This is a genomic window from Pseudarthrobacter sp. NKDBFgelt, from assembly GCF_046097905.1.
GTDB lineage: Bacteria > Actinomycetota > Actinomycetes > Actinomycetales > Micrococcaceae > Arthrobacter > Arthrobacter polychromogenes.
This window is the reverse complement of sequence record NZ_JBJURL010000036.1, coordinates 1-42,822: the sequence shown is the minus strand read 5'-3', so window position 1 is coordinate 42,822 and position 42,822 is coordinate 1. Positions and strand designations below refer to the sequence as shown.

Annotated in this window: 39 protein-coding genes; 17 read left to right on the top strand and 22 right to left on the bottom strand. The window is 66.0% G+C overall.

Annotated elements, in window-relative coordinates; translation table 11 throughout:
- Window positions 1–1,625: PTS mannitol transporter subunit IICB (locus tag ACKAE7_RS11395; RefSeq protein ID WP_408979233.1), on the bottom strand; the 1,625-nt coding region annotated here is incomplete at its 3' end.
- A 79-nt stretch (window positions 1,626–1,704) separates the two neighbouring features.
- A complete protein-coding gene (locus ACKAE7_RS11390; RefSeq protein WP_104186986.1) occupies window positions 1,705–2,433 on the bottom strand; it encodes a TetR/AcrR family transcriptional regulator in 729 nt (242 codons plus the stop codon).
- Between the two features lie 162 nt (window positions 2,434–2,595).
- Between ACKAE7_RS11390 and ptsP the strand changes: the two genes are divergently transcribed.
- Window positions 2,596–4,281, top strand: a complete 1,686-nt coding sequence (gene ptsP, locus ACKAE7_RS11385; protein WP_188810869.1) for a phosphoenolpyruvate--protein phosphotransferase — start codon at window positions 2,596–2,598, stop codon at window positions 4,279–4,281.
- Between the two features lie 33 nt (window positions 4,282–4,314).
- Here the strand turns inward: ptsP and ACKAE7_RS11380 are convergent, their stop codons facing one another.
- Window positions 4,315–5,097 (bottom strand): alpha/beta fold hydrolase, encoded by a 783-nt coding sequence (locus ACKAE7_RS11380; RefSeq protein ID WP_188810868.1) that lies wholly within the window; start codon window positions 5,095–5,097, stop codon window positions 4,315–4,317.
- A gap of 50 nt (window positions 5,098–5,147) precedes the next feature.
- On the opposite strand from ACKAE7_RS11380, the gene ACKAE7_RS11375 reads away from it, so the two are divergent.
- Window positions 5,148–5,555 (top strand): helix-turn-helix domain-containing protein, encoded by a 408-nt coding sequence (locus ACKAE7_RS11375; protein ID WP_188810866.1) that lies wholly within the window; start codon window positions 5,148–5,150, stop codon window positions 5,553–5,555.
- Here ACKAE7_RS11375 and ACKAE7_RS11370 read toward each other — a convergent pair.
- On the bottom strand, window positions 5,552–6,772 hold the full coding sequence (locus ACKAE7_RS11370) for a CdaR family transcriptional regulator (protein ID WP_188810864.1): 1,221 nt from the start codon (window positions 6,770–6,772) through the stop codon (window positions 5,552–5,554). The genes ACKAE7_RS11375 and ACKAE7_RS11370 overlap by 4 nt on opposite strands.
- Before the next feature lie 233 nt (window positions 6,773–7,005).
- Here ACKAE7_RS11370 and ald point away from each other — a divergent pair, with 233 nt between their 5' ends.
- A complete protein-coding gene (gene ald / locus ACKAE7_RS11365; RefSeq protein ID WP_066272403.1) occupies window positions 7,006–8,124 on the top strand; it encodes an alanine dehydrogenase in 1,119 nt (372 codons plus the stop codon).
- Window positions 8,125–8,228: 104 nt separating this feature from the next.
- Here the strand turns inward: ald and ACKAE7_RS11360 are convergent, their stop codons facing one another.
- The 6 genes from ACKAE7_RS11360 to ACKAE7_RS11335 all read right to left on the bottom strand — a co-directional run bounded on the left by ACKAE7_RS11360 (window position 8,229) and on the right by ACKAE7_RS11335 (window position 16,394).
- Window positions 8,229–9,302 carry a Gfo/Idh/MocA family oxidoreductase gene (locus tag ACKAE7_RS11360; RefSeq protein WP_408979232.1) on the bottom strand — a complete coding sequence of 358 codons (1,074 nt, stop codon included), beginning with the start codon at window positions 9,300–9,302 and terminating at the stop codon, window positions 8,229–8,231.
- Between the two features lie 142 nt (window positions 9,303–9,444).
- A complete protein-coding gene (locus tag ACKAE7_RS11355; protein WP_188810860.1) occupies window positions 9,445–11,163 on the bottom strand; it encodes an ABC transporter family substrate-binding protein in 1,719 nt (572 codons plus the stop codon).
- 52 nt (window positions 11,164–11,215) lie between these two features.
- Window positions 11,216–13,453 (bottom strand): dipeptide ABC transporter ATP-binding protein, encoded by a 2,238-nt coding sequence (locus ACKAE7_RS11350; protein ID WP_408979231.1) that lies wholly within the window; start codon window positions 13,451–13,453, stop codon window positions 11,216–11,218.
- Window positions 13,450–14,439 (bottom strand): ABC transporter permease, encoded by a 990-nt coding sequence (locus ACKAE7_RS11345; protein ID WP_188728257.1) that lies wholly within the window; start codon window positions 14,437–14,439, stop codon window positions 13,450–13,452. The genes ACKAE7_RS11350 and ACKAE7_RS11345 overlap by 4 nt, the downstream gene beginning before the upstream one ends.
- Window positions 14,440–14,441: 2 nt before the next feature.
- Window positions 14,442–15,425, bottom strand: coding sequence for an ABC transporter permease (locus ACKAE7_RS11340; RefSeq protein ID WP_188810855.1), 984 nt, complete (start codon window positions 15,423–15,425; stop codon window positions 14,442–14,444).
- Window positions 15,426–15,785: 360 nt separating this feature from the next.
- Window positions 15,786–16,394 (bottom strand): TetR/AcrR family transcriptional regulator, encoded by a 609-nt coding sequence (locus ACKAE7_RS11335; RefSeq protein ID WP_188810852.1) that lies wholly within the window; start codon window positions 16,392–16,394, stop codon window positions 15,786–15,788.
- Window positions 16,395–16,520: 126 nt separating this feature from the next.
- Between ACKAE7_RS11335 and ACKAE7_RS11330 the strand changes: the two genes are divergently transcribed.
- The 6 genes from ACKAE7_RS11330 (at window position 16,521) to ACKAE7_RS11305 (ending at window position 21,788) form a co-directional block, all read left to right on the top strand.
- Window positions 16,521–17,078 (top strand): NAD(P)H-dependent oxidoreductase, encoded by a 558-nt coding sequence (locus tag ACKAE7_RS11330; RefSeq protein WP_188810850.1) that lies wholly within the window; start codon window positions 16,521–16,523, stop codon window positions 17,076–17,078.
- A gap of 134 nt (window positions 17,079–17,212) precedes the next feature.
- Entirely contained in the window at window positions 17,213–18,457 is a 1,245-nt protein-coding gene (gene ligD, locus ACKAE7_RS11325; protein WP_344672554.1) for a non-homologous end-joining DNA ligase, read from the top strand.
- 152 nt (window positions 18,458–18,609) lie between these two features.
- Complete coding sequence (locus ACKAE7_RS11320) at window positions 18,610–19,452, top strand: hypothetical protein (protein ID WP_408979230.1); 843 nt, start codon at window positions 18,610–18,612, stop codon at window positions 19,450–19,452.
- A gap of 84 nt (window positions 19,453–19,536) precedes the next feature.
- Window positions 19,537–20,829 (top strand): PLP-dependent aminotransferase family protein, encoded by a 1,293-nt coding sequence (locus tag ACKAE7_RS11315; RefSeq protein ID WP_188810848.1) that lies wholly within the window; start codon window positions 19,537–19,539, stop codon window positions 20,827–20,829.
- A 44-nt stretch (window positions 20,830–20,873) separates the two neighbouring features.
- Window positions 20,874–21,302, top strand: a complete 429-nt coding sequence (locus ACKAE7_RS11310) for a universal stress protein (RefSeq protein WP_104186955.1) — start codon at window positions 20,874–20,876, stop codon at window positions 21,300–21,302.
- Between the two features lie 150 nt (window positions 21,303–21,452).
- Window positions 21,453–21,788 carry a hypothetical protein gene (locus ACKAE7_RS11305; protein ID WP_188810846.1) on the top strand — a complete coding sequence of 112 codons (336 nt, stop codon included), beginning with the start codon at window positions 21,453–21,455 and terminating at the stop codon, window positions 21,786–21,788.
- Window positions 21,789–21,794: 6 nt separating this feature from the next.
- Here the strand turns inward: ACKAE7_RS11305 and ACKAE7_RS11300 are convergent, their stop codons facing one another.
- The 7 genes from ACKAE7_RS11300 to ACKAE7_RS11270 all read right to left on the bottom strand — a co-directional run bounded on the left by ACKAE7_RS11300 (window position 21,795) and on the right by ACKAE7_RS11270 (window position 30,733).
- Window positions 21,795–22,385, bottom strand: a complete 591-nt coding sequence (locus tag ACKAE7_RS11300; protein WP_377102889.1) for a phosphatase PAP2 family protein — start codon at window positions 22,383–22,385, stop codon at window positions 21,795–21,797.
- A gap of 36 nt (window positions 22,386–22,421) precedes the next feature.
- Entirely contained in the window at window positions 22,422–23,909 is a 1,488-nt protein-coding gene (locus ACKAE7_RS11295; protein ID WP_188810844.1) for a dihydrolipoamide acetyltransferase family protein, read from the bottom strand.
- A 21-nt stretch (window positions 23,910–23,930) separates the two neighbouring features.
- The gene (locus tag ACKAE7_RS11290) at window positions 23,931–24,911 is read right to left on the bottom strand and encodes an alpha-ketoacid dehydrogenase subunit beta (protein ID WP_188810842.1); all 981 of its coding nucleotides are present in this window, start codon (window positions 24,909–24,911) and stop codon (window positions 23,931–23,933) included.
- Complete coding sequence (gene pdhA, locus ACKAE7_RS11285; RefSeq protein WP_408979229.1) at window positions 24,911–26,146, bottom strand: pyruvate dehydrogenase (acetyl-transferring) E1 component subunit alpha; 1,236 nt, start codon at window positions 26,144–26,146, stop codon at window positions 24,911–24,913. The genes ACKAE7_RS11290 and pdhA overlap by 1 nt, the downstream gene beginning before the upstream one ends.
- Before the next feature lie 149 nt (window positions 26,147–26,295).
- Window positions 26,296–27,414, bottom strand: a complete 1,119-nt coding sequence (locus ACKAE7_RS11280; protein WP_408979228.1) for a histidinol-phosphate transaminase — start codon at window positions 27,412–27,414, stop codon at window positions 26,296–26,298.
- A 59-nt stretch (window positions 27,415–27,473) separates the two neighbouring features.
- Window positions 27,474–29,360: a pectinesterase family protein gene (locus ACKAE7_RS11275; RefSeq protein WP_408979227.1), complete on the bottom strand. Its 1,887-nt coding sequence runs from the start codon at window positions 29,358–29,360 to the stop codon at window positions 27,474–27,476.
- Window positions 29,360–30,733, bottom strand: a complete 1,374-nt coding sequence (locus ACKAE7_RS11270; protein WP_408979226.1) for a polysaccharide lyase family 1 protein — start codon at window positions 30,731–30,733, stop codon at window positions 29,360–29,362. The genes ACKAE7_RS11275 and ACKAE7_RS11270 overlap by 1 nt, the downstream gene beginning before the upstream one ends.
- Window positions 30,734–31,003: 270 nt before the next feature.
- Here ACKAE7_RS11270 and ACKAE7_RS11265 point away from each other — a divergent pair, with 270 nt between their 5' ends.
- A complete protein-coding gene (locus ACKAE7_RS11265; RefSeq protein ID WP_190612986.1) occupies window positions 31,004–31,429 on the top strand; it encodes a phage holin family protein in 426 nt (141 codons plus the stop codon).
- A 9-nt stretch (window positions 31,430–31,438) separates the two neighbouring features.
- On the opposite strand, the gene ACKAE7_RS11260 is transcribed toward ACKAE7_RS11265, so the two are convergent.
- Window positions 31,439–32,809 (bottom strand): hypothetical protein, encoded by a 1,371-nt coding sequence (locus tag ACKAE7_RS11260; protein WP_408979225.1) that lies wholly within the window; start codon window positions 32,807–32,809, stop codon window positions 31,439–31,441.
- Window positions 32,810–33,112: a hypothetical protein gene (locus ACKAE7_RS11255; RefSeq protein WP_408979224.1), complete on the bottom strand. Its 303-nt coding sequence runs from the start codon at window positions 33,110–33,112 to the stop codon at window positions 32,810–32,812. It abuts the gene before it with no gap.
- Window positions 33,113–33,351: 239 nt separating this feature from the next.
- On the opposite strand from ACKAE7_RS11255, the gene purB reads away from it, so the two are divergent.
- Window positions 33,352–34,794, top strand: a complete 1,443-nt coding sequence (purB, locus tag ACKAE7_RS11250) for an adenylosuccinate lyase (protein ID WP_408979223.1) — start codon at window positions 33,352–33,354, stop codon at window positions 34,792–34,794.
- Window positions 34,795–34,916: 122 nt separating this feature from the next.
- Window positions 34,917–35,594, top strand: coding sequence for a histidine phosphatase family protein (locus ACKAE7_RS11245; RefSeq protein WP_408979222.1), 678 nt, complete (start codon window positions 34,917–34,919; stop codon window positions 35,592–35,594).
- On the opposite strand, the gene ACKAE7_RS11240 is transcribed toward ACKAE7_RS11245, so the two are convergent.
- From ACKAE7_RS11240 to ACKAE7_RS11230, 3 genes are all read right to left on the bottom strand, one after another.
- Window positions 35,591–36,517 (bottom strand): serine/threonine-protein kinase, encoded by a 927-nt coding sequence (locus ACKAE7_RS11240; RefSeq protein ID WP_408979221.1) that lies wholly within the window; start codon window positions 36,515–36,517, stop codon window positions 35,591–35,593. The genes ACKAE7_RS11245 and ACKAE7_RS11240 overlap by 4 nt on opposite strands.
- On the bottom strand, window positions 36,514–36,720 hold the full coding sequence (locus ACKAE7_RS11235) for a hypothetical protein (protein WP_188810822.1): 207 nt from the start codon (window positions 36,718–36,720) through the stop codon (window positions 36,514–36,516). Before ACKAE7_RS11235 ends, ACKAE7_RS11240 begins: the two co-directional genes overlap by 4 nt.
- A 194-nt stretch (window positions 36,721–36,914) precedes the next feature.
- Entirely contained in the window at window positions 36,915–37,427 is a 513-nt protein-coding gene (locus tag ACKAE7_RS11230) for a MarR family winged helix-turn-helix transcriptional regulator (RefSeq protein ID WP_408979220.1), read from the bottom strand.
- Window positions 37,428–37,581: 154 nt separating this feature from the next.
- Here ACKAE7_RS11230 and ACKAE7_RS11225 point away from each other — a divergent pair, with 154 nt between their 5' ends.
- The 5 genes from ACKAE7_RS11225 (at window position 37,582) to ACKAE7_RS11205 (ending at window position 42,791) form a co-directional block, all read left to right on the top strand.
- A complete protein-coding gene (locus tag ACKAE7_RS11225) occupies window positions 37,582–38,085 on the top strand; it encodes a GNAT family N-acetyltransferase (RefSeq protein WP_190612992.1) in 504 nt (167 codons plus the stop codon).
- A 73-nt stretch (window positions 38,086–38,158) separates the two neighbouring features.
- Window positions 38,159–38,599, top strand: a complete 441-nt coding sequence (locus tag ACKAE7_RS11220) for an acyl-CoA thioesterase (protein WP_408979219.1) — start codon at window positions 38,159–38,161, stop codon at window positions 38,597–38,599.
- Window positions 38,600–38,775: 176 nt separating this feature from the next.
- Entirely contained in the window at window positions 38,776–39,849 is a 1,074-nt protein-coding gene (locus tag ACKAE7_RS11215; protein WP_408979218.1) for an extracellular solute-binding protein, read from the top strand.
- Window positions 39,850–39,906: 57 nt separating this feature from the next.
- A complete protein-coding gene (locus ACKAE7_RS11210) occupies window positions 39,907–40,974 on the top strand; it encodes an ABC transporter ATP-binding protein (protein ID WP_190612994.1) in 1,068 nt (355 codons plus the stop codon).
- On the top strand, window positions 40,971–42,791 hold the full coding sequence (locus ACKAE7_RS11205; protein WP_408979217.1) for an ABC transporter permease: 1,821 nt from the start codon (window positions 40,971–40,973) through the stop codon (window positions 42,789–42,791). Before ACKAE7_RS11210 ends, ACKAE7_RS11205 begins: the two co-directional genes overlap by 4 nt.
- The last annotated feature ends 31 nt before the right edge of the window (window positions 42,792–42,822 follow it).

Here is a 42,822-nt window from a genome sequence, read left to right as displayed (position 1 = left end):
GCCGCGTGGGCGCCGTGGCTGGCGGCGGCAGCCCCTGCCCCTGCTGCAGCGGCAGTTGCGGGCCCGGAGGCGGATGCTCCGCCGGGTGTTCCGGCACCGGTGTCCGGACCTTCCGCTGTCACAGCACCCTCGGTATTGCTCTCCCTGACCAGCTCCACGATTTCGTCGTAGCGCGGGCTGCTCATGAAGTTGTCAACGGAGTAGTGGACGGCACTGGACGTGGCGGGCTTGGCCCGTTCCGTCAGGTCCTGGTGGGTGATCACGACGTCGTAGGTGTCGCTGAGGTTGGCGATGGCCGCGTTGGTGACCTTGACGTCCGGGAAGCCGGCCGCCTTGATCTTGTTGCGCAGCACCGAGGCGCCCATGGCACTGGAGCCCATGCCGGCGTCGCACGCGAACACGATGTTGCGCACCGGCCCGGCCAGGACGCCAACACCGCCGCCCGCTGCAGCACCTGCCCCGGTGCCCGTCAGGGTGGAGGCCACAGAGCTCTTCTTGCCCTTCATCTGCTCCATCCGCGAGGTGGCATCGTTGAGGTCCACCTCATCGCTGTGCTTGGTGGTCTTCATGATGACCGAGGCCACCAGGAAGGAGGCGGCCGTCGCCAGCAGGACCGCAAGGATCACGCCGATGTAGCTGTCCCGGGAGGTCTGGGCGAGCACGGCGAAAATGGAGCCGGGGGCGGCCGGCGCCACCAGGCCCGCACCAGTGATGGCCAGGGTGGCGATGCCGGTCATTCCGCCGGCGATGGCAGCGAGGATCAGCAGCGGGCGCATCAAAACGTAGGGGAAGTAGATCTCGTGGATACCGCCGAGGAAGTGGATGATGGCGGCACCCGGGGCGGACGCCTTGGCGGCACCGCGGCCAAACACCATATAAGCCAGCAGGATGCCAAAACCGGGTCCGGGGTTGGCCTCAAGCAGGAACAGGATGGACTTTCCCTGCTCCAGCGACTGCTGGACACCCAGCGGAGTGAGCACGCCGTGGTTAATGGCGTTATTCAGGAAGAGCACCTTGGCCGGTTCGATGAAGATGCTGGTGAGCGGCAGCAGTCCGTTGTCCACCAGGAACTGGACCACGTTGCCGGCGCCTGTGCTGAACGCCGAAACCAGTGGGGCGATGCCATAGAAGCCCAGCATGGCCAACAGGGCACCCCAGATGCCGGCAGAAAAGTTGTTGACCAGCATCTCAAAGCCGGGACGGATCTTGCCGTCCCAGATGGAGTCGATCTTCTTCATGGTCCAGCCGCCCAGCGGGCCCATGATCATGGCGCCGATGAACATCGGGATGCCGGCACCCACAATCACGCCCATGGTGCCGATGGCACCGACAACGCCGCCGCGGACGTCATAAACCATCCGGCCGCCGGTGTAGGCGATCAGGAGCGGCAGCAGGTAGGTGATCATCGGCCCCACTAGGCCGGTGTTCGCCACCCCGTCCGTCTCCCCAAAGCCGCCCAGCTGGGGAACGGGGAACCATCCCTTTTCAATAAAGAGTGCGGTAATGAGGCCCCAGGCAATAAAGGCGCCGATGTTGGGCATGATCATGCCGGACAGGAACGTCCCGAACTTTTGGACGTGCACGCGTGCGCTGGTGCGGGGTTTTGCAACTGTCTCTGTTGCCATGTGATTTCCTAACCGTCATTCCTGCGGCTTCGCAGGATGGTCCGATACTTACGACGACGTACTGCCGGAATGTGCGGGTTCAGCCCGCCGGGCTGGTGGAGATGCGGTGAAGCCATTCGAGGAAAAGCTTGAGTTCCGAGCTTGAAAGCTGGTCAGAGTGCGAGGCCTGAAGTGCGGCGTTCAGGGCGATCGCGGCCACCACTACCGAGGACTTCCCGGCGTCGCCCGGAGCCGCGCCGCCAGCGGGCTCGGCGGACACCGCAAAGATCATGGCGTCCCGGGTCATGGTGGACAGTTCGAGGTTCCGTTCGGAGGCGGGCTCCGCAATCAGCATCAGCGTCACGCCCACGTTGGCCGCCAGGATGGACCTGGCCGCTTCCCGGGGCTGGACGTTCAGCTGGCCCGCCACCGCTGCCTTGTTCAGCATCTCCTCCATGAGTGCCTCGGCATCTGCGACGATTGCCGGGCGGCTTTCCGGGCGGATGTTGCCGAACATCACCAGGTACAGCTCCGGCTGGTTCAGCCCGAACTGGACATGGTTGTCCCACATTCTCCGGATATCCTCGAGCGGCTGTCCGGAGGGGGCAAAATCCCTTTCGCCCGCAACATACTCTTCAAACCCTGCGGCGACGACGGCGTCGAACAGACCTTCCTTGTCACCGAAGTGGTGGTACAGCGTGGGGGCTGTGACCCCCGCCAGCTGGGTAATCTGGCGGGTGGAGACAGGGGCTCCCCCGGAGTTTGCCAGCAGCTCCGCGGCAGCACGGAGCAGCCGCATTTTGGGGGGAAGCTGGCCATCCAAACTCATAACCGCTACCCTAGCACCTATAGCATTGCTATATGAACTGAATCACATACAATTTTTTTCAGGCACGTTTCACGCCTCCGGACGCAGCAGTCTTCCGGCGGACCGGCATGGCGCCGGACATATCGGGCGGGCCTGGCAACCGGCAGAGAATGAGGACCTTCAGTGCAGAACTTCCCAGGAGTAGGCGTCAGCCCAGGCCGCGTCATCGGCACCGTCCGGCAGATGCCCAAACCCATCAGCGAACCTCCCGCCGGCGAGCAGTTGGCGCCAGGGACCACCGCCGAGGAAGCAACTGCAGCGCTGAAGGCAGCCTCCCAGGCGGTGCACGATGAACTGAAGGCCCGCGCCGCCCACGCCACCGGAGACGGCAAGGCTGTCCTGGAAGCCACCGCACTGATGGCCAAGGACACCATGCTCATCAAGGGCGCGGCCAAGCTTGTGGCACGCGGCATGTCCGCAGAGCGCGCCATCTGGGAGTCCGGCTCCTCAGTATCAGAGATGCTCCACAACCTGGGCGGCTACATGGCCGAACGCGCCACCGACGTCCTGGACGTCCGCGCCCGGATCGTTGCAGAACTGCGGGGCGTGCCCGCCCCCGGCATCCCCGCCTCCAGCACCCCGTTCGTCCTGGTGGCCGAGGACCTGGCCCCCGCTGACACCGCCACCCTGGACCCCAACAAGGTCCTGGCACTGGTCACGGCCGGCGGAGGTCCGCAGTCCCACACCGCCATCATCGCCCGGTCCCTGGGCCTTCCCGCCGTTGTGGCCGCAGTCGGCGTGGACGAGCTCCCCGACGGCACCGAAGTCTATGTGGACGGCGCCGCCGGCAGCATCACCTCCGAACCCGACGAATCCCTGCGCGCAGCTGCGGAAGCGTGGGCTGCCACCGCGTCCCTGCTGGCCGACTTCAGCGGAACGGGAGCGACGGCGGACGGCCACCTGGTGCCTTTGCTTGCCAACGTGGGCGGCGGCAAGGATGCCGAGGCGGCCGCCAAGCTGGGCGCCCAGGGCGTCGGCCTGTTCCGCACCGAATTCTGCTTCCTCGAGCGGGACACCGAGCCCAGCGTCGAAGAACAGGCCGCAGCCTACAAGAGTGTTTTTGATGCCTTCCCGGGCAAGAAAGTGGTCCTGCGAACGCTCGATGCCGGCGCGGACAAGCCGCTTCCGTTCCTGACCGACTCCACCGAGCCCAATCCGGCCCTGGGCGTCCGCGGCTACCGCACCGACTTCACCACCCCCGGGGTCCTGGACCGCCAGCTCGAGGCAATCGCCCTGGCCGAGAAGCAGTCGGAGGCGGACGTCTGGGTCATGGCGCCCATGATCTCCACCGCAGAAGAAGCCGCACGCTTTGCCTCGATGTGCGCCGATGCGGGCATCAAGACCCCCGGCGTCATGGTTGAGGTTCCCTCCGCCGCCCTGACCGCGGAAGCCATCCTTCGGGAGGTGGCCTTCGCCAGCCTCGGCACCAACGACCTCACCCAGTACGCCATGGCCGCGGACCGCCAGCTCGGCCCGCTCGCCAACCTCAACACCCCGTGGCAGCCTGCCGTCCTGCGCCTCGTGGGCCTGACAGTGGAAGGCTCCCGGGCGGAAGGCAACACCAAACCCGTGGGCGTCTGTGGGGAGGCAGCCGCCGACCCCGCCCTCGCCGTCGTCCTTACCGGCCTGGGCGTCAGCACCCTGTCCATGACAGCCCGCTCCCTCGCTGCCGTGGCCGCCGTCCTGAAGACCGTCACGCTCGAGGAAGCGCAGCAGCTGGCCAAGCTGGCATTGTCCGCTCCCAGCGCCACGGAAGCGCGGGCGTGGGTTCGGGAGAAGCTGCCCGTCCTGGACGAACTCGGACTCTAGGGGCGACGCCCGCCTGGGCTGGAGTCGCCCGGCCTAGGCGGTGACGCCGAAGCCGTCCAGGGCGCGGACCCAGCCGCTGATGGCTTCGGCCGATGCGCCCGGGGCGGTGTGCTGCAGGACGTGGCCCTGCCCCGGGACTTCGGCCATGGTGCCCTGACGGGCGACTGCGGCAAGGTGTTCGCACCAGGGGCGGCGCGCGATGGGGTCCCTGGCGCCCCGAAGGACCAGGACGGACTGGCTGACGGCGGCCACCTTTTCCTCCATGGGGTAGTCCATCATCACGGGAAGCTCGGTCAGGTACCAGCGCGGGCCGGCCCTGAAGTAGTCGCTGAACACGAGGGCGTTCGAGGTCAGGCTCTCCCTGAACAGGGCATCACGCGTGAGTGCCAGCGCCTGCCTGGTGACTGTCTTCCGGGGGGAGTCCACCACGGGTCCCATCAGCACGGCGCCCGCCACCCGGCCGGGTTCCAGGAGTGCGAGCTCCACCGCTGACTGCGTCCCCATGGAGTGGCCCACCACCACATAGCTGGAAACTCCTGACTCCGCCAGTACAGCGCCCACGAACGCCGCAAAGTCCCCGATCTGCAGCTGGCGCGGGGGCCTCGAAGCCTTTCCGAAGCCCGGGAGGTCGAAGGTGTAGACGTCCGCTTCCCTGGCCAGTTTCAGATGCAGCCGGGCGAGGTACCGGTGGGACACTCCGATGCCGTGCAGCAGGACGTAGGCGGGCCTGGGCTGGGCTCCTGCGGGCTTTACCGAGGCGTACAACTTGCCCCGGAGTCCGCCCGCCTCGACGTCCCGGCCGCCACTAAGTTCCATCAGCCGAGCATACCCGCCCGGGGCGGGGTGGCCGCCGGTAGGCTGGGTGCATGGCACTGATAGCTCCCCGGATCACTGGCGCGCTCCCGTCGGAGGATGCCGAGAAGCTGGGCCGTGCACTGGCCGGCAGCGACGACATCACCGTCTTCGTGGACGGCACGGTCCACCGGCTGCCGCCCCAGGCGAGGGACGCCGTCGTCGATCTCCTGCACCGCTTCAGCCGCGGCGACGCGGTGACGGTCAGCAGCGTGGAGGACATGCTCACCACATCCAAGGCAGCGGAGCTGGCCGGCATCTCGCACACCTACCTGCGGAACATGACGGACCGCGGCGAGATCCCCGTGGAGTACCGCGGCACCCACCGGCGGATTCCGCGGGCCGCCATCATGGCGTGGCTGGAGGGGCAGAAAAAATCCGAGCTGCGCGACGTGGGCAAGGACCCCGGGGCGGGCGGCTAGATCCTGGGCCTGCCTGCCCAGCGGCGCATCTTCAGCGCGGCGTGCAGCTCCAGGCGGGGCATCCCCTTGAGCGGATCCACGCCGAGCAGCTGCCGGATCCGGCCCAGCCTGTTGTAGATGCTGCTGCGGTGAAGGTGGAGTTTGGTGGCCACGTCCTGGACGGAGCCGTCATTGTCGTAGAGGAGTTCCAGTACCGGCAAAAGCTCCCCGTTGCGGTCGTGGTCCTCAAGCATGCGGACGTAGACCGAACCCGAGTCAGCCCAGGCACTGGCGCCGCCCCCTGCGGATGCGAGGAGCTGGTAGACGCCGGCGGCCCGGCAGTCGACGAGTTCGCCGAGCTGCGGGTCCACGGCTGCGGCCTGGGCCGCCACCTTCGATTGGCGGTACGCCGAGGCGAGCTCCCGCGGCCGGCCAAAGCCCTCGCTGAGGCCCAGGATGATGCGGTGGACCGGACGTCCGGAGCGCTTGGCGAGTTCCAGCTGGTAGTGCACCAGGACCTGGGCGTGGTTGGCCCTGCCGGACAACTCACGGAAAAGGACCACCGAATGCGTCTCCGTGCCGGCGCTGAACAGGGCAGAGTCCACACCAATGGTCGCCTGCAGGGCGGCGGCCCGGTGGATCAGGGTGGACGCGATGGGGTCCGGCCCGCCGGACCAGCCGTCGGCGTCGAGCACCGTAACCACCTGCCAGGGGCCACGGCCCTGGACCTCCTTCCAGCCCGCGACAGCGGCCACCGCATTGGGTTCGCCGGCGCAGGCGGCCAGGAACTCCCGCTCCCGTCCGCGCCGAAACTCCGATTCCGCAGTGTTCGAGTCCAGCAGGAGCCCTGAGAGCATCTCGAGCTCGTGGTTGACGGCCGGCAGCTGGGTGAGGATCGCCGTCGGGCTTTCATCCGCCGAGTCCTGCTGCACCCACAGGTATCCCACCCGGAAGCCGCGCACCATCAGGGGAACGCAGACCCGGCCCAGCATGCCAAGGTCCTGGTTGGCGGGAACCACCACCGGCCGCACCGCCGTGGCAATGCCGTGCGAGAGCTGCCACGCGCTGACGTCCGCCGGGACTTTCTTGCTCAGCAGGAAGTTCACCCGGACGCGGTCTGCGTGGGACTGGTTGGAGCTGTAGGCAAGCAGCACACCGTCCAGGTCCTCGAGCGACAGGCCACGGCCCAGCTTCTGCGCCACCTGCTCAACCAGTTGTTCCACACCCTGCAGCTGCATGCGCCAACACTACTGCCCGGAAGGTCCCGTGGACGAACGGACATGAGGCGACACCTGCCGCCCTCCGGCTCGACAAACGTCCAGCTGAGGACGGCGGGATCCGCGCAACGACGGGGATCTGCCTCCGCCCCCACCTTGCTTTCATGTCAGCTGGCTCACAACCGGATTTATCGTTGATACACGAAATCCTTCCGCACTTTCCGGCTGACCAGGCCGAAGATATGGAGCCCACGATGATCATCGGCGTCCCCAAAGAAATCAAAAACAACGAGTTCCGGGTGGCCATCACCGCCGCCGGCGTCCACGAATTCCGCAGCAACGGCCACACCGTGCTGGTGGAGCGCGGCGCGGGGCTGGGCTCCGGCATCACCGATGAGGAATACTCCATCGCCGGTGCCGAGATCGTCAACGAGGCGGACGACGTCTGGGCACGCGCGGACATGGTCATGAAGGTCAAGGAACCGGTCAAAGCCGAGTACCACCGCTTCCGCAAGGGCCTGATCCTCTTCACCTACCTCCACCTGGCCGCCGAGCCCGAACTCACCCGCGAGCTCATCAACTCCGGCGTCACCGCCATCGCCTACGAAACCGTCCAGGAGGGCCGCACCCTTCCGCTGCTCGCCCCCATGTCAGAGGTTGCGGGCCGGCTTTCCGTGCAGGTGGGCGCATCCTCGCTCATGGCCCCCGCAGGCGGGAAGGGCGTGCTGCTCGGCGGCGTTCCCGGCGTCCGGCCCGCCAAGGTCGTTGTCCTCGGCGCCGGCGTGGCCGGCACCAACGCCGCCGCCATGGCCCTGGGCCTGGGCGCCGACGTCACCATCCTGGACATCAACATCAACCGCCTGCGCGAACTGGACGCCCAGTACCAGGGCCGGCTCAAGACCGTGGCCTCCAACAAGTACGAGATCGAAAAATCCGTGGTGGACGCGGACCTGGTGATCGGATCCGTCCTCATCCCCGGCGCCAAGGCCCCCAAGCTGGTCACCAACGACCTCGTGGCCCGCATGAAGCCCGGCTCAGTCCTGGTGGACATCGCCGTGGACCAGGGCGGCTGCTTCGAGGACACCCACCCCACCACGCACCAGGAACCCACGTACAAGGTGCACAACACCATCTTCTACTGCGTGGCCAACATGCCCGGCGCCGTACCCAACACCTCCACCTACGCGCTGACCAACGTCACCCTGCGGCACGCGGTGGCCCTCGCCAACCTGGGCGTCAGGGCAGCATTCGACCGCGACCCCGCCCTCGCAGCCGGCCTCAACATCGCCGCCGGCCACGTGGCGCACCACTCCGTGTCCGAGGCCCACAACCTGCCCCTCGTAGCGGACTGGCACGAACTGGTCTCGGCGTAGGTTTCACTCGTCCCGCTGCGCTGGGCGACACGCATCCTCTGCGGGCTGGCTCCTTCGTCGCCTCTGACGCCCGCTGCCGGATGCCTGTCGTCCAGCGCTGCCGTTTAAGACCTGCCGCTCGCCAGTTCCCGTGCTTGTTCCATTAGTTTGAGGGACTCGACGGCGTCTGTTGGGTCTACGGGGAGGGGCAGGTCTGACGCTGCGCCGCCGTCGAGGATCTTCTCTGCCAGGAGCCGGTAGAACTCCGGGTACGCGCCGCGCTCGGTGGGCAGGGCGTCCAGGTGTCCATCGCGGCCCAGGAGGCCTGCCCACTCGGGCGCCTCCTGGCCGTATTCCGCGTCCACGGGGCTGCCGCCGGCGGCGATGTACGGCTCCTGCGGGTCCACCCCGTTCTTGGTGAAACCGCCCACGGAACCCAGCACGCGGAACCGCGGAGCCTGCTGCGCGCAGAGCATGTTCATGGTGAGGTGGCTGATCACGCCGGACTCATGGCGCAGGACCAGGAAAACGTCGTCGTCCGCCCGCTCATCGGAGCGGCGTGCCTTCAGCTCCGCGTGGACCACGGCGGCCGGCCCGAAAAGCTGAAGGGCCTGGTCGATCAGGTGGCTGCCAAGGTCGAACAGCGTTCCGCCGCCGTCGGCCGCAGTGGAGCGGGCCTTCCAGGCCTTGGCGATAGCGGGCGACCACCGCTCAAAGCGCGATTCAAACCGTGTCACGTTACCCAGGGCATCAGCTGCCAGGAGCTTGCGCAGGGTCAGGAAGTCGCCGTCCCAGCGCCGGTTCTGGAACACCGTCAGGACCCGGCCCAGTTGCCGGGCCAGCGTGATGAGTTCCTGCCCCTGCACGCTGGTCACGGCGAAAGGCTTGTCCACCACCACATCCAGGCCTGCTTCCAGGGCGGCCTTGGCAAGCGGGTAATGGGTGGCGGGCGGAGTCCCCAGCACCACCAGGTCCACATCGTTGGCGTGTTCCAGGACTGCCTCGCCGTCCGGCACGGTCTTCACATCCTGGTACTGCGCGGCCGCGGCGGCTTCCCTCCCGGCGTTGGACGTGGCAATCATGCTGAGTGAGTACCGCGGGTCCGCTGCTATCAGGGGCGCGTGGAACACGCTCCCGGACAACCCGAAACCCACGACGGCGGTGCGAATAGTGCGTGCTGATGCTTCAGTCCCGGTCATAGGGCTACCGTACTCCGGACGCTCTCTCAGTTGCTGCCCCAAAAACACGAACGCTCTCTCACTTTCCGGTAAGGATCACCGGGAAAGTGAGAGAGCGTCGCAGGAAAACCTGCAGTAAGTGAGAGAGCGTTACTGGGTGGGGTTACTTCTTTTCCCAGCCGAGGGTGGTCCAGTCCGGAACCTGGGAGAGGCTCTGGAACAGGGACGGGCCGTAGTTGGCCAGGCCCGTGCGGACGAAGGAGATCTGCGGGCCGTTCATGACCACACCCATGGAGAAGTACTTCGCCATGTGCTCCTTCTCCACTTCCATGGCCGCCTTGTTACGCTCGGCGTTGTCCTCGATGGAGGCCAGATCAGCGATCTTCTTGTCCAGCTCGGCGTCGCCCAGCTGGTTCTCGTTGGTCTTGGAGTCGTAGTACTGCTTGACGGCGGACGTGGCGTCCGCGCCCACGGTGTAGCCGGAGACGCTCATGTCGAACTCGCGTGAACCCAGGACCTTACCGAAGTCGGCCGAGGCGCGCTGGTCAATTCCAACATCCATGCCGCCGGCCTGGAGCTGCTGCTGCAGGGTCTGGGTGAAGGCGAGGGTGGTGGGATCGTCACCGAAGTTGCTGATCTTGAAGGCCGCGGGCTTGCCGTCCTTCTCCATGATGCCGTTCGCGTTCTCGGTGTAGCCGGCGTCCGTCAGCACCTTCTTGGCGGCTTCCGGTCCGGTTTCCTTCACGGGGTAGTTGTCCTGGTAGTACTCGGAGAAGGGCAGGAGCATCATGGAACCGGAGCTGGGCTCTTCCCAGTTCAGGCCGTTGAAGCGCACCTTGCGGAGGGCTTCACGGTCAACCGCGGCGAAGATGGCCTCGCGGACGGCGACGTCGGTGATGCGCTGGGCGTTGAGGTTCATACCGCCGGCAAACAGGCGCTGGCCGCGGCGGACCTCGGAGTTGCTGGTGCCCTCAAGCTGCTTGTACAGGGAGATGGTGTTGGCGGACATGGCGTCGATCTCACCGTTCTTGAAGGCAGCGATCTGGGCGCTGGTCTCCAGCTGGCGGAACACCACATTTTCCAGGACCGGCTTGTTGCCCCACCACTTCTCGTTGGGCACCAGCGTGACGGTCTTGGCCGCGGTGTCGTACTGGTCCAGCTTGAACGGACCGGCCATCCATTCCGGGTGCAGCTCGCCGTTGAAGCCCTCGTTGAAGATCTCGGGGCTGTTCACGGCGGGGTGGATCAGTCCAAAGAACAGGTCCTCCAGCGGATAAACCGGCTGGCTGGTCTTTACGATAATTTCCTTGTCGCTGCTGCCTGCCTCAACGGATTCCACGAATTCATAGGCCCCCGAGCTGACGATGTCGTAGCCCGCATCCGGGCTCTTCAGGATGTTCCAGGTGTTCTGGAAGGCCTTGACGTCGATCGGGGTGCCGTCGTTGTAGGTGGCCTTCTCGTTGACCTTGATGGTGATGGTCTGCTTGCCATCCTCGACTTCGTTTTCCACGGTCTCGCAAAAGTCCTTGTTAGGGGACGCCTTGCCCTCGAAGTCGAGCTTCCAGCAGCCCCCGATGCCGCCACTGTTCACAGCGACCGGGTTCATTGGGATTTGTAGCGCGGAGTTGTCAGCGCTGTTGCCGTTGTTGGAGAACCCGTTGAAGTCGGGGCCGATGTTGCCCAGCGGAAGAGTGACCTTGCCGCCCTGTTCAAGGTCCGCAGCAGGCTTCTCGTTGACGCTGATGAGCTTGGACAGGTCGCTGCCTGCCTCCTGTCCCTTGGCCGTTTCCGGGCCGGTGGACCCGCCACCGCCGCCGCAGGCCGTCAGCGCCAGAGCTGCGGTGATGGCCGCCGCTCCGCCGATCCTGTTCAGATTCCTCATGGTGTTCCCTTCGTTGGTGCGAGTGGTGGTGCTTGTGATGGGTCGAAGAAACCTAGGGCGCATGGTGGTCCGCCGATTCGTGGACTACCAGCATGTCCTCGTCCAGTTCTCCGTCAGGGAAGAAGCAGGCGAAGCGTTGGTCCAGGGCGGGCAGTGGATCCGCCGCCAGGGTTTGGGCCGCCGGGGAGGGTGCTACCTGTTCCAGCGGCGGTTCCAGGGTCAGGCACTTTTCCTGCTTGGCTGCCGGCAACGCTGCGAACACAGGGCAGCGGGTGGCAAAGTTGCAGCCCTTGGGGGTGCCCAGTGGAGACGGCAGGTCGCCCTGCAGGATGATGCGTTCCCGGGTGCGCTCCAGCTGGGGGTCCGGTACAGGGATGGCGGAGAGCAGGGCGCGGGTGTAGGGGTGGCGGGGGTTGTCGAACACCCGGTCCACTTCGCCGATTTCCACGATTTTCCCCAAGTACATCACCGCCACCCGGTTGGAGATGTGCCGGACTACTGACAGATCGTGCGCCACCAGCAGGTAGCTGAGGCCCAGCTCGGCCCGGAGCTTGTCCAGGAGGTTGATGACGCCGGCCTGCACTGAGACGTCCAGGGCCGAGACAGGCTCGTCCAGGACTACAAGCTTCGGGTTCACGGCCAGTGCGCGGGCTATGCCGATGCGCTGGCGCTGCCCGCCGGAGAACTGGTTGGGGAAGCGGTTCACGTGGTCAGGCTGCAGGCCCACCAGCTTCATCAGTTCCATGATGCGCTTTTTGGTGTCTGCCTTATTCATGCCGGCGTTCTGCAGCGGTTCGGCTAGCACTTCATACACGGTGAAGCGCGGATCGAGCGCGCCGGTGGGGTCCTGGAACACCATCTGGAGCTCCCGGCGCATAGCGCTCCTGGTCTTGCCGTCGGCAGCCTGCTTGTTGCTGATGCCGCCGATCACCACCTCGCCGTCCTGGTCCTTGTGGAATTCCATGATTTCCAGCAGGGTGGTGGTCTTGCCTGATCCCGACTCGCCAACGATGGAGAAGCATTCCCCTTCGCGGATATCGAAGCTCAGTCCGTCCACGGCTTTGACGGTGCCGATGCGGCGCTTCAGCAGTGCGCCCTTGGTGAGCGGGAAGTGCTTGCGGACGTCCTTCAGCTGCAGGACGGTGGAACGCTCCTCCCGCGGGATGGCGTCGAAGCGGGATACGGGCACCGGCGGGGCGGCGAAGACGTCATGGACATCAACGCCGCCGCCCAGCGAACCGGATTTGATGCAGGCAGCGCGGTGGGCGGCCGGCCCCGGAACCGGCGCCAGCGCCGGTTCACCCTCCAGGCACGCGTCCGCGGCCAGCGGGCAGCGGGGCGCGAAGGAGCAGCCGGTGGGCGTGTGGATCAGGTTGGGCGGCATACCCTCGATGGGCACCAGCGACGACTTCTCCGCAACGTCAACGCGCGGAACGGCGCCGAGCAGGCCCATGGTGTACGGCATCCGCGGGTTGTAGTAGATATCATCCACCGCCCCGGTCTCCACCGGCCTGCCCGCGTACATCACCATGATGTCGTCCGCCATGCCCGCCACCACGCCGAGATCGTGCGTGATCATCACGACGGCGGCTCCGGTCTCCTCCTGCGCCGTATGCAGCACCTCCAGCACCTGCGCCTGGATGGTGACGTCCAGCGCCGTCGTCGGCTCATCCGCGATGAGGACCCGCGGGTTGTTGGCGATGGCAATGGCGATCATCACGCGCTGGCGCATGCCGCCGGAGAACTCGTGCGGGAAGGCCCTGAGCCGTTCCTTAGGGCTGGGAATGCCCACCATGGCAAGAAGTTCGACGGCGCGGGCTTCTTTCGCCTGCTTGCTCATGGTGGGGTTGTGGATGGTCAGCGCTTCGATGATCTGGTTGCCAACGGTGTAGACGGGCGTCAGCGAGGACAGCGGATCCTGGAAGACCATGGCCAGCTCATTGCCGCGGTATTCGCACATGGCTTTGTCGCTGAGGCCCAGCAACTCCTTGCCCTTCAGCCGAACCGAGCCGGTGACCTCCGCCGTGGAGGGCAAGAGGCCCATGATTGCCAGGGACGTGACCGATTTGCCGGAGCCGGATTCACCCACGATGCCGAGTGTTTTTCCAGGCATGAGGTCAAAGTCGACACCCCGGACTGCATGAACCACACCGTTTTCGGTGTTGAAGCGTACATTCATGTCCCGGACGGACAGGATTGCGTCCGCCGGGGCGTGAAGGCCGGCGATGTGCAGCCGCTCCACAGCCGACTGGGGCTGGTCAACCGGTCCGGCGGCGATTTCGCTGCTCATGAGGCGTTCCCCTTAACACGGGCTTTCAGGGCGGTGCGCTTTTTGGCGCTGCCGGAGGAGCTTGAGCTTGGATCGAAGGCGTCGCGCAGTCCGTCGTTCATCATGGCGAGCGAGCCCGTGAGCAGGAACATAACGGTCAACGGCACCCAGAACATCCAGGGAAAGGTCTGCACCTGGGATGTGGCGCCGCCGATCAGCACGCCGAGGCTCACATCCGGAACCTTGATGCCGATGCCGATGAAGGAGAAGGCAACTTCCGCGAGGATGGCACCGGTGACTCCACGGGTGATGTCCAGGACCAGCAGCGATCCGATGTTGGGCACCAGGTGGCGCCACACGATCCTCCGCGCCGGCACACCCATGTACTGGGCGGCCTTGACGAAATCCCGCTGCATGAGGGACATGGAGAGGGACCGGATGAGCCTCGCAGTTCCCATCCAGCTGAAGACGAGCAGCACAATGATCAGCAGCAGCCAGGACGGCAGGTCCCGCCTGAGCCCTTCGCCTCCGCCGCTGGTGGCCACAGCCACCACCAGGAGGGCCGGCATCATGATGAGCGCTTCGAGGATGAAGAGCATCACCTTGTCCACCTTGCCGCCGAAGTAGGCCATGGTGCACCCGTAGACGGCGGCGACGAGGACGGACACGAGCCCGACGATAAGTCCGATCAGGATGGAGATCCTGGTGCCTTCCACCGTCATTGCGTAGAGGTCGATCCCGGCCTGGGAGGTGCCCAGGTAGTGTTCGGCCGACGGCGGCATGCCGATGTTGAAGGGGTCGATGGTTTGCTTGTCCCACTGGGTGAAGTACCCGCCCACGAAGGAGAAAACGGTCAGGGCGAGGAAGATGGCAAGCCCTGCCACGGCTGTCTTGTTCCGCATGAAGCGGCGGAAGATGATGGTGTTTTTGCCAATGACGACGTCGGCGCTCTCCAGGTGGGCGTCCTGCGCGACGGCGGCGGGGTCTACTGCATTGAGGTTGGTCACGGCTACTGCACCCGCACTCTCGGGTCAACAAGGGTGGTGGCGAAATCCGCCAGAATGGCTCCCAGGGCGAAGATCACGGAACCGTAGGCCAGCGTGGCCGTGGCGGCGTTGACGTCCTGGAGGGAGATGGCGTCGATGCTCCAGGAACCCACGCCGGGCCAGGCGAAGATTTTCTCCGCGAAGAAGCCGCCGGCAAAGATGGCCGGGATGGTGAAGGCAATGCTTTGGGCCACGGGTATGAACGAGACCCGCAGCGCATGCCGCGAGATTGCCTGGTTCCTGGTGAGTCCCTTGGCCCGGGCGGTCCGGACGAAGTCGGCATTGACGTTGTCCAGGAGGTACTGGCGTTGGGCAATCTGGTAGGACCCCCAGCCCACCAGCGTGATGGCAACAGTGGGGACGGCGTAGTGCGCCAGCATGTCGATGAACTGGGCCCAGCCCGGTTCCATCCCCGGGGTGGAAATGCCGGTGACAAAGAAGATGCGTTCGCCCACAGTCTCGTTGATGTTGATGGCGCCCAACTGCACCAGGAAGTAGGCAATAGGGGCCGGCACGATGTACGCAAGGTAGCTGTACGAGGTGATGACGCGGTCCTGGAACTTGTACTGCCGGGCGGCCGAATAGACGCCGAGGGCCACCCCAATCACCAGGGTGAGGATGATGGAGGCCAGGAAAAGGCGGGTGGAGATCCAGACGCGGTCCCCGAACTCCGCGTTGATGAAGGCGCCGTTGGGGCTGCGGCCCCAGTCCCAACGCGTGAGAATGGCAGTAAGCCATTCGACATAGCGTTCCCAGGGGCTGAGGTCGGGGTCGAGGCCCTTCAGGCGCATCGAGTTTGCCACCTGCTCCGGGGTGGGACGGGGAATCCGTTCCTGTTCAAGCAGCGCGGGCTTGAGGGAACTGACGGCAAGGAAATATCCCGCCGACGTTGTCAGGAAGATCATGAAGACGTACGTGATGCCGCGCTTGGCGAGGTACCTGAGCATGCCGCAGCTACTTCTGGATCGTCGCCGCCGGCAGCTGGACGGTCAGACACCGCGTCATCCGCAGGCGGGCCAGGCTGCTAGGCAAATCAACAATCACGTGCTGGATCCTTCCGTTTTCCCCTGATCAGCGGGGGGTTGCGCCGCCTCACCGGGTCCTTGCCAGCGGGTAGCTGGCGTCCCGCAGCCTTTCAGGCTTAGCCCTTGTGGACTATGTCGCGGGTCACATTCCAGAGGAAACTATCACAAGCCGGAACCGAAAATGCGGGCGAATGCCCGGAAAGCTACCCGCCCGTATCAGATCGTTATGAATACTTCTGTGAAGTTGGTGTGACTGGACACACATTCGGTGTGTGGCCTACTCTACGCGCCGCGGACCACCCGTGTGACAAGATCCCGCCAGGAAGCGGCAAGCCTGTCAGGCGTGATCCCGTGGACTTTGACAAGGCTTAACAGCCGCTCCGGATCTAGGGTGGCCGCCAGGGACCAGGCCATCAGCCAGGGGTCGGACCCAAAGCCTTCTTCCCGCAGGAGGATCTCGATATGGCGGTGCCACAGGACGGCGGCGGGGGCTTCAAAACGCCCGTGCGAGGCATGCTCGGCGGCCAGCACCAGGTCCCCGAACTCCATGACGTAGGAGATCCGCTCCACCCCGAAGGCGATGAGGCGTTCCAGCCCGGGCGCGCCGGGGCCCAGCGGTGGCGGCCCGAACATGAACCGGGACTGGAAGACGGCCTCGGACTCGCTCAGCAGCGTCAGCATCAGCCCTGCCCGGCTGCCGAACCGGCGGAAGACCGTGCCCTTGCCCACCCCGGCATGCTCGGCCAGCCGGTCCATGGTCAGCCCCTCCGCCCCGCAGTCAGCGATGAGCTCCCGGGCAGCAGCAAGGAGGCGCTCCCGGTTCCGTGCGGCGTCCCGGCGCTCTGCCGCCGTTCCCACCGGCAGGCCGGGCCGCGGCGGGATGGAACTCACATCCGACATTTCAGACCTCGGGAATTTTAAGCGGACCGTAGTCCGTTTAGATGGGTGAAGGCACTGACAAGCCTCAGCTTAGACCGGCCCGCGGCCCTCCCGCGGACCCAGACCCCAGGAGTTCCCATGACCAAGAGCACCGTCCTTACCCTCGTCGGCAGCCTCCGCGCCGAGTCCACTAACCAGAAGCTGGCCGAAGCCATCCAGCTGAACGCGCCGGAGCAGGTTGACGTGGTGATCCACGGGAACCTTGGCAACATCCCGTTCTACAACGAGGACATCGACGTCGAGGGCCAGGTCCCCGAGGCAGCGGCCGCCCTGCGCGCTGCGGCCAGTGAGGCAGACACGCTGCTGCTCGTCACTCCTGAGCACAACGGCACCGTTCCCGCCGCACTGAAGAACGCCATCGACTGGCTGTCCCGCCCGTTCGGCGCCGGCGCCCTCGCCGGCAAGCCCACCGCCGTCGTCGGCACCGCGTTCGGCCAGTACGGTGGGGTCTGGGCCCAGGACGAGGCCCGCAAGGCAGCAGGCATCGCCGGCGCGCAGATCCTCGAGGACGTCAAGCTCGCCGTGCCGGGATCCATGGTCCGCTTCGCCGAGGTCCACCCGAAAGACGACGCAGAGGTTGTGGAGCAGATCAAGGGCGTGTTCGACGCAATCACCGCGTCCCAGCCCGCGGCTTAGCCGCCGCCCCCGGTACCCGGCGCAGCCAACGCGCCGGGTACTGCTTTTTAAGCCCGCCCGGACGCCTGATCCCGGCGCCCGACCGCGCCAGTGCTGCTCTGGCTGCCGCACCCGATCGTTGCTACCGTGACCGCATGAGTCCCTCAAAGACCCCGGCCGAGATCCTCACCATCGCCGGGACCGAGGTCCGCATCTCGAGCCCGGACAAGGTGCTGTTTCCCGAACCCGGGCTGACGAAGCTCGACCTGGTGAGGTACTACCTGGCCGTCGCCGACGGGGCACTCCGCGGCGCCGGGGGCCGGCCGATGGTCCTCAAGCGCTTTCCCAAAGGCATCGACGCCGAGCCGTTTTTCCAGAAACGGGTGCCCGAAAATCACCCGGACTTCATCGACACCGCCACCCTGCACTACGCCTCGGGAACCTCAGCGGAAGAAGCCGTCATCCGGGACGCCGCCGGACTGGCCTGGGTGGTGAACCTCGGCTGCCTCGACCTGAACCCCCACCCCGTGCGCGCGGAGGACCTGGAACACCCCGACGAACTCCGGGTGGACCTCGATCCGATGCCGGGCGTGGAGTGGTCCCAGATCGTGGACGCCGCCTTTGTGGCGCGGGACGTGCTCGATGACGCCGGCCTGGTGGGGTGGCCGAAGACCAGCGGCTCGCGCGGGCTTCACATCCTGGTGCGCATCGCGCCGCAGTGGACCTACCGGGAGGTCCGGCTCGCCGCCGAGACCCTTGCCCGCGAGGTGGAGAACCGCGCGCCCGGCCTTGCCACCGCACGGTGGTGGAAGGAGGAGCGCGGCGAGAGCGTGTTCGTTGACTTCAACCAGAACGCCAAGGACCGCACCGTGGCGTCCGCGTACTCAGTGCGGCCACTGCCCGACGCCCGGGTCTCCACCCCCCTGACCTGGGACGAGGTCCAGACCGCCAGGCCGGACCAGTTCACGGTGCCCACCGTGCCCCGGCGCTTCGCGGACATGGGCGACCCGCACGCCGGTATTGATGACGCGGCAGGCACCCTGGATGGACTCCTGAGACTGGCCGCGGAGCTCGGCCCTGCGGAAAAACCACCTCGCAGCGGCGACGGCTCCGGCCGCCGGCAGTCGGTGATGCCGCTCATTGAAGTTGCCCGGACCAGGACAAAGCCCGAAGCGGAAGCCGCCCTCGACGAATGGAAATCCCGGCACGCGGACCTTGTCCCGGCCCTGCATCCGGCCGATGTGCTGGTGGACGGAATGCGCGGATCGAGCTCGCTCTGGTACCGGGTGCGGGTGAACCTGCAGCACGTCCCAGAGGGCGAGCGTCCGCCGCAGGAGGACCTTATTGCCGATTACGATCCCTGGGCGGGTAAAGAGTGGCCGGCCCGGCCGACGTCCTGATGGCGGGCAGCGGCCGCGAACGTGGCGCAGGCCCGGCAGGCACTGCTCCCGTGATCAAGTCTTGTCCCAACCGGTACATTCCCGGCATTCCCGGGCCGGGGCGCCAGCCGTAACGTTAATCCACCAAACCGGAACGGGATTGCGGTGGAGGCATGCGGGCACGGGGGGCAGGAAAGCGCGGGGCAAGGCTGCGGATTACAGCAGCAGCCAGCCTGGCGCTTCCGCTGTGGCTCGGCGCCTGCGTGGCAGCGGCGCCCCCGGAGTCCACGCCCGCACCGTCCGCTCCGCTTGCCATCAGCAGAAGCACACCGGCCGCCCCGCCGCCCGTTACGCCCGCCCCACAACTGCAGGATCCCGCCCGAACGGAGGCGGCCGCTCCCCCTGCCCGATCGCTGAACCAGGCAACCGCCGGCTTCTCCGCCGGGGCCGGCGGGCCAAGCTCCCCGGCAGCGGATTTCTCCACGCCAAGTACCCCGGGTCCGCCCAACCCGGGCCCCATCACCGCAGCCCCCCAGGACCTTGGCGATGCTGCGGTGCTGCGGGCTTCCGACAAGCCCGGGCCCACCAACACTCGGGCCGCGCCGCACACGGTGACGGCGTACTACGTGCTCCTGGACGACGGCGGCCGGAACGGTGTGCGTTTTGGATGCAACGACAGCCTGGTGGGCGTCCCCCATGAAACTTCCGCTGCCGATGAGGCCCTTCCTGCCGCAGTCGGTGCGCTGCTTGACTCGCCAGGCAGCGCAGCGGTGGGGGCGCACGAACCCGATCTCTACAACGCCCTCGCCAGTTCGCGCCTGAAGTTCCTCTCGGGCAGCTTTGACGGGACCACGGTGACGGTCTACCTGGCCGGCTCCCTCCGCCCCGGCGGAGCGTGCGACCTCCCGCGCCTGGAAGCGCAGCTCACGCAAACAGCGGTGGCTGCCGTCGGTGCAATCCGGGCAGAAATCTACGTCAATGGCCTCACCCTCGCGGAAGTGCTGAGCCTCGATTAGCGGGCGCGGGCCTAAGCCTCCAGCTGTGGCTTATATATAAACAGGTGTTGCTTTTAGGGCAACACCTCGTTGTATCCTGAAGGTGTGAGCCACGAAACACTCGACGCCGCAGCAGGGACGCTGCCAGCAGAAGCCATTGATGCCATCGAGCGGGCGGCGACCTCCGCGCACCGCCACGAAGAACTCTTCTCGGAGCGGGCCGCGAATATCCGGCAGTCAGCAGTGCGGGACGTCTTCGACATCTCCCTGCGGCCGGGACTCGTCTCGCTCGCCGGCGGAAGCCCCTACCTGCAGTCCCTTCCGCTGGAACGCCTTGCCGCTACAGCCGCGAGGATCATCGCGGAGGACGGATTGACCGCCCTGCAGTACGGCAGTGGGCAGGGGTCGGAGGAACTCCGCACGCAGATCTGCGACGTGATGGCCGCGGAAGGCATCATGGACGCGCTTCCGCAGAACGTGGTCATCACCGCCGGTTCGCAGTCCGCCCAGGACGTGGCCACAAAAGTCTTCTGCAACCCCGGCGATGTGGTCCTGGTGGAGGATCCCACCTATGTGGGCGCCCTCAACACCTTCGAGGCATACCAGGTCCAGGTGGAAACCGTGGAGATGGACGACGACGGCCTGGTTCCGGAGCAGCTGGAGGCACGCATTGCCGCCCTTCAACTGGCCGGCAAGAACATCAAGTTCCTCTACACCATCCCCAACTTCAACAACCCTTCGGGAATTACATTGGCGGCGGACCGGCGCCAAAAGATCGTCGATATATGCCGCAATGCGAATATTCTAGTGGTGGAGGACAACCCCTACGGACTGCTGCGCTTCAGCGGTGAACCGCTGGCCCCACTGCGGGCTGCGAACCCGGACGACGTCATCTACATGGGGTCCTTCTCCAAGATTTTCGCCCCGGGCCTGCGGATCGGCTGGGCGCTCGTCCCGGAACACCTCCAGCGCCGCTACTACCTGGCAGCCGAGGCCGTAACGCTCTGCCCGCCGGCCTTCAACCAGATGCTGGTCTCGGCCTACCTCCGCGACTACGACTGGAAGGGCCAGATCGAAACGTACCGCGGGCTGTATGCCGAGCGCTGCGCCGCACTGCTGGCAGCCCTGGAGGAACACATGCCACCGGGCACCACGTGGACCCGTCCGGAAGGCGGCTTCTTCGTGTGGGTGACCCTCCCCGAGGGTGTGGACACCTACCCTCTGCTGCGCAAGGCGATCGACGCCGGCGTCGTGTTCATCCCGGGAGCCGCCTTCACGCCGTCGGACGATCCTTCCAACAAGCTGCGCCTCGCCTTCAGCGCCGTCCCGCCCGAGGCCATCACCGAAGGGGTACGCCGCCTTGCGCCGGTGCTTCAGCAAGCCATCGCCGCGCTGTAGCCTTGGCCTGACCAGCGCTACTGAAACCAAGCAAAGGAGCACACATGAGCGGAATCATCGTTGTAGGGGTTGACGGCAGCGCAACTGCCAAGAAGGCAGCCGAATCGGCCCGCGACCTCGCAGCAGCCCTTGGCGCCTCGCTCCACGTGGTGTCCGCCTTCGACAGCGACCGCACCGAGGTGTTCGGCAGCGGCAGTGACCGTTGGATCGTATCCGACGCCGATGCAGCGGAGCATGTGGCGCGGACAGTTGCGGAATCGCTGGGCAGGGACATCAAGGTCACTTACTCCGCCGCCCGCGGCAGGCCGGCCGACGCCCTCATCAAGGAAGCCCTGCGGATGGACGCACGGATCATCGTGGTGGGAAACCGCAGGATGCACGGCATCGGGCGCGTGCTTGGCAGCGTTGCCAACAGCGTGGCCCACAACGCGCCCTGCGACGTCTACATCGCCAATACGTACGACGCCGAGTAGCAGACTTTACGGACACCATGCGGAAGGCGCGCCCCGCATGGTGTCCGTTCTCACGCCCAAAAACGCGTTCCCGGCTCCGCCCCGGCGATAAAATTGGAGGAGCCCCCAACGGTGCGGACACCCAGCATCCACCACCATCAAGGGGCCCCATTGATCACCCTCCAGCGCCGCCAGCTTGCCGGCCACGATATCCTCCTCGCCCGCCATGGCAACCACATCTGCTCCATGCGCGTTGACCGCAGCAACGACCGGGTCGTGGCTTTACTGGATGATGGCAGCATGGACAGCGCCCCCAACCTCATCGCGCCGGGGATCAAGCTCCCCGAGACGGTGGGCAGCGTGCTGCGGGAGGACTGGAAGCTCCTGACGGCCTGGGGCGGGATGGCAGCGGCCATGGCTGTCCTCATGACGGGCGCTGCCGTGGCCCTGGGTACCACCGCGGACCCCGCCACCCTTGAGATGCTGACCGCATACACTGCCTACTGAGACCGGCTAAGCCACCATCCGGCCCTGGAGGGCCCACCAGATCCCGGCCATCACCACGCCGCCGAAGAGCGAACCGGCGATCACCTGCGCCACGGTGTGGGCGCGCAGCACCACTCTGGACCAGCCGACGGCGGGTATCAGGAGCAGCAGCGGAAGCCACGCCGGGCCAAGCATGAGCACGCTGATCACTGCCGCCGAGGACATCGCCGCTGCATGCCCGCTGATCTTCCAGAACGGGCTGACTCCCGCCAGCACCACTACGCCCGCCACCACGGCGAGGACCATCACCACCACACTTTGCGGGGCACCCGCTGCCGCCAGCACCAGGAGCCCGGCCAGGATGGAAGCCAGCGCCATCAGCAGCACGGGGGCACGCTGCCGGCGGTCGCTGACATGGTGGTCAGTGACTTTCCCCCGCCGTACCAGCATCAGCAGCAGGAACAGCGGAAGCACGCAGACGAACAGGGCGGCCAGCGCACCGTACCCCATTGTTCCGGGAAAGCCGGGCTGCGTTATGGGACTGAGCAGCAGCTGGATGCTGACTACCACGGGCGGCTGGAATACCTCCGTCACCCACCGCGCGGCCCTGTTCTTCACCCGGAGGGTGCTGCCGTTGATTGCCAGTGTCCTGTCCTAGTCGAGGAGGAGCGCAGGCTCTTCCAGGATGGCGGCGACGTCGGCCATGAAGCGCGCGGACAGGTCGCCGTCCACCACGCGGTGGTCGAACGATCCGCCCAGCGTGGTGATCCAGCGGGGGATGACTTCCCCGTCAAGGACCCACGGCTTCTGCTTGATGGTTCCGAAGGCCACGATGGCAACCTCGCCGGGGTTGATGATGGGTGTGCCGGTATCGATCCCCAGGGCTCCGATGTTGGTGATGGTCAGCGTGCCGCCCTGCATTTCGGCGGGCTTCGTCTTGCCGGACCGGGCGGTAACGGCCAGGTTGTTGAGCGCCAGCGCCAGTTCCTTCAGGGAGAGGTCCTGGGCGTTCTTGATGTTCGGCACCATCAGCCCGCGCGGTGTGGCCGCTGCAATGCCCAGGTTCATGTAGTGCTTGACCTGGATCTCCGCTCCGTCGGTTCCGTCGGCGTTGTCCACCCACGTGGCATTGACGCTGGGGTTCCGGGCGGCCGCCCAGATCACTGCTTTGGCCAGGATGAGCAGCGGCGAAACCTTGATGCCTTCGAAGTCCCGGGACGCTTTGAGCCTCTTGACGAACTCCATGGTGCGGCTGGCGTCCACATCCACAAAGATGCTGACGTGCGGTGCCGCGAACGCGGAATCCACCATGGCTTTTGCGGTGGCCTTCCGGACGCCCTTGACGGGAATACGCTCGATGCGCTGGTCCTGCGGCTTGCCCGCCTTGCCCCAGAACCCGTCAGCCTTGTCCAGTTCCGCGTCCCGCTGGGCCTGGTAGCTCACCAGGTCCTCGCGGGTCACCTCGCCGCGGGATCCCGTGGCCACCACGTCTGCCAGGTCGATGCCCAGGTCGCGGGCGATTTTGCGGACGGGGGGCTTTGCGAGCACGCGGTTGACCAGGCCGGTGATGGTGCCGCCCAAGGTGGGACGGTTGTCGACGTCGGCGGCCGGGCTTGTTGCCGGGCCCGGATCCTGGGTCACTTCGGCCGGCGAATGGGGCTGGACGGGCTCCACTTCCGGGGCGTTGGGCGACAGGGCAGAGGCGGGGGACGTCCTCCGCGGCCGGCGTTTGATGGCGTCGGCCTTGGGGCCGGAGCCCACGAGGGGCCCTCCCGCCAGGGCACTTTCCGTGGCCTGGGCACTGTCTGCTGTGCCGCCGTCGGACGCTGGAAGCTTGCCGTAGAGCGGCTGCGCGGGAGCCTCAGGCGCCCGGACATCCGCAGGGGTGGGGTCTCCGGACAGGTCGTCGCTGACGCTGATGATGGCGGTGCCGACGTCGATGGTCACCCCTTCCGGGACCAGCAGGTCAGTGACGGTCCCGGCGAAGGGCGAGGGAAGTTCCACAAGGGACTTGGCCGTCTCGATCTCGCAGAGGACGTCGTTGATGGCGACGGCGTCGCCCGGCTTGACCTTCCAGGAGACGATTTCGGCCTCGGTGAGCCCTTCGCCGACGTCAGGCAGGTTGAACTTGTTGAGAGTCATGGTGTCCTCGGTTGGGAAGCCTCAGTAGGAAAGGGCGCGGTCCAGCGCCTCCAGGATGCGGTCGATGTCCGGAAGGTAGTCTTCCTCCACCTTGGCAACCGGGTAGGGCATGTGGAAGCCGCCTACCCGGATGACCGGCGCCTCGAGCGAGTGGAAGGCCCGCTCACTGATCCGGGCAGCGATCTCTCCGCCGATTCCGCCGAAGGTGGGCGCCTCATGGGCCACCACCAGCCGCCCGGTTTTTTGCACGGAGGCTGTGACGGTGTCGAAGTCCAGCGGGGAGATGGACCGCAGGTCGATCACCTCCACGCTCCGGCCGTCCTCCTCCGCGGCGTTCGCGGCCGCCAGCGCAACCGGCACCAGGGGGCCGTATGCCACGACGGTGGCGTCTGTCCCCTCGCGGAGGACGTGCGCCTTGAAGGGATCCTCTGCCCGGCCCGGCGCGGCGGTGTCCACCTCACCCTTGAGCCAGTAGCGGCGCTTGGGCTCGAAAATGATCACCGGATCCTGGCATTCCACGGCCTGCTGGACCATCCAGTAGGCGTCATGAGCGTTGGAGGGAGTGATGATGCGCAGGCCGGCAGTGTGGGCAAACAGCGCCTCCGGCGATTCGGAGTGGTGCTCAACGGAACCGATACCGCCGCCATAGGGGATGCGGATAACTACCGGGACCGTGAGGTTGCCATTGCTGCGCGCATGCATCTTGGCCAATTGCGTGGTGATCTGGTTGAAGCCGGGGAAGACAAACCCGTCGAACTGGATTTCGCAGACCGGCCGGTACCCGCGGAGCGCAAGGCCAATAGCGGTTCCGATGATCCCGGATTCAGCCAGCGGCGTGTCAACCACCCGGTCGGGGCCGAACTCGCCGATCAAGCCGTCCGTGACGCGGTAGACACCGCCCAGCGGGCCAATGTCCTCCCCCATCAGCAGGGACTTTGGATTGCTGGCGAGTGTCTCGCGCAGGCCCTCGTTGATGGCCTTGGCGATGGTCATGGTTGTCATCAGTGGCCTGCCTTTGCTGCGGGCTGTCCGGAAGATCCGGCCGGCAGGTCTCCGCCTTCGAACCCTGCGGTGTATTCCTCAAACCATGCGAGCTCCTCCGCCACCAGGGGATGAGCCTCGGCGTAGGTGTTGGCGAACGCGGAGCGGATGTCCGGGGTTTCAAGGTCATGGGTGGTGCGGCGGACGTACGCGGCGAGTTCATCGCCGTCGGCCTTGACCTTGGCGAAGAACGCGTCGTCGGCCAGGCCTTCGGCGCGCAGGTACTTTTCCACGCGGGCCAGGGGGTCCTTTGCCCGCCACGCGTCTTCCTCGGCGGACTGGCGGTACTTTGTGGGGTCGTCCGCGGTGGTGTGGGCGCCCACCCGGTAGGTGAAGGCCTCGATCAGGACCGGGCCCTTGCCCTGGCGTGCGTGTTCCAGCGCCCATTCGGTGACGGCGTGGACGGCGATGACGTCGTTGCCGTCAACCCTGATCCCCGGGAAGCCGTAGCCCTTGGCGCGGTTGGACAGCGGCACGCGGGTCTGGACGTTGGTGGGGACGGAGATGGCCCAGTGGTTGTTCTGGCAGAAGAACACCACGGGCGCGTTGTAGGAGGAGGCGAAGACCATTGACTCGTGGACGTCACCCTCGGAGCTTGCACCGTCACCGAAGTAGGCGATGACCGCGGCTTCCTCCCCGCTGCCGTGCGCTGCCGAAAGTTTCTGGTCGCGCTGGATGCCCATTGCATAGCCGACGGCGTGGAGCGTCTGGGCGGCCAGGACCAGGGTGTAGAGGTGGAAGTTCGTGTCCTTGGGGTTCCAGCCGCCGTTCGACACTCCGCGGAACTGCCGGAGGAGTTCGGCAAGGTCCACGTTGCGGGTGTAGGCGACGCCGTGCTCACGGTAGGTGGGGAAGATGTAGTCCTGCGGCCGGCTGGCCCTGCCGGAGCCGATCTGCGCGGCTTCCTGGCCGGTCAGCGGGACCCAGAGCGCGAGCTGTCCCTGCCGCTGCAGCGCAGTAGCTTCCACGTCGAAGCGCCGGATGGCGGCCATGTCCGTGTAGAGGCCGCGAAGAACCTCGGGGGTAACCTTCTCCGCGTACTCGGTGAAGACGGGGTCGAAACCGAGCTTCCCGTCGGGGCCCAGGAGCTGGACCATCTGCGCGGGGGGCTCGCCCATGACCGCCTCGGCATCAGCCTCACGCTGGTCGTCTACCGCTGTTCCGTCGAACTCGGTGGAAGGCAGATGTGTGCCCATACCGTCTCCTCGCTTGCCGCATGCGGATGCAGTGCAATGTCGCTGGGATATATGCCTCAAGAGGAATAGATTCCCGGCGCGGCATATATATTGCTTTACTGATCCTAACTTTATCTTCAGTAGGTACGCGCCGAGCTACTTGTTAAGCGCTAGGAAGCCCGTGGCGCGTTTGTATAGTTCGCACACAGCTGGAGGAACCTGGTGTTGGCCTCCACCTCGCCGATGCTCACCCGCACCCCTTCGCCGGGGAACGCCCGCACTGACAGCGCCTGGGCGCCCGCAAGTTCAGCAAATCCGGCGCTGTGTTCGCCCAAGTGCAGCCAGACGAAGTTTCCCTGCGCATCAGGAACAGCCCAGCCAAGGCTCCGCAGCCCTGCCGTGACACGCTCGCGTTCGTCCACCAGGCTTTGTACCCTTTCTACAACCTGGGGGTAGTTCTGCAGCGAAACAATAGCGGCCTTCTCGGCAATCTGGGACACGGCAAAGGGCGTTGCTGCGACCCTGAGGTGCTGCGTCAGCGCGGGGTTGGACACGCTGTAGCCAACCCTGAGCCCGGCCAGGCCATGTGCTTTCGAGAACGTACGGAGCACCACCACATTGGGATATTTGCGGTACATGGCGATCCCGTCCACGGCACCTTCAGCCCTGACGAATTCCTGGTAGGCCTCATCGATCACCACCACCACGTGCGGTGGGACGCGCCTGATGAATTCCTCTGTTTCGGCACTGCCCAGGACGGGTCCGGTGGGATTGTTGGGCGTGCACAGGAGGACCATTTTGGTCCGGGCGGTCACGGCAGCCGCCATGGCCCGGAGGTCATGCCTGCCGTCGGCAGTGACGGGAACGCGCACGCTTTCGGCCCCGGCGAGCCCCACGCTGATCGGGTACGCCTCGAAGGAGCGCCAGGCGTAGACCACTTCGTCCGGCGTCCCGTCGTCGTTCCGTCCGGCAAACGTGGCCAGCAGTTGGTTCAGTGCGCCCAGGCTGCCCGCGCCGGTGACAATGTCCTCGGCGGGCACGCCCAGGAAGCCGGACAGTTCCCCACGCAGCCTGGTGCTGAGCGGATCGGGGTACCGGTTGAAGTCGGCCTGGTGCGCTATGGCCTCAAGGACGGCAGGAAGCGGGGGCAGCGGGTTTTCATTGGAGGACAGCTTGTAGCTGGCCATCCCGTCAACGGCGGCGGGTGGCTTCCCAGCGGCATAGCGGGGCAGGCCAGCCACCACGGGACGGGGCTGGACACCACCCGTGAGGGTCTCAGAAGACGTCATGCAGACCAGCCTACTTCCCGTGCTGCAGGAGGGAAGCAGGCTGGTCACACGCTGTTGGCCTAGGCGCCGGACGGTGCTGCGGTGCTGTCCGCCCTGGTGCCTGCCAGCTGCGGCGCCCAGCCGTCTGCGCCGCGCAGGTAGGCCTCCAGCGTGTACTCCCCGGCCAGGGCCGGGTCGAGCTGGGGCCGGTTGGGGGCCACCCGTGATCCGGGGCCGTTGTTGTTGAGTTCGTGGAACCGCGCTTCCTGCCAGGAGAACCCGCTCATATCCGTCCAGGGCGTGCCGGAGATGTGGGCACCCAGCCAGGAGTCCCTGATGAGCACCTGGGCAATCGCCTCCACGTCGCCGCTCGGGTGCCAGGGGCGACCCAAGTGGACCGTGCCGGCCGCGGCATCCGAGACGAACCGGCAGCCGGTGAACAGGTAGCCGTGTTTGATCTGGATGTTGAGGCTGCCGGCCGACACGTAGCCGTTATTGCTGTCAGACCCCCGGTCCAGGGACCGGATCTCGCAGCCGGAAAACACCGCCGTTCCCCGGCCGAAGATGAAGTCCACGTCCCCTTCCACGTAGCAGTGATTGAAGAAGAACCGTGACTGCACCCCCCGGGAAGGCGAATCAACCAGCAGGGTGTCCTGGTTCCCCAGGCACCGGACATTGCGCAGGACGGCCCGGTCTCCTGTCAGGAAGAGGGCCACCGCCTGCCGGTTCTTCATCTCCTGGTTGGCGGCCTCGTCGAAGTCGTTGCTGAACGTGAGGTTCGCGGCTGCGAAGTCCGGTCCGTCAATCCGCACGCTGGCGCTTCCACCCGTGCCATAAGGTCCGGTGCCGTCAGGTTTCGGAGTGCCGGAGGCGTTGTTGTAGACCAGCACAACATCCTCGGCCCTCCCCCCCAGACCAATGAACGAAATCCTTGGCTTGTTGGCCGGCACCCTGATGAGTTCCCGGTAGGTTCCGGGAGCGATGCGGATCTGCGTGCGGTGGGTGCTTCCGGCCGGCACGGCGTCCACGGCGGCCTGCACTGTCCGGAACACGGATCCTGCCCCGACCTCCAGGACCACGGGCTTGTCGATGGGACGTTCGCTGGGCCAGTGGATTCCGTCAAGGGGGTCCAGCTGGGCATCAACATGCTGGAAGTATCCCGGCGGGACTGCCTGCTGCGCCTGCAGCTCCGAGGCCACCAGCCTGGCCACGGCAAGGGCACCGTCCGCCTGGAAGTGGGTGTTGTCCGCCACGCCCTCCGGGTACTGCGGATAGTGGCCGGGCGACGCGTAAAGGAAGTGCGACTTCGTCCCTTCCGGGCCGAGCTTCTGCCACAGGTCCTTGGAGGAGGCGGTGAGATCCACGAGGGGCGTCCCCGTCGCAGCGGCAAGCTCCCGGACAGCCTGGGGGTAGGCGCCGTGCGAATCCTGGGCAACGCCGAGGGCGCTGAACCGCCGGCGTTCCACCGGTGTGACCAGCACGGCTTTTGCGCCGCGGACCCTGGCACTGTCGATGTACTTCTGCAGGTATTCCTTGAACGTGGTCTGGGGGTCTGTGCCCCTGGCCGGGTCCTGGACCTTTTCGTCATTGTGCCCGAAGGAAATCAGCAGGTAATCCCCCGGCTGGAGCATGGCCGCCACCTCATCGAGGAGGCCGGCGTCGGCGAAACTCTTGGACGAAGCGCCGGACCATGCGTAGTCGAATACCACTGCCTGCGGCCCCAGCAGCAGGGGGAGTGCCTGGCCCCAGCCTGCGCGGGGCCGTTCCGACTGCTGGTAGGCCGACGAGGTTGAGTCGCCCACCACGAAGATCACCGGACGGGTCCGGTCCTGCGGGGACGCATTGGCGGGGCGGACCGCGGCCTGCGAGCGCGCAACGCCCGGTCCGGAGATTCCCGCCGCGGCCGTCGCTGCTCCAGCCGCAACAGCAGCCAGGATTGAACGGCGGCTGGGTTTGAGGCGGCGCATCAGTTGGCCTCCCCAGCCGCAAAGACGGGCCCGACGGCGTCCGCGAGGAGGGCTGGAACGGCCTGGGCGGCGTTCACATGGGTCCGCAGCACCGGCGTCCAGCTGTCGTCGGCACCCAGCTGCCGGTCCGCCGGAGCAGCTGCGTTGTAGGCAGCCCGGAGATCGACGATTTTGCCGTTGACCGCGTTCCCGGTGGTGGCGATGACCTTGCCCTTGAAATATGCGATGAGCGAGGCTGCGGGGGTACCCGCGGGAAGGGTAAAAGCGTTTGCCTCGGCGTAGAGGTGCGATTCCACCCCTGCCCCAAAGGTGTATCCGTAGGGGACCTCGGAGTCAGCGGAGGTTTTGAAGTGGTTGTTGTAGACGTCCACCTGGCCGTAGCGGACCCGCGGTGCCCGCTGGCCCACGTTCTCAAACACGTTGTGGTGGATTGTTACGCGCAGCTTGCCGGCGTCACCCCGGTTGGTGGAATCCGTGGATCCGATGAGCAGGAGCTTGTCATGGTCGGAGAACCGGTTGTAGGACATGGTGACGAGGTCCGAGCCATTGGTGACGTCAACCGCCCCGTCATGGACCTGGTAGGGCCGGCCGAAGTAGCTGGGCTGGGCGCTGTCCAGGTTGGGGGCGTCGGTGAAGTGGGAATGGTCAACCCAGACGTTGGTGGAACCGTTAATGATCTGCAGCAGGTCATACTCACTGTTCCAGTTGCCGGTGGCGCCGTCGGTCGGATCCCAGGCCGGAAAGCAGTCGGCGGCATCGCGCACGGTGAGGTTCCGGAAGATCACGTTTCCGGCGCGGTTGATCCGCAGTGCTGCACCCGTGATGCTGCTGTCCGGGCCGGCGCCCACAATGGTGGTGTTGCTGGGGATGTCCCAGCGGATGTTGGCAGCCTGCTTGGCCGCTGCTGCGCGCCGCGCAGTTTCCTGGGCGCCCTCAGGTTCCCTGGTTGTCCCGTACCGGGCGGGATCAAAATCGTGAAGGTACTGCGCCAGGGAATAGCCGGTGCCACTGGCATAGTCTTCACAGCTGAGCGGGGAGCCGCTCGCGTCCACGTTGGCCGCGATGTCCCCGTGGACCCGGATGATCTTCGGGTCCGTGCCGCCACCTGCGAAGGCGGCCAGGAGTTCGGTTTTGCTGGAAACGTCGTACACGCGGTCAGCGCCGGCGGCGGACCCGCCGGTGGTGCCGGCACCCGCCGCCGCCCAGCCGTCGTTTTCCGGCAGTACCTGGCGTTCGAGCGGCTGCCGAGCCGTCTGGGCTGTTGGGTCCGCCTGCGGCGCGGGCGATGCAAACGCGGGGGCAGGCGCTGCGAGCAGTGAAACGGCAAGGGCCGCCACCACAGACACCGGTGTTAGGGGCTTCTTATGACGCATGATCTCTCTTCCTCCATTGGAATGAACCACGCTTCGGCGCAGGCGACGGCCTGCATGTCGGAAAGCGATTTCTCTACTATGAGAAACCGCTTTCCGAATGTCAAGGTTTCCGTCGAAGGTTGACAAGATTCATTGCGCCGGTGTCATACCGGTAAGCAAACGTGTGACACCCGCCGAAGGAGGCGGGTGCCGCCGGGCCGACTCCGGCCGACTGCCCAGGCGAACCGTCTCCTGCACCTGGCTCACAGGGAGGTGTGAAAGCATGGGCGCATGCTCTCTTTCATTGGCCGGGTCCTCATCAACGGGTTGGCGCTGTGGATTGCAAGCTGGGTCCTTCCCGGGCTGGAAATCTCCACAGCGGCAACAACAGACGCGGTAGCCCAGACGGGTGTCTCGCAGGGAACGGATGTGGCCGGCACGGCTTTGGCGTATGTGTTCATCGGCCTGATCTTTGGTTTGGTGAATGCGTTCATCCGCCCGCTGGTGAGCTTCCTGTCCCTTCCGATCACCATCCTCACGCTTGGCCTCTTCACCATCGTCATCAGCGCCGCCATGCTGTACCTGACCTCCTGGATCAGCAGTTTCACACCGGTGCACTTCACCATCGATTCGTTCTTCTGGACGGCCGTGTTCGCTGCCATCATCATCACCCTGATCTCGCTGGTGGCAGGCCGGATCACCGGAGTCCGCCGCTAGAAGGCCTGCCTACCGCCCGCCATGCCCGCGTGCCCGCCGGCGGAGGTCCGCGGCGTGGAGATGTGATGCAGGCGCCGGTGTCCGTGCCAGGGAAAACCGCATGGCCGTTGCTGTGCCCCCGGCGCCCAGGACAGCGCCCAGCGCCGCAGTGGACTGCACCAGTGAAGGGTCGTCGCTTGCTGAGACCAGCCGGGCGCCGTCCTGGTACGTAGTGAGGGTGTGGCCGGTACCGAGGCCGCCCTCCCCCTCCGCTGCCCTCGGGGCATGGCCCATGGACACGGTGACACGGTCCTTTGTGTCCGGATTGGGTGCACCGTCGGAGCCGGGCACCCAGTCTGCGCGATGCTCGAGGTGAAGAGACTGCACCCCCGGCGCGGCGTTGATCCCTGCGACGGGGGAACCCGCCGTCAGGACGTACCGCAGGTCATATTGCCGGAGAAACCTGGGATCTGCAGCCAGGTTCATGGCGTGAATCCCACCTTGGCTGTATCCCACGGCAACCACCGGGTCTCCCTGCCCGGCACCTGCGGCATTCAAAGCCTGCAGGGCCGCCATGTTCATTTCGTCAGAGTCGTAGAGCATCGCTTCACCCACCCCTACCTCGTCCAGGGGGTTGTTGCCGCCGGCGCTCAGTAGTTCCGGCTGCGTGCCCGGAATCACCACCACATAGGCACTTTTTCCTCCCCCGTGGACCTGGATGACCTCGATGAATCCCGGGCCGCGGGCATCGATGAGCCGGATGCGCTCCAGCAGGCCGGCCGGGGAGGAATCGAGATCAATGGAAACCGTCTCTTGGCGGTCCAGAACGAGGGGACGGTTGAACGCGCCCGCGTCCTCCAGCACCTCCCACGGCCAGGGTTCCCTTTCAATGCGCTTCTTCACTCCCGGGGCGTCGAGTCCGAGGGACGCGACGAGTGTTTCCATCGTCCTCTCGTCAGCGGCGCCTGTGATTGACACATTCACAAGGGCATTGCCAAGGTCTCCAATGCTCATCATCCCCAAGGACCGCTCCATGGCTGCCCTCGCCTCCGCCACTTCGTACTCCTGCCGGCACGCCCGGACCTGACTGCTGATGCGCTGGAGTTCGGTCCGCACGGCCTGGAGGCTCCGCTCTGACTCGCCCACCGCGCTCAGGGCCATGGTCCCGGTCCACCGGGGCTGGTCCTGGAACGGAATAAGCTCTTCCCAGATGCGGCGGACCTCGGCCTCCACCCCGGCAAGCCGTCCCGCCAGGGCATCCACTTTTTCCGCACCCGCGGCCAGCTCCTCCAGCTGGAAGCTGATGCCGCCCACCCCGCCCCGGATTGTGAGGGGGCCGTCCTGTTCCGGGCCGGTGACCCGGACAGGGCCGCCGGTGCCGGACGGCGTGGCCTCGGCCACCTAGAACCTGCCGCCGTAGGAGCAGCCGGCAACCAGGGTCTCCCGGCTGTGCCGTTCCACGGCTGCCTTTGCTTCCATCAATGATTCGAGGGCGCGCCGCAGGGCCGACGCCTGCAGAGCCACGGTGTCCCGGTAGGCCCGCCCTGCCGGCGACTCCCACTGCAGGAGCTGGATGTCCCTGAATACCGCAAGCACTTCCTCTCCCCGAACCACGCAGGCCGCCACACGGGCAGCCAGCTGGTCCACCTGGGAAACCCGGCGCAAGTCGGCCTGCAGGTCCGGCCCTGCCAGCTCACTGCTCACCCTTCCGCCCCACGGACGCCCCGCACCGCCGCCACATGTCCCGTTCCCATCCCGCAACTGCCCCTTCCATGCCGCTCCACTTCCGTAGCACCCCGCCAGGACACACCGCCCGGCCCTCTTTCCTACCCCGACGCTACGAAAGGACTGTCCCGGGCTGTAGGGCCGCCGTCGGCTATGTGGACAAGTAACGTGCAGGCCGCCGCTTAAGGGGCCGCCGGAGTTCGTGAAAGAATCAGCACATGCCTGAAACTGCCGCCACAGCTGACACCCGTACGCCCTCAGGACGCCTGGCCCTTGCCGCGTCCCCGGAAAAGATTGCGCTCGGCCCGCTGGACGGCCGCTACCAGTCAGCCGTCGCGCCCCTGGTGGACTACCTCTCCGAGGCGGCCCTCAACCGTGACCGTGTGGCTGTGGAAGTTGAATGGCTGATCCACCTCACCAGCAACAACGTCCTTCCGGGTGCCGGGCCGCTGACCTCTGCACAGCAGGACCAGCTGCGGGCCATCGTGACCGAATTCGACGCAGGCTCGGTGGCCGAACTCGCGGATATCGAAGCCGTCACGGTCCACGACGTCAAGGCCGTGGAGTACTACATCGGCCGCCGCCTGCCCGTCATCGGCATCGAAAACCTGACCGCCATGGTCCACTTCGGCTGCACCTCCGAGGACATCAACAACCTTTCGTACGCGCTCGGCGTCAAAGGCGCTGTGGAGGACGTGTGGCTCCCCGCGGCCCGCGGCCTCGTAGCCCAGATCAGCAAGATGGCGGAGGACAACCGCGCGGTCCCCATGCTGTCCCGCACCCACGGCCAGCCCGCCACGCCCACCACGCTGGGCAAGGAACTTGCCGTCATCGCGCACCGGCTCACCCGCCAGCTGGACCGGATCGCAAAGACCGAATACCTGGGTAAGATCAACGGCGCCACCGGCACCTACGCCGCCCACGTCGCTTCCGTGCCCGGCGCCGACTGGCAGCAGGTGTCCAAGTCCTTCGTGGAGGGACTGGGCCTGACCTGGAACCCGCTCACCACCCAGATCGAGAGCCACGACTGGCAGGCAGAACTGTATGCCGACGTCGCCCGCTTCAACCGGATCCTGCACAACGTCTGCACGGATATCTGGAGCTACATCTCGATCGGCTACTTCGCCCAGATCCCGGTTGCGGGCGCCACCGGTTCCTCCACCATGCCGCACAAGGTGAACCCGATCCGCTTCGAGAACGCGGAGGCCAACCTCGAAATCTCGTGCGGGCTGCTGGACGTCCTGGGTTCCACGCTGGTGACGTCCCGCTGGCAGCGGGACCTCACCGACTCCTCCAGCCAGCGCAACATCGGCGTGGCATTCGGCCACTCACTGCTGGCAATCTCGAACGTTGCCAAGGGCCTGGACCGCCTGGATGTGGCTGAGGATGTGCTGGCCGGAGACCTGGACACCAACTGGGAAGTCCTGGGTGAAGCCATCCAGATGGTCATGCGCGCAGAAGCGATTGCCGGCGTCGAAGGCATGGAAAACCCCTACGAGCGCCTCAAGGACCTTACCCGCGGCCAGCGGGTGGACGCCGGCCGCATGCAGGAATTCGTGCAGAGCCTCGGCCTGTCACCTGAAGCCGAGGCCCGGCTGCTGGCGCTGACGCCCGGCAAGTACACCGGCATCGCGGACCAGCTGGTGGACCACCTGAAGTAGCTCCCGCTCCCGTTCCGCGGACGGTACGGCAGTAAAGTACGACGGCGGCGCCGGGCTCCCAAGGGGCCCGGCGCCTTCTGGTGCGGGTCATTCAACCGTGCCGGGAGTGCGAAACTGGAAGCATGAAGTTGCTGCTCATCCGCCACGGACAAACCCCCGGTAACGTGCTCGGCCAGCTGGACACTGAGCACCCGGGGCCCGGCCTTACAGAACTGGGTGAACGCCAGGCCGAGGCAATGGCCCGCTCGCTGGCGAACGAACCCATCGGCGCCCTGTATGCGTCCACACTGATCAGGACGCAGATCACCGCCGCACCGTTGGGCCGGGTGCACAGCCTGGAGGTCGAGGTGCTGGACGGCCTGCACGAGATTGAAGCCGGGTCCCTGGAGAAACTGACGGACGAGGAGTCCCACAAGCGCTACATGGGAACGGTCTTCGCCTGGGCGGCAGGGGACCTGGACCGGAGGATGCCGGCTGGCCCTGACGGCCATACCTTCTTTGAACGCTTTGACGCCGCCATCCGCCGGGTGGTTGAACAGGCGTTCGACCACCGGCATGAGGCGGCGGCCGTCGTGAGCCACGGCGCAGCCATCCGGACCTGGGCGGGGCGCCGGGCGGAGGATGCGGACCATGAGTTCGCGGCACGGCATGTGCTGGCCAATACCGGGATCGTGGCGCTGGAGGGCGACCCGGACCGCGGCTGGAAACTGCTCCACTGGGACGGCAGCCCGGTTGGCGGACTCTCCCTGGCTGATCCAACTGCGGAGGACCCCACCGGGCAGGACACCGCCGGGGCTTAGGTCAGCTGCCGGATCCGGCGGGCGGGAAAAACCGCCATTCTGCGGCAGGGGCTGCTGGCTTCGTCCCCGGGTACGGGCATGAGCCGCGCGGCCATGCCTGAGGCCTCCGCCGCCGTCGGCCGTTCCGCACTGTCCATGGCCGTCAGGGACCGGAGGAAGGAAGACCACCCTGGACCCAGGGAGTCCGGCACCTGGGGGTTGCGAAGGGTCCTGGCCACGAGCGACTCGATGGCCGTCCCGGGAAACGCCTTGGCTCCGGTGAGGAGTTCCAGGAGGACCAAACCCATCGCATAGACGTCCCAGGAAGGACGGACGGGACCTCCCGAGGCCTGTTCCGGGCTCATGTAGTGCACGGTTCCTGAGGAGACACCTGGTTCCGCAGGTGAGCCGGCGGCCGCGACGATACCGAAATCCACGATGCGCACCGGGCTCCGCCGCAGGCCGCTCAGCATCAGGTTGGCGGGTTTGATATCCCGGTGGACCAGCCCTTCTCCGTGGAGGTGGGCCAGGGCCTCGAAGAGCCCCCGCGCCCAGCGGGCTATGGCGTCGGGATGGTGCCGGCTGCTACGGGCGGCCTCCGAGAGGCTCGGGCCCAGGGCCAGCTCCTCCACCAGGAACGGCCGCCCGGCCAGCGGCGTTCCGCTGGGGACTACGCCCAGTCCGATATACCTGACAATCGAGGGGTGGCTGAGGGCAGCCAGGACGGCGGCCTCACTGCTGATCCGCTCGAAATGCTTCACGGAATCGTCTACCGCCACTTTGACGGCCACATCCGGTCCGCCGTCAAGGTCGGCGGCCCGGAAAACCTGGGCCAGTGTGCCGCGGCCCAGGAGGTCCTTGAGCTGGTAGCGGCCGGCCACCACGGCACCGCCGGGGGTGAGCGCACCAGGCGGCTGCCTGTGCGCCGGGGACGGGATGCTCACGCTGAGAGGGCAGCGGAGTGCGGCGCATCCTGCACAGCGGCACCGGCCCGGGATGCGCGGGCGTAGGGGGACCGGATCCACGCGTCCAACTGGAAGCCGCACCCGCAGCGCCACACGGGCGGAAGCTGGACGGGACCGCCGCCCTCAGGTTCAAACGAGTAGCCGACGGCGGCCGGCCCCACGGCGGGGGTGACGAGGTCCATGGCCGTTCCGCAATGGAGGGCAGCGCCGCTGCCAGTGCCGTCCGACGGACACGGTGCGCTGGAGTCAGGGTTGGATGCAGGGGAATCCAGGGGCAAAAGCTCAGTAAAGGTAACCAACACGCTCACGACTCCGGCTGTAAATGTTCGGGATTATTCGTAAGCATACATATTGCTAGTCCATCTAGCTAGTCAGGCTAGTTACTTTTTTCCTCATGGTGCGGTTTCTGCAGCGCTTCGGTCATCCGGCTCAGGAACTCCACCACCACCCTCGCCTCGTCTACCGAGAGGCCCTCGGCTACCGCCATCATTTCGCGGTGCATGTTGCCAAGGGTCAGGCGCACCTCCCTGTCGGACTCAACGGTGGGAACCACAATGACGGAGCGCCTGTCGGTGGGGTGGGCCTCGCGGCGGACATGCCCGCTGGCCACGAGCCGGTCAATAAGGGATGTGGTGGAAGCGCTGGTGATGCCGAGGAACTGGCTGATGTCCTTGGGTACCACCGACTTTCCGGAGGCCTGGACGCGCAGCAGGTAGCGGAGGGCCAGGATATCCGTCTCCCCCATGCCCATGGAGTCCCGGGTGGAGCGGCGCACCGCCGTTTCAGCGGTCCGGTAGTCCCGCAGGGACTTCAACACCGCGGCGCTGTAATCCAACTGACCGTCGGGCCCGTACCAATAACCGGACCCCTCATTACCCGTAGAACGCATGCAATCATATTAGACCAGCTAATAACTAGGCAGCCAAGTAAGTTGCGGCAGGCGAGTCCTGATGCGTTCTCCGGGAACTAACCGGCAGGAAACACCGGCGTAACCGCCTCCTCGTAGCCTAGGTTTGCATAACCCTTCGGCGAAGCGAGGCAGAATGCAGACCAACCCGCGGTTGAACATCAGGCAGGTGCCCTGGTCCAACCCCGTAGGCGCCGACCTGCGGCGCGCGCAGCAGGCCGAACTCGACGCCCGCTTTGGCACCCCTGACCACGAACCCGGCCCGCCGCCGTCGAGCGCGGACTGTGCCGTCTTCCTGGTGGCTTATGACAAAGGCTCGGGCCAGCCCGTAGGCTGCGGCGGCTTGCGGATGATCGACGCCACCACTGCAGAGATCAAGCGCCTGTACGTCCTCCCCTACACCCGCGGCTCAGGCGTGGCCAGCTCGATTCTGGCGGCCCTCGAGGCGGAAGCTTTCAAACTTGGATACACGCGCATCAAGGCCGAAGCGGGATCTGCCCAGCCGGACGGCCGGAACTTCTACGAAAACTCCGGATTTGAGGGTGTGCCCAACTTTGGCCCCTACATTGGGGTGGCGCACTCGTACTGCTACGCCAAGAGCATCAATGCGCGCAGCGCCGCGCAGACCGCCATGGCCTAGGCAGGCGTCCCGGCTTCCGGCGCGGGCTTCGTCACAGTGGGTGCGGCCGCAGTGCCTCGGCTAACCTCGGCCTATGGAGACAGCAGACATCACATTCCGTACCCGCAAGTGGGTCCGGCCCGAGGACCTGAACGCAAACGGGACGCTGTTCGGCGGCAGCCTGCTGAAGTGGATCGATGAGGAAGCGGCCATCTACGCGATCCTCCAGCTGGGCAACGGGCGCGCCGTCACCAAGTACATCTCGGAGATCAACTTCGTCAGCTCAGCAGTGCAGGGCGACCTGATCGAAATGGGGCTGACTGCCACGCGCTTCGGCCGGACATCCCTGACCATGCGCGCCGAGGTCCGCAACATGATCACCCGCCAGAGCATCCTCACCATCGAGGAAATCGTCTTCGTGAACCTCAGCCCATCAGGCAGGCCGGAGCCTCACGGCTACACGGAAATCACCTACGACCGGGACAGGATCCCCACCCACCACCTGACGGAGACGCTCAGCGGAGACGCACAGTAGCGGCTGACGCTTCACCGCCTGTTTACCCGCACGCCCCCGGCCGTTCCTTTGACTGGACCAGAGTAACCAGCCGGGCTGTTTATCGAATCGATAGCCATAACAGCCGTGAATTCCGCCTGCCCGGCGTTAGGCTTGCCGGACATGCTCCGATTCCAGTCCAGAAATGAGTCCAGATCGTGCGTACTTTGAAGACTTTGGTTGCCGCCGCCGTCGCCGTCACCCTTCTTGCCGGATGCGGCGGAAGTGAAGCATCGCCGGGAGCATCCGGTGATGCCTCAGCCCCGGCAGGCGGTTCCGGGGACACCCTGGTGGTTTACACCAACTCCAACGGTGAGGGCCGCGGGGAATGGTGGACCGCCAAGGCCGCCGAGGCCGGCTTCAAGATCGAGATCGTCGGCGCGGGCGGTGCGGACGCCACCAACAAGCTGATCGCGGAAAAGAACAACCCCATCGCCGACGTCGCTTTCGGGCTCAACAACATGTACTTCTCGCAGATCCAGGCCGAGGACGCCCTGGAGGCCTACGAACCGTCGTGGGCGGGCGAGGTGGACAAAGAACTGGGCGACGGCGAAACGTACTGGCCGCTGGTCAAGCAGGCCATCCTCCTCGGCTACAACTCGGACAAGATCCCCGCGGACAACGCCCCGCAGGACTGGACCGACCTGTGGACCAAGGACGACTTCAAAGACCGCTACGAGCGGGTAACCGGCCTGGGCACCGCCACGGCACAGCTGGTCTTCGCCGGAATCCTCAGCCGCTACCAGGACGACTCCGGCGACCTTGGCGTCTCGGACGAAGGCTGGAAGCAGGTGGAGCAGTACTTCCAGAACGGCAGCCCCGCCGTTGCGAAGACCGACCTCTTTGCCCGGATCGCGGCCGGTGAAGTGGACATGGGCCAGATGCCGTCCTCGATCATCGCCGAACGCGAAAAGTCCTTCAACGTCAACGTGGAAACAGTGGTCCCGTCCGTTGGCGTCCCGCTGGCCGTGGAACAGATCGCGCTGGTGAAGGGCACGGAAAAGAAGGAACAGGCCCAGAAGTTCATCGACTGGTTCGGCAGCGCCGAAGTCCAGGGCGAGTTTGCCCAACAGTTCAACGCGATGCCGGTGAACAAGGAGGCCGAAGCCCAGGCCAATCCCGAGGTAGTGGACTTCTTCGCGGACCTCAAGCAGCAGGACATCGACTGGGACTTCGTGCAGGAGAACATGGGCGCCTGGGTGGAGAAGATCGAGCTGGAGTACATGACCTAACCCGGCACAGTGCCGGCCCCGTCCACCCAGCTGCTTGCTTCATCAGACAGGTTTGCCATGATCCGCTTGGACAACATCGAAGTTTCCTTTGGTGATTTCACCGCCATCCCGGGCCTTGACCTGCACGTGCTTCCGGGGGAGTTCTTCACCCTCCTGGGGCCGTCCGGCTGCGGGAAAACGACGGCGCTGCGCACGCTGGCGGGCTTCATCCAGCCTTCCAACGGCACAGTGCACGTTGACGGCAAGGACGTCACCCGGCTTCCCAGCGACAAAAGGCAGGTGGGCATGGTGTTCCAGAACTATGCCCTCTTCCCCAGCATGAGCGTGTGGGAAAACATCGCCTTCGGGCTGCGGGTCCGGAAGGAGAAACCCGCGGACAGCGACCGCCTGGTCCGGGACATTGCCCGGCGGGTGGAACTCAGCGATGAGCAGCTGTCCAAGAACGTCGCCGAGCTGTCCGGCGGGCAGCAGCAGCGCGTGGCGGTGGCGCGGGCCCTGGTGCTGCGGCCCAAAATCCTGCTGCTGGATGAGCCGCTGTCCAACCTGGATGCCAAGCTGCGCCACCAGCTCCGCCAGCAGCTCAAGGACCTGCAGAGCGAATTCGGGATCACCACGGTGTACGTCACCCATGACCAGGACGAGGCCCTGGCCATGAGCGACCGTGTAGCCGTGTTCAACAAGGGCGTGGTGGAGCAGGTGGGGACCCCGCAGGAGATCTACGACCATTCGGCCACCGAATTCGTCTGCAACTTCATCGGGGACAGCTCGGCCCTGACGCCGGAGTTCGTGGCGGAGCTGAACCGGCTCTCAGGGGCGGGGCTCAGCCCGGACGCCAATTCCTACCTGCGGGTGGAAAAGGCGTCCCTGAGCCCCGCGCCTGAAGGGGGAGCCGCCGTCGGACTTCCCGGCACGGTGGTGTCCCGCACCTACCACGGCCTGCACAGCCGGTACGTGGTGCGCAGCCACGGCGCCGACATCCGCCTCCTGGTGAAGGAAGAAGGCGGCGCCCACCACGACCCCGGCACGGAAACCACCGTCTACCTCCAGCCTGCCCACGTTCTGCAATACCACCCGGACACAGGCGCCGCCCTTCGGCAGCGGGACCCGGCAGCAGTCCTGCCATGAGCAGCACGGCGGTTCGCGCCATGGTCCGCTCCCCCTTCGTACTGATCGTGGGGGCCGTCCTGACCTGGTTCATCGCGGCATTCCTGGTCTGGCCCAACATCAACGTCCTGATCGCCACCTTCTTCCCGGACGGCAGCTTCTCCGGGCGGGCCGCGGAAAAGCTCTTCTCGTCCCAACGCGCCATGAAGGCGCTGGGCAACAGTTTCCTGCTGGCGGTGGCCCTGTCCATCACGGTGAACCTGGTGGGTGTGTTCATTGTCCTGGTGACGCACTACTTCCGGATCCGCGGTTCCAGGATCCTGTTCCTGGGCTACGCGTCCACCTTCATCTACGGCGGCATCGTCCTGGCTGCCGGGTACAAGTTCATCTACGGGGACAAGGGAATTGTCACGTCCCTGCTGGTCAAGGTGTTTCCCGGCATGGACCCCGCGTGGTTCTCGGGTTTCTTCGCCGTCCTGGTGGTGATGACGTTCGCCACCACCACCAACCACATGCTGTTCGTGGCCAACGCCCTGAAAGGCGTTGACTACCAGACCATTGAAGCGGCCCGGAACCTGGGGGCGTCCACCTGGACCATCCTGCGGCGGATCGTGCTGCCGATGCTCAAGCCGACCCTGTTCGCCGTCACCATCCTGTCTTTCCTGACCGGGCTCGGCGCCCTGAGCGCTCCGCAGGTGCTCGGAGGACGAGACTTCCAGACCATCACCCCGATGATCCTGACGTTCACCAACAGCCCCACCTCGCGGGACCTGGCGGCGCTGCTGGCCGTGATCCTGGGTTTGGCCACCATACTGATGCTCGCCGTGATGTCCCGGCTGGAAAAGGGCGGCACGTATTTTTCGGTGTCCAAAGTTTCCTCGGCGCTGCAGAAGCAGGACATCACCAACCCTGTGGCCAACGTGGTGGTCCACGCGGTGGCCTATCTGCTGTTTGCGGTGTACACGCTGCCGGTGGTGCTGATTGTGCTGTACTCCTTTGCCGACGGCGCCGCGATCCAGACGGGCGAGCTGGTGTTCGGCAGCCTCACGCTGGAGAACTACCAGCGGGTCCTGACCCAGCCGTCCGGGCTGCGGCCGTTCATCGTGAGCGTGGTGTACAGCGCCCTGGCGGCGTTGATCGCCGTGGGCGGGCTGCTGTTTGTGGCCCGGCTGCTGCAGAAGTACAAGAACTGGGTGGCCTCAGTCTTCGAATACCTGCTCCACATTCCGTGGATTCTGCCGTCCGCGCTCCTGGCCCTGGGCCTCATCATCAGCTACGACCACCCCAATCCCCTGGTGGGCGGGGCAGTCCTCACCGGGACCACCGTGATCCTGCTGATCGCGTTCGTCACGGTGAAGATCCCGTTCACGCTGCGCATGCTCAAGGCGTCCTTCGCCTCGGTCAACTCCTCCTTGGAGGAGGCTGCGGCCATCATGGGCGCCAAGACCTTGTACGTCTTCCGGCGGATCCTCCTGCCGCTGGTGCTCCCGGCGGCCGCCGCCATCACGGCGCTGAACTTCAACAGCCTGCTGGACGACTACGACACCGCGATCTTCCTGGCCCACCCCCTGGTCCAGCCGCTGGGCCTGGTCATCAAGGCCAATACCGACGGCGCGGAGGGCGTTGACGGAGTCGCCAACACGTTCGTCTACACGGTGCTGCTGATGGTCATCACCGGTGTGACCATGTATCTCGTCTATGGCCGCTCCAGCAGGGAGCGGTCCCGGAAGAAGAAGCTGCCGGCCGTCCCGCCGGCCTCCCAGGTTCCCGGTCCGGGGCTTCCGGGAACGCCGGTGGCCGGGGAGGACGCCGCGCAGCCTGCAGCTCCCGTGCGCTGATCAGCCAGCGGAACCGCTGACGACGGCGGCG

Coding starts and splice junctions, on each gene's coding strand:
- ACKAE7_RS11205 (WP_408979217.1), top strand. CDS start 40,971: ATGAGCAGCACGGCGGTTCGCGCCATGGTCCGCTCCCCCTTCGTACTG.
- ACKAE7_RS11265 (WP_190612986.1), top strand. CDS start 31,004: ATGCTCTCTTTCATTGGCCGGGTCCTCATCAACGGGTTGGCGCTGTGG.
- ACKAE7_RS11320 (WP_408979230.1), top strand. CDS start 18,610: ATGCGGGCACGGGGGGCAGGAAAGCGCGGGGCAAGGCTGCGGATTACA.
- ACKAE7_RS11275 (WP_408979227.1), bottom strand. CDS start 29,360: ATGCGCCGCCTCAAACCCAGCCGCCGTTCAATCCTGGCTGCTGTTGCG.
- ACKAE7_RS11295 (WP_188810844.1), bottom strand. CDS start 23,909: ATGACTCTCAACAAGTTCAACCTGCCTGACGTCGGCGAAGGGCTCACC.
- ACKAE7_RS11375 (WP_188810866.1), top strand. CDS start 5,148: ATGGCACTGATAGCTCCCCGGATCACTGGCGCGCTCCCGTCGGAGGAT.
- ACKAE7_RS11330 (WP_188810850.1), top strand. CDS start 16,521: ATGACCAAGAGCACCGTCCTTACCCTCGTCGGCAGCCTCCGCGCCGAG.
- ACKAE7_RS11340 (WP_188810855.1), bottom strand. CDS start 15,425: ATGCTCAGGTACCTCGCCAAGCGCGGCATCACGTACGTCTTCATGATC.
- ACKAE7_RS11290 (WP_188810842.1), bottom strand. CDS start 24,911: ATGACAACCATGACCATCGCCAAGGCCATCAACGAGGGCCTGCGCGAG.
- ACKAE7_RS11270 (WP_408979226.1), bottom strand. CDS start 30,733: ATGCGTCATAAGAAGCCCCTAACACCGGTGTCTGTGGTGGCGGCCCTT.
- ligD (WP_344672554.1), top strand. CDS start 17,213: ATGAGTCCCTCAAAGACCCCGGCCGAGATCCTCACCATCGCCGGGACC.
- ald (WP_066272403.1), top strand. CDS start 7,006: ATGATCATCGGCGTCCCCAAAGAAATCAAAAACAACGAGTTCCGGGTG.
- ACKAE7_RS11280 (WP_408979228.1), bottom strand. CDS start 27,414: ATGACGTCTTCTGAGACCCTCACGGGTGGTGTCCAGCCCCGTCCCGTG.
- ACKAE7_RS11245 (WP_408979222.1), top strand. CDS start 34,917: ATGAAGTTGCTGCTCATCCGCCACGGACAAACCCCCGGTAACGTGCTC.
- ACKAE7_RS11210 (WP_190612994.1), top strand. CDS start 39,907: ATGATCCGCTTGGACAACATCGAAGTTTCCTTTGGTGATTTCACCGCC.
- ACKAE7_RS11370 (WP_188810864.1), bottom strand. CDS start 6,772: ATGCAGCTGCAGGGTGTGGAACAACTGGTTGAGCAGGTGGCGCAGAAG.
- purB (WP_408979223.1), top strand. CDS start 33,352: ATGCCTGAAACTGCCGCCACAGCTGACACCCGTACGCCCTCAGGACGC.
- ACKAE7_RS11235 (WP_188810822.1), bottom strand. CDS start 36,720: ATGGACCTCGTCACCCCCGCCGTGGGGCCGGCCGCCGTCGGCTACTCG.
- ACKAE7_RS11220 (WP_408979219.1), top strand. CDS start 38,159: ATGGAGACAGCAGACATCACATTCCGTACCCGCAAGTGGGTCCGGCCC.
- ACKAE7_RS11380 (WP_188810868.1), bottom strand. CDS start 5,097: ATGGAACTTAGTGGCGGCCGGGACGTCGAGGCGGGCGGACTCCGGGGC.
- ACKAE7_RS11355 (WP_188810860.1), bottom strand. CDS start 11,163: ATGAGGAATCTGAACAGGATCGGCGGAGCGGCGGCCATCACCGCAGCT.
- ACKAE7_RS11390 (WP_104186986.1), bottom strand. CDS start 2,433: ATGAGTTTGGATGGCCAGCTTCCCCCCAAAATGCGGCTGCTCCGTGCT.
- ACKAE7_RS11225 (WP_190612992.1), top strand. CDS start 37,582: ATGCAGACCAACCCGCGGTTGAACATCAGGCAGGTGCCCTGGTCCAAC.
- ACKAE7_RS11230 (WP_408979220.1), bottom strand. CDS start 37,427: ATGCGTTCTACGGGTAATGAGGGGTCCGGTTATTGGTACGGGCCCGAC.
- ACKAE7_RS11350 (WP_408979231.1), bottom strand. CDS start 13,453: ATGAGCAGCGAAATCGCCGCCGGACCGGTTGACCAGCCCCAGTCGGCT.
- ACKAE7_RS11310 (WP_104186955.1), top strand. CDS start 20,874: ATGAGCGGAATCATCGTTGTAGGGGTTGACGGCAGCGCAACTGCCAAG.
- ACKAE7_RS11360 (WP_408979232.1), bottom strand. CDS start 9,302: ATGACCGGGACTGAAGCATCAGCACGCACTATTCGCACCGCCGTCGTG.
- pdhA (WP_408979229.1), bottom strand. CDS start 26,146: ATGGGCACACATCTGCCTTCCACCGAGTTCGACGGAACAGCGGTAGAC.